This window comes from Dyadobacter sp. (genome assembly GCF_017744695.1).
Classification (GTDB): domain Bacteria; phylum Bacteroidota; class Bacteroidia; order Cytophagales; family Spirosomataceae; genus Dyadobacter.
In genome coordinates this window covers 230,685-288,355 of the sequence record NZ_JAGIAS010000002.1, presented here as the reverse complement: position 1 = coordinate 288,355, position 57,671 = coordinate 230,685, and the positions used below count along the sequence as shown (strand labels likewise).

Annotated in this window: 43 protein-coding genes (2 of these 43 cut by a window edge); 18 read left to right on the top strand and 25 right to left on the bottom strand. The window is 51.3% G+C overall.

Features of this window, described 5'->3' with window-relative positions:
• The 7 genes from J7619_RS08710 to J7619_RS08680 form a co-directional block, all read left to right on the top strand.
• Positions 1 to 238, top strand: partial view of a UvrD-helicase domain-containing protein gene (locus J7619_RS08710; RefSeq protein ID WP_291197020.1) — the 3' end only. The gene continues 3,086 nt to the left of window position 1, outside the view; the window shows 238 of its 3,324 coding nt (coding positions 3,087-3,324); its start codon lies beyond the left edge, outside the window; its stop codon occupies positions 236 to 238.
• A gap of 53 nt (positions 239 to 291) precedes the next feature.
• Positions 292 to 3,723 carry a response regulator gene (locus tag J7619_RS08705; RefSeq protein WP_291197018.1) on the top strand — a complete coding sequence of 1,144 codons (3,432 nt, stop codon included), beginning with the start codon at positions 292 to 294 and terminating at the stop codon, positions 3,721 to 3,723.
• Positions 3,724 to 3,725: 2 nt separating this feature from the next.
• A complete protein-coding gene (locus J7619_RS08700; RefSeq protein ID WP_291197016.1) occupies positions 3,726 to 4,541 on the top strand; it encodes a protein-glutamate O-methyltransferase CheR in 816 nt (271 codons plus the stop codon).
• Positions 4,542 to 4,543: 2 nt separating this feature from the next.
• Entirely contained in the window at positions 4,544 to 5,122 is a 579-nt protein-coding gene (locus J7619_RS08695; RefSeq protein ID WP_291197014.1) for a chemotaxis protein CheB, read from the top strand.
• A gap of 19 nt (positions 5,123 to 5,141) precedes the next feature.
• A complete protein-coding gene (locus J7619_RS08690) occupies positions 5,142 to 7,085 on the top strand; it encodes a response regulator (RefSeq protein WP_291197012.1) in 1,944 nt (647 codons plus the stop codon).
• An 86-nt stretch (positions 7,086 to 7,171) separates the two neighbouring features.
• The gene (locus J7619_RS08685) at positions 7,172 to 7,939 is read left to right on the top strand and encodes a hypothetical protein (RefSeq protein ID WP_291197010.1); all 768 of its coding nucleotides are present in this window, start codon (positions 7,172 to 7,174) and stop codon (positions 7,937 to 7,939) included.
• A gap of 522 nt (positions 7,940 to 8,461) precedes the next feature.
• Complete coding sequence (locus tag J7619_RS08680) at positions 8,462 to 8,896, top strand: MarR family winged helix-turn-helix transcriptional regulator (RefSeq protein ID WP_291197008.1); 435 nt, start codon at positions 8,462 to 8,464, stop codon at positions 8,894 to 8,896.
• A gap of 82 nt (positions 8,897 to 8,978) precedes the next feature.
• On the opposite strand, the gene J7619_RS08675 is transcribed toward J7619_RS08680, so the two are convergent.
• The 7 genes from J7619_RS08675 to J7619_RS08645 all read right to left on the bottom strand — a co-directional run bounded on the left by J7619_RS08675 (position 8,979) and on the right by J7619_RS08645 (position 16,432).
• Entirely contained in the window at positions 8,979 to 9,806 is an 828-nt protein-coding gene (locus J7619_RS08675) for a DUF4097 family beta strand repeat-containing protein (protein WP_291197006.1), read from the bottom strand.
• 4 nt (positions 9,807 to 9,810) lie between these two features.
• Positions 9,811 to 10,677 (bottom strand): DUF4097 family beta strand repeat-containing protein, encoded by an 867-nt coding sequence (locus J7619_RS08670; RefSeq protein ID WP_291197004.1) that lies wholly within the window; start codon positions 10,675 to 10,677, stop codon positions 9,811 to 9,813.
• A gap of 20 nt (positions 10,678 to 10,697) precedes the next feature.
• A complete protein-coding gene (locus J7619_RS08665; RefSeq protein WP_291197002.1) occupies positions 10,698 to 11,537 on the bottom strand; it encodes a HEAT repeat domain-containing protein in 840 nt (279 codons plus the stop codon).
• The gene (locus J7619_RS08660) at positions 11,524 to 12,048 is read right to left on the bottom strand and encodes an RNA polymerase sigma factor (protein WP_291198293.1); all 525 of its coding nucleotides are present in this window, start codon (positions 12,046 to 12,048) and stop codon (positions 11,524 to 11,526) included. Before J7619_RS08660 ends, J7619_RS08665 begins: the two co-directional genes overlap by 14 nt.
• A gap of 165 nt (positions 12,049 to 12,213) precedes the next feature.
• The gene (locus tag J7619_RS08655; RefSeq protein WP_291197000.1) at positions 12,214 to 12,696 is read right to left on the bottom strand and encodes a PA2169 family four-helix-bundle protein; all 483 of its coding nucleotides are present in this window, start codon (positions 12,694 to 12,696) and stop codon (positions 12,214 to 12,216) included.
• Between the two features lie 53 nt (positions 12,697 to 12,749).
• Positions 12,750 to 13,880: a hypothetical protein gene (locus tag J7619_RS08650; protein WP_291196998.1), complete on the bottom strand. Its 1,131-nt coding sequence runs from the start codon at positions 13,878 to 13,880 to the stop codon at positions 12,750 to 12,752.
• Positions 13,881 to 13,996: 116 nt separating this feature from the next.
• Positions 13,997 to 16,432, bottom strand: a complete 2,436-nt coding sequence (locus tag J7619_RS08645) for an ABC transporter permease (RefSeq protein WP_291196996.1) — start codon at positions 16,430 to 16,432, stop codon at positions 13,997 to 13,999.
• 234 nt (positions 16,433 to 16,666) lie between these two features.
• Between J7619_RS08645 and J7619_RS08640 the strand changes: the two genes are divergently transcribed.
• From J7619_RS08640 to J7619_RS08630, 3 genes are all read left to right on the top strand, one after another.
• Positions 16,667 to 17,236 carry a Crp/Fnr family transcriptional regulator gene (locus tag J7619_RS08640; protein ID WP_291196994.1) on the top strand — a complete coding sequence of 190 codons (570 nt, stop codon included), beginning with the start codon at positions 16,667 to 16,669 and terminating at the stop codon, positions 17,234 to 17,236.
• A 75-nt stretch (positions 17,237 to 17,311) separates the two neighbouring features.
• Positions 17,312 to 17,968 (top strand): metal-dependent hydrolase, encoded by a 657-nt coding sequence (locus tag J7619_RS08635; RefSeq protein WP_291196992.1) that lies wholly within the window; start codon positions 17,312 to 17,314, stop codon positions 17,966 to 17,968.
• Between the two features lie 241 nt (positions 17,969 to 18,209).
• The gene (locus tag J7619_RS08630; protein ID WP_291196990.1) at positions 18,210 to 18,485 is read left to right on the top strand and encodes a hypothetical protein; all 276 of its coding nucleotides are present in this window, start codon (positions 18,210 to 18,212) and stop codon (positions 18,483 to 18,485) included.
• Between the two features lie 68 nt (positions 18,486 to 18,553).
• On the opposite strand, the gene J7619_RS08625 is transcribed toward J7619_RS08630, so the two are convergent.
• The gene (locus J7619_RS08625; protein ID WP_291196988.1) at positions 18,554 to 19,462 is read right to left on the bottom strand and encodes a class I SAM-dependent methyltransferase; all 909 of its coding nucleotides are present in this window, start codon (positions 19,460 to 19,462) and stop codon (positions 18,554 to 18,556) included.
• Positions 19,463 to 19,738: 276 nt separating this feature from the next.
• Here J7619_RS08625 and J7619_RS08620 point away from each other — a divergent pair, with 276 nt between their 5' ends.
• The 3 genes from J7619_RS08620 to J7619_RS08610 all read left to right on the top strand — a co-directional run bounded on the left by J7619_RS08620 (position 19,739) and on the right by J7619_RS08610 (position 22,316).
• Complete coding sequence (locus J7619_RS08620) at positions 19,739 to 20,641, top strand: AraC family transcriptional regulator (protein WP_291196986.1); 903 nt, start codon at positions 19,739 to 19,741, stop codon at positions 20,639 to 20,641.
• Between the two features lie 87 nt (positions 20,642 to 20,728).
• Positions 20,729 to 21,574: an oxidoreductase gene (locus J7619_RS08615; protein ID WP_291196984.1), complete on the top strand. Its 846-nt coding sequence runs from the start codon at positions 20,729 to 20,731 to the stop codon at positions 21,572 to 21,574.
• 58 nt (positions 21,575 to 21,632) lie between these two features.
• Positions 21,633 to 22,316 carry an NAD-dependent epimerase/dehydratase family protein gene (locus J7619_RS08610; protein WP_291196982.1) on the top strand — a complete coding sequence of 228 codons (684 nt, stop codon included), beginning with the start codon at positions 21,633 to 21,635 and terminating at the stop codon, positions 22,314 to 22,316.
• Here J7619_RS08610 and J7619_RS08605 read toward each other — a convergent pair whose 3' ends face one another.
• The 6 genes from J7619_RS08605 to J7619_RS08580 all read right to left on the bottom strand — a co-directional run bounded on the left by J7619_RS08605 (position 22,317) and on the right by J7619_RS08580 (position 29,312).
• On the bottom strand, positions 22,317 to 22,952 hold the full coding sequence (locus J7619_RS08605; protein WP_291196980.1) for a hypothetical protein: 636 nt from the start codon (positions 22,950 to 22,952) through the stop codon (positions 22,317 to 22,319).
• A gap of 192 nt (positions 22,953 to 23,144) precedes the next feature.
• Positions 23,145 to 23,531 carry a DUF5618 family protein gene (locus J7619_RS08600; protein ID WP_291196978.1) on the bottom strand — a complete coding sequence of 129 codons (387 nt, stop codon included), beginning with the start codon at positions 23,529 to 23,531 and terminating at the stop codon, positions 23,145 to 23,147.
• A 50-nt stretch (positions 23,532 to 23,581) separates the two neighbouring features.
• Positions 23,582 to 26,728: an efflux RND transporter permease subunit gene (locus tag J7619_RS08595; RefSeq protein ID WP_291196976.1), complete on the bottom strand. Its 3,147-nt coding sequence runs from the start codon at positions 26,726 to 26,728 to the stop codon at positions 23,582 to 23,584.
• Between the two features lies 1 nt (position 26,729).
• Positions 26,730 to 27,029 (bottom strand): DUF190 domain-containing protein, encoded by a 300-nt coding sequence (locus tag J7619_RS08590; protein WP_106598220.1) that lies wholly within the window; start codon positions 27,027 to 27,029, stop codon positions 26,730 to 26,732.
• A 13-nt stretch (positions 27,030 to 27,042) separates the two neighbouring features.
• A complete protein-coding gene (locus tag J7619_RS08585; RefSeq protein ID WP_291196974.1) occupies positions 27,043 to 28,053 on the bottom strand; it encodes an efflux RND transporter periplasmic adaptor subunit in 1,011 nt (336 codons plus the stop codon).
• A gap of 2 nt (positions 28,054 to 28,055) precedes the next feature.
• The gene (locus tag J7619_RS08580) at positions 28,056 to 29,312 is read right to left on the bottom strand and encodes a TolC family protein (protein ID WP_291196972.1); all 1,257 of its coding nucleotides are present in this window, start codon (positions 29,310 to 29,312) and stop codon (positions 28,056 to 28,058) included.
• A 218-nt stretch (positions 29,313 to 29,530) separates the two neighbouring features.
• Here J7619_RS08580 and J7619_RS08575 point away from each other — a divergent pair, with 218 nt between their 5' ends.
• Genes J7619_RS08575 through J7619_RS08560 form a run of 4 tightly spaced genes read left to right on the top strand, consistent with a single transcriptional unit; the run spans position 29,531 to position 32,914 of the window.
• Positions 29,531 to 30,892, top strand: a complete 1,362-nt coding sequence (locus tag J7619_RS08575) for a sensor histidine kinase (protein ID WP_291196970.1) — start codon at positions 29,531 to 29,533, stop codon at positions 30,890 to 30,892.
• A 17-nt stretch (positions 30,893 to 30,909) separates the two neighbouring features.
• Entirely contained in the window at positions 30,910 to 31,281 is a 372-nt protein-coding gene (locus J7619_RS08570) for a response regulator (RefSeq protein WP_291196968.1), read from the top strand.
• On the top strand, positions 31,278 to 32,324 hold the full coding sequence (locus tag J7619_RS08565) for an adenylate/guanylate cyclase domain-containing response regulator (RefSeq protein WP_291196966.1): 1,047 nt from the start codon (positions 31,278 to 31,280) through the stop codon (positions 32,322 to 32,324). The genes J7619_RS08570 and J7619_RS08565 overlap by 4 nt, the downstream gene beginning before the upstream one ends.
• 2 nt (positions 32,325 to 32,326) lie before the next feature.
• Positions 32,327 to 32,914 carry an HD domain-containing protein gene (locus J7619_RS08560; RefSeq protein WP_291196964.1) on the top strand — a complete coding sequence of 196 codons (588 nt, stop codon included), beginning with the start codon at positions 32,327 to 32,329 and terminating at the stop codon, positions 32,912 to 32,914.
• Here J7619_RS08560 and J7619_RS08555 read toward each other — a convergent pair.
• The 11 genes from J7619_RS08555 to J7619_RS08505 all read right to left on the bottom strand — a co-directional run bounded on the left by J7619_RS08555 (position 32,909) and on the right by J7619_RS08505 (position 53,749).
• Positions 32,909 to 36,181, bottom strand: a complete 3,273-nt coding sequence (locus tag J7619_RS08555; protein ID WP_291196962.1) for a cyclic nucleotide-binding domain-containing protein — start codon at positions 36,179 to 36,181, stop codon at positions 32,909 to 32,911. The two genes, J7619_RS08560 and J7619_RS08555, sit on opposite strands and share 6 nt — an antisense overlap.
• A 106-nt stretch (positions 36,182 to 36,287) precedes the next feature.
• Positions 36,288 to 38,555, bottom strand: a complete 2,268-nt coding sequence (locus J7619_RS08550) for a cation:proton antiporter (RefSeq protein WP_291196960.1) — start codon at positions 38,553 to 38,555, stop codon at positions 36,288 to 36,290.
• 83 nt (positions 38,556 to 38,638) lie between these two features.
• Positions 38,639 to 40,123: a mandelate racemase/muconate lactonizing enzyme family protein gene (locus J7619_RS08545; protein WP_291196958.1), complete on the bottom strand. Its 1,485-nt coding sequence runs from the start codon at positions 40,121 to 40,123 to the stop codon at positions 38,639 to 38,641.
• Between the two features lie 105 nt (positions 40,124 to 40,228).
• Entirely contained in the window at positions 40,229 to 41,161 is a 933-nt protein-coding gene (locus tag J7619_RS08540; RefSeq protein ID WP_291196956.1) for an RraA family protein, read from the bottom strand.
• 30 nt (positions 41,162 to 41,191) lie between these two features.
• Positions 41,192 to 42,724, bottom strand: a complete 1,533-nt coding sequence (locus J7619_RS08535; protein WP_291196954.1) for a SusD/RagB family nutrient-binding outer membrane lipoprotein — start codon at positions 42,722 to 42,724, stop codon at positions 41,192 to 41,194.
• Between the two features lie 174 nt (positions 42,725 to 42,898).
• Positions 42,899 to 46,354 (bottom strand): SusC/RagA family TonB-linked outer membrane protein, encoded by a 3,456-nt coding sequence (locus J7619_RS08530; RefSeq protein ID WP_291196952.1) that lies wholly within the window; start codon positions 46,352 to 46,354, stop codon positions 42,899 to 42,901.
• 290 nt (positions 46,355 to 46,644) lie between these two features.
• Positions 46,645 to 47,730, bottom strand: a complete 1,086-nt coding sequence (locus tag J7619_RS08525) for a FecR family protein (protein ID WP_291196950.1) — start codon at positions 47,728 to 47,730, stop codon at positions 46,645 to 46,647.
• A gap of 288 nt (positions 47,731 to 48,018) precedes the next feature.
• On the bottom strand, positions 48,019 to 48,225 hold the full coding sequence (locus J7619_RS08520) for a hypothetical protein (RefSeq protein ID WP_291196948.1): 207 nt from the start codon (positions 48,223 to 48,225) through the stop codon (positions 48,019 to 48,021).
• 980 nt (positions 48,226 to 49,205) lie between these two features.
• On the bottom strand, positions 49,206 to 49,814 hold the full coding sequence (locus tag J7619_RS08515; RefSeq protein WP_291196946.1) for an RNA polymerase sigma factor: 609 nt from the start codon (positions 49,812 to 49,814) through the stop codon (positions 49,206 to 49,208).
• A 169-nt stretch (positions 49,815 to 49,983) separates the two neighbouring features.
• Positions 49,984 to 51,996 carry a plastocyanin/azurin family copper-binding protein gene (locus J7619_RS08510; RefSeq protein WP_291196944.1) on the bottom strand — a complete coding sequence of 671 codons (2,013 nt, stop codon included), beginning with the start codon at positions 51,994 to 51,996 and terminating at the stop codon, positions 49,984 to 49,986.
• A gap of 25 nt (positions 51,997 to 52,021) precedes the next feature.
• Positions 52,022 to 53,749, bottom strand: coding sequence for a family 16 glycoside hydrolase (locus J7619_RS08505; RefSeq protein ID WP_291196942.1), 1,728 nt, complete (start codon positions 53,747 to 53,749; stop codon positions 52,022 to 52,024).
• A 647-nt stretch (positions 53,750 to 54,396) separates the two neighbouring features.
• On the opposite strand from J7619_RS08505, the gene J7619_RS08500 reads away from it, so the two are divergent.
• A protein-coding gene (locus J7619_RS08500) for a SusC/RagA family TonB-linked outer membrane protein (RefSeq protein WP_291196940.1) crosses the window boundary here: on the top strand, positions 54,397 to 57,671 show its 5' portion. It continues 43 nt past the right edge of the window; the window shows 3,275 of its 3,318 coding nt (coding positions 1-3,275); the start codon lies at positions 54,397 to 54,399; its stop codon lies off the right edge, out of view.

Genomic DNA, 57,671 nt, shown 5'->3' with positions numbered 1-57,671 from the left:
CCATATTCAGATTAACAGGGAATTGCTGGTGCCGGGCGGGAAAATGCTGCATATAGACAGGGTCGTTCAGCGGCCGGGCGGGGAATATATCTTCATGTCGTTTGTAGGCGGTAACAGTGCCGATGAACCGCGCAGGCATCTGAAAAAACTGATCAGGGCTTTCTCGGAAAACAGCAAGTCTTCGCGCGGGGTGCTGATTACCCTGGAAGACGAAATGGCAGAATGGGTAGAACAGTAAAAGTAATTTATAGTATTTGAACGCCTGTCGGGCTTAATTGATATTCAACGTTTATGCAACTTACATTTCAGCGCCAGGTTTTACTGGGAATCTCTTTTTCAATTCTTTTAGTACTCGTAGTAGGATACGTGTCTTACAATGCCATTCTCCTGCAACAGGAAAATGCCGGCTGGGTGGACCATACGCGGGAGGTAATGCGGGTGTCAACTTCTGTTAAAAACCGGTTGCTGACCGCCGAGGCGAATGTCCGTGGCTTTGCCATTACCGGCAACCGGGCGTTTGAAGCGAACTATCTGCAAGCTTCTACCGACATCTGGAAGGACGTCGAAACATTGCAGAAGCTGGTCAGGGACAATAAAATACAGAGTGTTCGGGTGGATTCGCTGTCCGACCTTCTTGAAACGAGGGTAGAGCTGATGGACCGGCAGTATGAAGTCCTGAAAATGGATAAGTACAGTCTCGACACCATCCAGCACATTGTTTTACAGGGGAAAGATGTTTCCTCCAAAATTGAATTCAGCTTTCGCCGTATCGAAAATTTGGAGGAAGGGTTATTGACGGAGCGGGAACAGCTTGCTGCGGCCAGCTCCACGCGCGCCAAGCAGTACATTGTGATCGGTTCATCGCTGTTTTTCCTGGTGATCCTTTTACTATATTATTTTATCCGTAAAACATACCTCGCCCAGCGTGCCGGTGAGCAGGCTATGCAGCTTGCTAACAAGCAATTGGAACAGCTGGGGTTGGAGGACCAGGAGAAGAACTGGATATTGAATGCGGCTATCGAAGTGTCCAGCGCGGTTCGCGGCGAACCTACATTAACCCAACTTTCAGAGCGATTGCTGGGCAAATTGGCGGAAGTGACCGAATCACAGGTGTCGGCGATGTATCTCGTGACAAATTCGGGCGATATGCTCGAACGGTCGGCGACCCATGGCGTTTCGGCATCGGCGGCACCCGCTTTCATACCGTTTGGAGACGGAATACTGGGACAGTTTGCAGCAGAGAGAGGCAATATCAAGCAAATGGACGTGGCGCCGGGTTATTTGCAGGTCCGGACGGCGACAGGTGATTCGGCGCCGGGGACGGTTTTAATGAAGAATATTAGTTTCGATGGCAGCTCTGCCGGGGTTATCGAGGTTGGCTATCTGAAAGATCCGGGCGCGAAAGTCGTCAAATTGCTCAATATGGTTTCGGACAATGTCGCAGTGGCGATCATGGCGGCCCGCGCGCGTGAAATGGCCAACGAACTGCTCGAAAAGACCCAATTACAGGCGGAAGAACTCGAAAGCCAGCAGGAAGAGCTGCGGGTTACCAACGAGGAGCTTACCCGGCAAACGTCGCTTTTGCAAGTCTCGGAAGAGGAGCTGCGTGTGCAGCAGGAGGAATTGAAACAGATCAATACCGAGCTGGAAGAAAAGGCATTCATGCTCGAAGAACAGAAGCGTACCATTGAGGAAGCGCGCGATCAGATTCAGATCAAAGCCGACGAGCTGGAAAGGAGCGGTCGGTTTAAAAGCGAATTCCTGGCCAATATGAGCCACGAATTACGCACGCCGCTGAATAGCATCCTGATTTTGTCCCGTATTCTCGGTGAAAACAAGGGGGCGAGGCTGAACGAGGAAGAGGAACGTTATGCTTCGGTGATCTACAATTCCGGAAACGACCTGCTGACGCTGATCAACGATATCCTCGACCTTGCCAAAGTGGAGGCCGGGAAGATCGAGCTGGTCCATGAAAATATCAGTACGGAATCGGTTTTGGAGGAGGTGAAGAGTACTTTCCAGAAAGTCGCCGAGAACAAGGGCCTTGCATTGCAGGTAGAGAAGGCGGATTCCTGTCCTGCTACCTTGTTTACCGATCATACCCGCCTGTTGCAGATACTGCGCAACCTGATTTCCAATGCGGTAAAGTTCACGTCGGCGCCTGGCAAGGTTTCCCTCGTCATTTCGAAGCACGAAGGCCAGTTGCATTTCGAGGTGGCCGACACCGGTATCGGGATTCCATTGGACAAACAGGCGTCGATTTTTGAAGCATTCCAGCAGGCTGACGGTTCTACAAGCCGCAAATACGGCGGTACCGGCCTGGGGCTGTCGATCAGCCGGGAGCTCGCTGGCCTTTTCAACGGGTCAATTTCCCTGAAAAGCATCCCGGGCGAAGGTTCGGTATTTACACTAAGAATCCCTGATGTGACGGAATCGGACGTGCAAACGCCCGTGGCCCCGCAGGAACCCGCGGCTGAACCGACGAAGCGGCAGCCACAGGCGCCGCAACCACAGGTATCCGGAAATGGCCAATCGCGCCGTTTGCTCCTGATCGAGGATGACGATGTTTTCGCGGCGGATATGGCCGCAAAGGCTCAATCGAGCGGATTTGCAGTACAAATAGCGACCAACGGCCGGGAAGCGCTGGAGATGGTAGAGACATTCAACCCGACGGCCATTATCCTGGATATGCATTTACCGGACATGCCGGGCGAAGCGGTTTTGAGCGAGTTGAAACGCGATACCCGGACACGCCTGATCCCGGTACATACGGTGTCCTCGGGAGATTATTTCAATGACGAAATGCTCAAAAGAGGTGCCATCGGTTTTATGCAGAAGCCGGTGGATGAACAGTCGGCCCAGCAGATATTCGCGGCTTTGAAACTCGAAGGAAAAGACCTTGACCAGCAGCGGATCCTGCTCATTGAGGACGACGCATATCAGAGCAAATATCTGGGCGATTTCCTGGTGAGCAACAACATTTTCGTGCTCTATGCCTATTCGGCTGCAGAAGCGTTGTCGATCCTCGGATCGGACCGCGTCGACGGCATTATCCTGGATGTAAGGCTGGCAGATATGAACGGGTTGGATCTTCTGGACAAAGTCAAAGAAAATCCGCAATGGAATGACCTGCCCGTGGTGGTGAATACGGCCGAAGACCTTACCCAGGCCGACCTGGGGCGCGTGATGAAATACGCTCACCCGGTGGTGATCAAAACGAAAAAATCCAATGAACGGCTGCTCGACGAGGTAAAGCTTTTTCTTAAAAAGATCCAGCCAAAAACGCATGAGCCCGAAGCGCCGAAGGAGTCGTTCAGCAACGCGGTTGTGAATGCCGGGCAGCTCTTCACCGGCAAGAAGCTGCTCCTTGCGGACGACGATATGCGTAACATCTTCGCATTGAGTGCAGTGCTGGAAGATGCCGGTTTCAGCATTGAAATCGCTACAAATGGCAAGGAGGCGATCCATAAGCTGGAAGATAATCCTGGGATCGAACTGATATTGATGGACGTGATGATGCCTGAAATGGACGGCATCGAGGCCACACGGCGGATCAGACAAGTGCCAAGATGGGCCAATATTCCTATTATCGCGGTAACCGCAAAGGCAATGCAGGGTGATCGGGAGCAATGCCTCGAAGCCGGTGCGAATGATTATATTTCAAAACCGGTGGATGTTGACAAGCTGCTTTCGCTTATTAAGGTCTGGTTACAAACTGCGTAGTTATGGTGCTGATGGAATACTCCGAACTGGAAATACTCATTGTGCGGATCAGAGAGATATCGGGGTTCGATTTTTCGGGTTACGCGAGGCCGTCGCTGCTGCGGCGGGCAAGCAGGTATTTGACCACCCATAAAATGAATTTCCACGAACTGCTAGCGTATATAGAACCAGGCGGGAACGTTGTGTACGGCCTCATCCAGGAGCTCACGGTCAACTATTCGGAGATGTTCCGGGATGCGGATTTCTTTATGAAGGTGAAGACGGAAGTATTCACCTATCTCGAATCGTACCCGACGCTGCGTTTCTGGGTGGCCGGGTGCGCGTCAGGTGAGGAGGCTTATTCGCTGGCCATTTTTCTCAAAGAAGCCGGCTTTCTGGGCAGGTCGCTGATCTACGCGACCGACCTGAGCAACAAGGCGCTTACGGCCGCGCGTGAGGGCATATTCACACTGGGTAATGTGCGGACGTTCTCGGAAAACTACCTGGCGGCAGGAGGGCAACATTCATTGTCGGACTACTACCATGTGGCTTACAACAAGGCGGCCATGTTGCCGGAGCTGCGGAGTAACATTGTTTTTTCAATGCATGACCTCACGGGCGACGGCGTGTTCAACGAATTCCAGTTTATCAGCTGCCGGAACGTGATGATCTACTTCACCCTCGAACTGAGGCAAAAAGTATTCAGGCTTTTGTATGACAGTCTGAGTATGTTAGGTTTTCTTTGCCTGGGGAAGCGCGAAACGCTGCGTTACTCGGGTCTGGAAGAGAATTTCAAAGTGGTCGACAGCACATTGAACATTTATCAGAAGATCAGATGAGTATGGCAAAGGACAATGGTGCATTGAGTTTGGTGCTGATCGGCGGGTCGTCAGGGAGCTTTGCGATCTTTGAGGAGATTATCCGGCTGGTTAGAAACCCGTTGTCTTTTGCCTTGATTTTTGTGTTGCATCGTGGTAAATCCAGTACAGCCGTTTTGCCCGAAATATTTAAAAACAAGACGAATGTAGCTATGAGTGAGCCCTATCATCTGGATCCGATCAAAGCTAATTCCATTTATTTTGCTTATCCCGACTATCACCTGCTGATAGGCCCCGATCAGCGGTTTTACTACGACCGTACCGACAAGGATTTTTTTTCCCGGCCCTCCATTGACGCTACTTTTCTGTCTGCCGCCGTCTCGGGCATTCCCGTGAAAGCGGCCATGCTGTTTTCCGGTTCCAGTGCCGACGGCGCTTTCGGAATGAAAGCATTGGCAGAAAGAGGCTTCCCGACGTACGTCCAGAACCCGGCCGATGCGGAATCCCCGCGCATGCCGGAACAGGCTCTTTTAGCCTATGAAAAGCATCAGGTAATGGTCGATGGAAACCTTTTTTCGATAATCAACGATATCCTTCAATAGCTACTCAACGAATAACCCCATGGATAATACAAAACTTTTGCTGCTGGACGACAGGGAGGAAAACCTGATCTCACTCAAAGCGATCCTGAACCGGGACGACATCGAAATATACGCCACAACCTCGCCCAATGAGGCGCTGCGGATGGTGTGGGAAAACGAGATTGCCGTGGCATTGGTGGATGTTCAAATGCCTGGAATGGACGGTTTCGAGTTTGCCGAGACGCTTTTTTCCAACCCTAAAACCCGGGAGATCCTGATCGTTTTCGTAACGGCTATTTCAAAGGAAACGACCTACGCCGTGCGGGGCCTCAAAACGGGCGCTATCGATTACCTCTACAAGCCGCTCGATCCTTATATCACCAATGCGAAAGTGGATTCGCTCATCAAACTGGCGCGCAGCCAGCGTGAAATACGGGAGAAAAACAAGCTGCTCGAAAACTACGCGACGATCGTTCTGAATTCGCCGGATATCATTGCAACTGTGGAGCCTGATACGGGATCGATATTGTCCATCAATCCGTCGGTGGAGACTATCCTGGGCATTTCGCCGGCTTCGCTGATCAGGACATCCATGCTCGATTTGCTGGTAGATCCGTTGAGGTCCGGCCTGCGCGAAGTACTTGTGAAGCGTAGTTTTGTGGGGGGCGAGACGATTGTGGTGGAAGACCAGTTCTACGGAAGGCTGCGGCAACCTGTTTGGCTGGAACTGCGGATTATGTATAGAAACCGGTTGCTATTCGTCAACCTGCACGACGTAGAGAAGCGAAAAGCGCATGAACTGGCGTTGATAGACGCGCAAACGCAAGCGGAGAAGGCACGTAAGACGAAAGAATCATTCCTCGCCAATATGAGCCACGAGATCCGAACGCCGCTGAACGGCATTATCGGGTTAGGAAACCTGTTGTCGGCGACCGATCTCAGTGACGCGCAGGAGGAGCTGGTAAATATGCTCCGGCAGTCGTCCGGATCGCTGCTGAATATCCTGAACGACATTCTTGATATATCTAAAATCGACGAAGGGAAATTCTCGATCATTCCTACGGCTACGGACCTGCGGGTGCTGGGCAAGCAGATCGTTGATTTAATGCAGTTTAAGGCCGACGAAAAGAAGCTGGAACTTCGTCTGGAAATCAGCAAGCAAATCCCCGAATCCGTTACCGTGGACGGCATGCGCCTGAACCAGATCTTGCTGAACCTGACCGGCAACGCCTTAAAGTTCACCGAAACCGGTAATGTGACATTAAAAATGGAGCATCTGGCCGAAACGCCGGCGGGGCACAGGGTTCGCTTCGCGGTGGAGGATACGGGCATCGGGATGTCGGATGAGCATTTGTCCAACATTTTTTCGGAATATGGCCAGGCTTCGGAGAATACCTCGCACCAATACGGCGGTACCGGCCTCGGGCTGACTATTTCACAGAAACTCGTGCGCCTGATGGGCAGCGAGCTGGAAGTGAACAGCCGTTTCCGTCAGGGTAGCCAGTTTTTCTTTACGCTGATCGTTCCGGACGCAAACGAAAAGACAGGCGACGGCAAGCCGGCGGTTTCGTTCCAGAACCTGCCGGCTTTCGATGGCAAGAAGGTGCTGGTAGCCGAGGACAATCCGATAAACGCATTGCTTTTAAAGAAATACCTCAAAGCGTGGCAGCTTAATGCGGTGATCGTGGGCAATGGAAAAGAAGCCGTGGACCAGTTGCGCGAAGCGTTTTTCGACCTGATCATCATGGATACACGTATGCCCGAAATGGATGGTTTCCAGGCGGCACGCGTAGCGCGCGAGGAGCTGCATATTACAACGCCGATCCTCTCGCTTTCGGCCACGGTATTGCCCGAAGAAGTGTCACAAGCATTGGAAGCCGGGATGAACGATACGCTTTCAAAACCGTTCGAGCCGGAGAAACTGCATCAGAAAATAGGCTTACTGCTTTCAACCATCGCACCTGCAAGCGTGTCCCGGTTTTAAAGTGCAACGATTTGCGGCTACTTTTCGTAATGATTAATTGCCGGATTTCGTTGTAGAAAGAGTAATTCTAATTGATAAAACAACAAATGAAAACGATCAGAAACAGTTGGTCATTGCTGCTGTTACTAGCCCTGGGCGGTTGCAGTTCCTCCAAAACGATGCCTTATGCATCCAAATGGAATGCGCCGTTCTCCTATGTAGATGAAATCAAACCCGACCAGCAGGACCAGCGGTCGCGCCTCAGATACGGAATCATCAACGACGACCAGTACGTGTACATTACGCTCAAGACGAAAGATCCCAACACGATCCAGAACATATTGAGCAGCGGCCTGAAAATCGCTTTCAGCCCGGCCGGACAAAAGAAAGAGGCTTACGCGCTGACATTCCCCGTGGTGATGAAAGAAGACCGCAAGGCATTGCGCCGCGTTGAGACCGATATGCCCAACAGCCTGGGCCTCGGATTGCTCCTTGATTCTTACAACAAGGAGGCCGTTTGGAAGGATCGCGACGGCCAGCACTTGATCGACCTCGTGCGTCCGGATGGCAGTATCAAATCGCACATCGCGATGGATCGCGACGGCGAATTGACCGAGCAGATCGCGATCCCGTTCGCGCTCATGAATGTGAATGCACGCGAGACGGAGATGATGGGAATGAGCATTAAGGTCGATGGGCAATCGTCGTCCAATTCAGGATTCAGCCCGCGCATTGGTATCGGCCTTGGCGGCGGTATCGGAATGGGCGGCGGCATGGGAGTAGGCATTGGCACAGGCGGGTATAACTCACGCTACAATGGCAACGACCGCAATGTAGACATCCGTTTGGAAGTACAATTGGCAAGAGCTAATTAAACCAAACTTTATCAGAATTTTGAGCCCGTGGCATTTGTGTCGCGGGCTTTTTTTGTGTCAGGTATGGTCAAGTGTAGTCAAGTGTAGTCAGGTATAGTCAAGTGTAGTCATGAGTGGTCATGTATTGTTCGTTGAGGTATGACTACATAAGTTAAGCCGTCGCCATTGTTGTTGCATCCCTGACGGGATTTTGATCATCAAACTCAATTCTTCATTGCTACCGATGTTACGTCGCTACGCGACTTTGGTAGTCACCTTGAAATGCCGCTAGGCATGTAATCCTGGTAGCATTCCGAACGCCCCGCGCGTTCCGGGCGTGCCGTAGGTACGCGACAACAAAGAGTCAGTCATTGGCCGGTTCTACGGCATGTATTTGACATTCAACCAAATACAGGTATCAAATGTATTCCAGTTTAAAATAATCAACCGTTTGTTTGTCAATGTGTTATGACTAATGTATTATTGTGTAATACTTGACTATTCAAGTATATATCAACTATAAATCAAATATATTTCAAGTTTATGTCAACCATTTCCCAGGAGTTGAAGCTGTTTTTAAACCTTGCGATTATCCAGACAATCACCACGAAACGCTTCGATGCGAAGCTTCAGAATCATGGAATAAGCCTGAATGAATTCATGATTTTGCATCATCTGGCGAATGCCGAGGACGAGAAGTTAAGGCGTACGGATGTCGCCGAAAAGGTGGGATTGACGGCCTCCGGGATCACCCGGATGTTGTCGCCTTTGGAGAAATTGGGGTATGTAAAAAGGGAGGCAAACAGCCGTGATGCGCGGGTATCGTATGTGAAGCTGGCTAATGCAGGAAAGAAGGTTTACCACGAAGCGATCGCCACCGCAGAAGCGACAACCTTGCAGATTATGGCTTCGGTGAAAACAAGAAAACTCGACGATCTGCAAAAAATGCTCGCGGAGCTTGGGGCGACAATTGAATAGGTAGCTCCACCTCGCAAAATACCCATAAAAAACGCCTCTGGCAGACGATCTGCCAGAGGCGTGGGCCAAGGGTCGGGAAATGTCATTTCGCTTTTCTGACGTAAATATTTCCGTTCATGTTCTTCATCATGATCTCGCTGCCGCCGCCGTTGACTTTGCCTTTCACCCAGTCGTCGATGCTGACCTTGTACATGCCGTCTTTGGAAGTCTTGTTCGCTTGGGGCACCGTTTTGTCGACGTCTACATCGAAGTCGCTGTAAATTTCGCCCCGATCGGATTTCGCCTTGATATCGAATTTGGCCGTGGCCGGCAGTGTAATGTCAACGTTGCCGTTCAGCGTGGAGAATGCCATCGGCGATTTGGCATCCAGCGTTTTGAAATTTGCTTTCAGTACACCATTCACCGTGTTGGCAACAGCCGAGCCTGAGACGTTCGTGAGGCGGATATCGCCGTTTACGTTCGTGATTTCCAACTCGCCATCCACGTTCTCGATCAGGATATCGCCGTCGTTGATAGTACCCACATTCAGCGCGAATTTCATCGGTACCTTGATATTCAGCTCCATTTTCGTATTGAACAGTTTCGAGCTCACGTTCACGACATTTTTTTCCTCGGTGGCCGAAATGTCGAGGCCGCCGTTTCTGGAAATGCGTTTCATGCCGTCCACTTCCTTAGGCTTTTCGGCCTTTTCCGGTTGTTTCGTGACCGCATCGATCACCACCTGGTTGCCGCTGTACCCTGTCACGCGAATGGATCCGGTAATGAGGTGTACTTTGAGTGTACCGGGCTTGGCGGGGTCGCTCAGGGGGATCGTCAGTTGTTCTTTCAAGTCGCCCTGGGCCAGCAACGGCGCCGAAATGGCGGTAAATGCTGTTAACGCTGCGAGGGCTAGAATGCGCGGGGTCTTCATTTTGCTATGATTGTTTTTTAAGATAAATATTGCCATTGAATGTTTCGAATTTGTAGGTAGGACCGCCGCTGCCGATGCGGATAAACGTTTCGGTGCTCAGCTTGTAGACAGTCTTGTTTTCGCGGTTTTCCGCATTTTTCACAACCCTTACCGGAAGCCTTTCGACATTGGGGAAATCGGTGTAAAAGTCGCCGTTGAAGGTCTTGAACTGGCAGTCGACAGCCAATGCGGCCGGGTAGCTGATTTTGACATCGCCGTTGAGCGTTTTGAAATCGGACTCTCCGGAAGGCAGGGAGGCATAATTGACTTCAACATTGCCATTGATCGTGTGCATGGTTGCGGCGCCTTTGGCATTGACGACTTTGATCGCCCCGTTGACATTGCGGACGCCCAGCGAGCCGGTTACGTCGTTCACGTTGATATCGCCGCCATTTACCGTCGACACGTGCAAATTGAGCGAGTAGGGGACTTTTACGGTGAAATCCAGTTCGAAATCATAATGGATTTTCGGACCGTCCCAGTTGCGGCGACTATGGTTAGGCCGCGAATCGAAGGGGTTGGCGATGTAGGCGATAATGCTGTCGGCTTCCTGTTCGATTTCCAGTTTGAATTCGGCTTTGCCTTCGTCGAGCCCTTCCTGTGTTTTGGCCCTGATCTTTTTATCGATTTCAAGCACTACTTTGTCACCATTGTAGCCTTCCACTTTGATGAACCCGTTGATATTATAGATCGCCAGCACATTTTTGGCGGCCTGACCGGCGCTGATCGTAAATTCTTTGCTGACATGCTCTTTGTGTTCCAGCTTCTGCGCCGGGGCCTGGGTACAGCAGAGCACTGCTCCCGCCAGCAGGGGGATTGCAAAATACTTCATGGCTAATAGTTGATTTAAGTTTATGAAAGGTCTTTGATTGTTTGTTCGATCTTGACTTTGACGAGGTCGTTCAGGTCTTCTTTTTGCAACAATGTTTTCAATGCTTTTACCGAACGTTTTTCCTGCAACTTCACCATCACATCCGCCAGCGCTACCTGCACCATCGGCGAATCCTGTAATGCGAGGGATTTGACCAATCCTTCCCGCACGGATGCGTCACCGGCATATTGCGTGAGCGCTTCGAGCGTCACGAGCCGCACATTCACGTTAGGGTCGTTGTTTAAAGTGGCAAACAGCGCTTCTAAGACGCGATCGTCGGCGTGCGCGATCTCACTGGTGTACCCCACTGCCCGAAGCCGCTCAGTGGCCGAAGGGTTTTCCAGCAGCGAAAGCATCATCGTGCTCTTCATGTCCTGCACCTGGCTCGCCAGCGTCTCGATCCGCTGCTGATAGGCGACGGCATCGACTTTGCTGCGGCTCGTCCGGTGGCCGATCACCCAGCCCAAGCCGACCAGTAGCAGGCTGAATCCCAGCTGAACCGTCCACTGTGGTAATACAAACTCCCGGATGCTTTCCATCATACTATGGAACGAGAACCGCGCCGCCGCTCTTTCCGCCTCTTTGAATTCGTCGAGCATCGTGTAAAAATTGGTGCGCATCGCTTCCTTCGGCTCCGGAACCCTTATTTTCGCCATGCTATCCCAGATCTGCTTGTCGGCAGCGAACTCTTCCTGGCAGCTCTCGCACTGGGCCAGATGCCGGTTAACCTCCATTTGCTCGCTTTTTTCGAGGTTATTGTTGAGCCATTCGGTCAGCTTGCCTCTGGTATATTCGCAGTTCATTTTCTTATCGTCTTTCATTTGTAAAAAACCTTTTCTTCAATTCCCCCAATGCCCTGTGGACCCGAACTTTCACTGTTCCTTCGTTGATATTCAGCACCTTGGCAATTTCGTCGTATTTCATTTCCTGGAATCTGCTTAATATCAGCACTTCGCGGTATTCGGGGCTTAGTGCGCCCATGGCTTTGTGCAGGAATTCATTGTCCTGCTGCCGTTCCAGGCCCTCGTCGGCCAGTGCGCCACCTCCGATCCGGTCGGCGACCTCGTTCACATCGTAAAAATTGAACGACCTGTTTTGCTTCACCGAATCGTTGAGCACATTTCTGGCCAGGTGGTACATCCATGTTCGGAACTCTCCGTCGCCGGTAAAAGTGTGCCTGTATTTAAGCATTCTGTAAAATACATTCTGGACAAGGTCTTCACTGAGGTCGGCCTTGTGTGTCATGTGGTAAAAGAAACCGAAAAGCGGCCGGTTGTACCGTTCGAAGAGCAAGCCCATCTTATCCAGGTCCCCGGTTTTGACCCGGAGCATCAGCGAGTTGTCGGTTAGGGTATTCAAGGCTCTGCGCTTTGTTTTCGTGATTTTGATGTGGTAACTCCGGGGAGTGGGAAAGGTTACAGGAATTTAGAAAAAAAGTGGAAAATATGTTTAACTGATTGATCATCTGTAAATAAAAAAGCCCCTTTCGGGGCCTCATTAGGTTGTCAGTGGGTATTTCGAAACGTCGCGCTGGCGGTCGCGTTCGGTTTTGATGTTGTTGTGGGCAGCCTGGACGGCATTGTATTGGTGTTGGACCAGCTGGTAGATTTCGGCGGGAAGCTCGTTGGATTGCAATGCTTCCTCGTAGGCTTTTTTGGCTGCATCTTCGCCTGCTTCGGCGTTTTCGAGAACGGCCCGGCGGTTATCGGAAGTGAACGTAGCCCGGATATCCATCCAGATACGGTACAATTTGCCCGACAGCAGAGTACCTGTGGCGGGCTCACCACCTAGTTGCATTATGCGTGATTTCAGGTCGCGTACGTGGGTGCGGCTTTCCCCGGCGAGGCTGTTGAACATCGCCCGCAGATCATTTTCGAGCTCGCCCGCTTCGGCTTCGGCTTTTTCATATCCGGCAATCCGGTCGTTGTTGATCAGGATCAGGTCGTTCAGGATTTCGATGGTTTCTGAATTTCGTGCCATGGTGGTAATAGTTTTGATGATGGTGCATTTCCATCAATAACCATTCCAAAGGCTTAATGCAGAATACTGATCGAATTGTCGTAGATCTTGTATGTGCAGCCGGGCGCCTGATCACGGATTACCTGCTCGCACACGAATCGGAGAATTTCGTCGCGGCGCAAAAGTGGCGTGCCGGTTTGCGCTTCCCAGTATTTTGTTTCAGGAATAAAAATAATCACTACTGCATTGCCTCCGGCAAATTCCCAGCCAAACTGGATTTTGATCGCACCCTCGGTGTAATAAATACTCCCACCACGGCCATCCTGCGTGTATTCCAGCTTCGGAAAAAAGCGGCTCATAATTTCATTTTTAAACTTCCCGACATCTATGCCGGTGCTCTTTTCAATGCCGTTGTAGTCGCGTGACCGCTGGTCGTCGCGGTCGTACATCATGTGCAGGCTGCACGCGGGCGATGCGTACCCTGCATCGCGTTCGGCGAGATATTCTGGGATTCGGGTACCGTATCCTGTGCGTTCCGGATCCGGTTTTTCTTCCGGCAGTGGAAGTAAATGCACTTCCTCATTTCGAATGGCCCGGAATATGTTGGCAGGTGCTTTTCCGTAGGGTGCTTTGGGGAAACCTTCTGTGAATTTGATGAACTGAATGCGATGCGTCCAGCCATCGGGCCAGCCGGCTTCGATGGTGTAAAAGCCAGGAGGGTAGGGTAGTGTGTTGGTTAAAATCATGGTGCCGCCATTGAGGCGCTCCCGGATGGGCTTTTCTTCAATCACTTCCTGCGAGCACGTATTCGTGAGGCGGAATGTGTCGGCGTCCCAGGCGTATTGAGGCATGTGAAATACGAGCTGCTGGCAGTCGGGATAATGGATAACACGCACATTCACAGGCCTAATGCTGCCTGCCAATCCTTCGCCGGACTTTTCGGTGGCGTCCTGCCAGAAATTCGAAACGTTGGTCAGCATGCATTTGCCGTAGTAGGCTTCCTCCGGTGCGAGGGGTTCGGAGAGCGGCTCCGTGGCGTCCAGGGGGATCATACCCGGGGTGCCATCCCCGATGTCAGGTATAAAATAGCCTGATTCCGGCTGATTTTCAGATTTTTCCAAAATACGCCGCCTTACTTCAACCACATTACCCGGCTGAAAAACGTGGATATGCCGGATGATTTTACAGCGAATCGTAGCTTCCATTGAGGACCATGGTTTTGATTAAAATAGAAAATCCGGGCCGGCTGCCAGCAAGCATACGACCCGGATTCTAAAGTACTAACTAATTATGATTCAAATGGCTGATTTCGATCCAGCGGCTATTCCGAGCGAAGGGATTCAACGGGGTTCATCAATGCTGCTTTGACCGACTGATAGGAAATCGTACACAATGCAACCAGCACCGACAATACACCCGCCAATGCGAACATCCACCAGGTAACGTCGATTTTATATGCAAATTCCTGCAACCAACGGTCCATCAGCCACCAGGCCGCGGGCGTGGCGATGAGCAAAGCGATAATCACCAGTTTCAGGAAATCCTTTGAAAGCAATGCGATAATACCCGCAACCGACGCGCCAAGTACTTTCCGTACGCCTATTTCCTTGGTACGCTGCTCGGCCGTGAATGTGGCCAGACCAAACAGGCCCAGGCACGCCACAAAAATGGTCAGCCCCGCAAATGTGCCCAATATCTGACCGGTTTTCTGTTCTGCCTTGTAGGTTTCATTGAAACGCTCGTCGAGGAAGGTATAACTGAACGGCATGTCGGAATGGAACCCGTCCCAGTTGTTTTTCATAGAAGCCAACAGCCCCGAAACTTCCGCGCTGCGGGTTTTGACCATCATCCAGCCCCAGCCATTGTTCAATGTCATTACGAGCGGGCCAATGCGCTCGTGCATGGAGCGAAAATGGAAGTCTTTGACGATCCCGATGACGTGGTAGGTTGCTTTGTTTCCCTGGTTGTCGCTGCGGGTAATCATCCGGTCCATCGCATTCTCAGGCGTCCAGCCGAAGGTCCTGACGGCCGTTTCGTTGATGATAATGCCGGTGGAATCGGTACCATATTCCTTCGAAAAATTGCGACCGCGGGCCATTTCCATGCCTAGGGTGGCGAGGTAATTATAATCGACCTCGTAGCGGAGCGTTTTCACCATGCGGTCGGTTTTTCCATCGGGGTTAACCGTGAAATTGTTGTTGTCGGAAGGCCCGGCAGGTACATAACCGGACAGGCTAATGTTTTCAATGCGTGAATCCTGCATCAATCCCTCGCGGAATGCCTCCATGTTTTTGCCCAGCGACCAGGTTGGGATCACGATCACCTGGTCTTTGTTATAGCCCAGCTTTTTGTTGCGGATAAATTGCAATTGCTGGAAAACAACCGTGGTGCCAACGATGAGGATGATCGACATAAAGAATTGAAATACAACCAATCCGCTCCGCAGGTTGAAGCTTTTGCCCGAAGACGACAGCTTGATGACCGACGAACCGCCTTTCAGCACGGTAATGGGCTTGAAAGATGAAAGGAAAAAGGCCGGGTAGCTGCCGGCGAATATGCCGACAAAAAGGCCAAAACCGATCAGTGCAGGAATCAGGCCGGGAATGGCATCCCATTTCAGCGCCAGGTTTTTACCGGACAATTCGTTGAAAACAGGCAATGCGATCATGCTCAGCAGGACCGCCAGTACCAATGCAAGCGAGGTCAGCAAAATGGATTCTGTCAGAAACTGACTCACCAGTTCGCTCTTTTCCGAGCCCATCACCTTGCGTACGCCCACCTCCCGTGCGCGCTTGGAAGAGCCTGCGGTGGAAAGGTTCATGAAATTGATGCAGGCAATGAGGAGCATCATGGCTGCTACTGCACCGAAAATATAGACGTAGGTAATGTCGCCGTTTACATCGAGATCATACTGGAAATCGGAATGTAAATGGATGTCCGTCAGCGGTTGCAGGCGAAGTTCGAGATTGTTGCCCTGCTTGCGGAATTCGGCGGTTGTCACGCCCATCGCTTGTTTGAGTTGCGGGCTCATGTACTTATCGACTGTCGCCGGCAGTTTGGCTTCCAGCTTTTTGTAATCATAACCTTCGGGCAAAACCAGGTAGGTGAAGAACTCGGAAGTCATCCAGGAATTGGCTTTTGCCTCATCCACCGACGCCATCGAGCCTAGTAAATCGAACCGGAAATGTGAATTGGAAGGAATGTCCTTCATCACGCCGGTCACACGAAGGGTTTTATTCCAGTCTTTGAAAGCGATGATTTTACCTACTACATCCGTTTTTCCGAAGTATTTCCGGGCGGCAGTTTCAGACAAAACAATGGTATTCGGTTCCAGCAGTGCATTTTTTGGGTTTCCTGCAATGAATGGTAATGTGAATACCGAAAAGAAATTGGAATCGACAAAAGCCAGCCTTTCGTCGTTGTAAAGCTTGTTGTTCAGCAAAACCAGCGGCTGCCCGCCTTGCCGGAGTCTTGTGGATTCGAGCACCTCAGGGTAATCGGCTTTCAATGCCGCTGCGGTGGGGGGCATTACGTGCGATTCGTTGATAATCCCGCCTTGCATTGTGCCTTTGAATGTCGTCCGAACGATGCGGCTTGCTTTTTCATGGAAACGGTCGAAGCTCAGCTCATCGATCACGTACAGGCTGATCAACATGCAAGACGCGAGGCCGATAGCCAGTCCGGCGATGTTAATGGCAGAGAAAACCCGGTTACGGACAAGGTTTCGCCAGGCGATTTTAAAATAGTTCTTTAACATAGGAATGGTGCTGACTGGGAGTTGTTCAAAAATTCAATTTTCATGGCTAATAGACGGTACATTGTATTGCATAGTACATTGTATAAAATATATGCCAAAACTGCAAGTTGTTGTTTTACAGTATATTGATTTTGCTTCGAAGAAATCTCCCGTTCGCATTCGGACACTTTTGTACGATAACGACCGTGCATCGAGGCTGTTCTTTGCTACATTTACGACCGATTTCAGTGCATTATGACGGATCTTGAACACTATCTGCAAACCTATTTTGACTTCGACCACACCGAACTGGTCAAAGTCTCGTCTTTTTTCAAACCCGAAGTTCTGAAAAAGGGCGATTACTACCTTCGAACGGGGAAATTTTGCAATAAGCTGAGCTTCATCAAATCGGGGCTGCTGCGGGTTTTTGTGGATTTGGAGGATAGGGAGGTAACGCAATGGATTTGCACGCAGGGTTATTTTGTAACGGACCTGTCGAGCCTCGTGTTTGCCAATCCGGCCCGCTGGAACATTCAGGCTTTGACTGACACGGCGGTTTACACCATCGAAAAACAAGATTACGACCGTCTGGGTGACTACGTGCCCAAATGGCCCGTCACGGAAAAACTCTTCATCGCGCATTGCTTCACTACGCTTGAAGACCGTGTATTCTCCTTCCTGTCCATGACGGCCGAGCAGCGTTATAACCTGCTATTCGACAGCCACCGTGACATTTTTACGCAGGTACCCTTGCAATACATCGCTTCCATGCTCGGAATGACGCCGGAAACCATCAGCCGCATTCGCCGCAAGCAGCTCAATTGATTTCTTGATCTAGGTCAAGTGCGCACGGAAATGGCCCGAATACCTTTGCAGGGTCATTAATCAACCACTTGTGTTATGTTTCTAGGTCATTATGGTTTAGCATTCGGGGCAAAGAAAGTCGCTCCCAAAGTTTCGCTGCTGGCGCTCTTTGTTGCAGTCGAGTTTGTCGATATTCTCTGGCCGTTCCTGCTGTTGCTGGACGTCGAAAAGGTGAAAATTCGTCCGGGTTTTACGGAAGTCACACCGTTTGAATTTGTACATTATCCCTACACGCACAGCCTTGTCATGGGTATTGTGTGGGGTGTGATCTGCGGCGGTATTTACTGGTTATTCCAAAAAGATATGCGGAGCGCGATTGCTGTCGGACTGGCTGTGCTAAGTCACTGGTTCCTCGACCTGGTCGTCCACGTCCCCGACCTTCCGCTGACGCCTTTTGGTAGTGAAAAATTCGGAATGGGCATGTGGAACTCATTGCCACTGACCGTTTTAACGGAATCCGTCATTTTCATCGCAGGCGTCTGGATTTACATTAAAAATACCCGTCCTATCAACGGAAAGGGCAAATGGGGCCTTTTCTCGCTGGTCACTTTCTTTGTTATTGCCGAGATATTTAACATGTTCGGTCCGCCGCCAGACGATTCCATCCCTGCCTTGCTCGGTTCATTCGTGGTTTTGCAAGTGATTGTGCTGGGGCTGGCTTATTTAACGGACGGGAATAGGCAGGCGGTTTAACCGCCGGTCGCTGTAATACCGGTGGATCAGCCGCAGGATCATTCGCGTTGAGAAAACAGGTAGATCATTGACCCAGAGGGGCTTCCTGTTTATAGCACTGAATGGCCTTAACTTGTGGTTGTACCCCAGCGGTGTCCTGAAATGTTACCAGGAGGCACCTGCGGAGCCCAGCGTGTTTTTTTTGCCTGGATTTGCTATAAACAGGAGACCCCTTCGGGCGACAAAAAATACACAATAGCACGTGAGAGCAGAACTTAGGAATCGCCTTGACGCATATATGTCGCAAATCAGAGCGGCTGATACCTCTGAAATTCCGGAAATCAAATCGACATTTTTCGGGTGGTATAATTCAGTTTCTGATGAAGACAGAGCTGCAATGCAACCTTTTTGGGATGAAATGAAAGAGGAAATGTGGGGTGTTATCAACGAAATAAAGGAGTTGATGAAGGAACTTATTACGCTCAAAGAGGAGGAGCTTGCGGAGGCGCGCAAAAGGCTGGAGACTGAATGCAGCTGAACGCTGACGGCCGACACAGACAACCGAATGCAAATAGGCGGTCAATGGTCGGCCGTCGGTGGTCAAAATTACTTCCTCTGAAACCCCTTGTAATGCGCCACAATATCCTTATCGCTGAACTTGTGGTCCGGATCCTTTCTACCGAGAAAATAAACCCCACTAGCCGTATCCACATTAAATGAATCGGGCACGAGGTGGTCGAAGAACCTGATCCAGCCGAATGCCATGGCTATCACGATGGCGGCTTTTTTACTGCGGGTGAGCCCCCAGGCAGCGTACCGCACATTCCAGAGTAAAACAGTACCAATACCGGTCAGGAAGCCAGAATCCAGTAATTTGAAATCTTTGAAAAGCAACCGGTGACCACTTTCGGTGAAGCGGGTGAAGTCGTACGGGCCTTCGTGCACGTGCTGTTGAAACGGTGTTTCGGCGTACACGATACCGCCCGGCCTGAGCACGCGGTGGATCTCGGCTACTACGCGTTGCGGGTACATTACGTGTTCGAGAACCGCCTGGATCCAGATACCATCGATGCTGTTATCGGCGATGGGCAGGGAATGGCCGTCAGCGATAAAATCGGTGTTGGAAGAGGCGTAAATATCGAATGAAAGTATATCAATGTCTTTGGCATCATACATGCCCGCCGCGCCGTTCCCCACTGCGCCGCCGCCGATGATGAGTACCGTGGGTTTTTTACCCGGACGTCTGGGAAGGGTTTCCAGGAATCGGGCAAGGTTTCGCTTTGTTTTGCCGTCGCTTCCCCAAAAAATCCTTTTGATTGTATCGTATTTATTGCCGCTACGGGGAATGAGGCTTTCCCCGCCCGTTGCAAGCAAGGCTTCCTTGCTCAGGATGGTTTCGTCGAAATTGACGAGTATCGGTATTTTCTTCTGAATCAGGGGTATTTCGGTGGTCGAATGCGAGCACGCACTGTTGGTGCAGTAGATGCTTTCGTCAACGATTTTTAAAGGGGACAAACATAAAGGACAAACTAGTGTGCCGTTTTCAAGATGCTCGGTAAGCAGTGGACTAAAAGATTTCATTGAAGAAAATGTGTATGGATTTGGAGTGTGGTGTGTGATTGGTTTCGGGTAAAAAGGTTTTGTTCAAAAATCTAAATTAGGGAAAAGTACTGTTTTACAAACCGGTGACGCGGGATTTAATCGTTGGCGTAAAACTGACCCCTACCGCCTACCGCCGGCGATGGTGTGTGGTCTATGGTCTATTCTATTTGATTTTCGTAACTTTGCGATATGGAAAAACCGGAATCACTCGAAGAATTCTATCAATACAAGTTCAACTGGCTGCCTGAAAATTTGCAGCAGGACATCGGGCATTTCAATGTGTTTTCGATGGGAGAAAATTCCATTGCGAATCCCGTGCCGGCGCGGTACAGCCGGAGGGATTTTTACAAAATCGCGCTGATACGGGGCAAAAACCTGTATCACTACGCCGACAAAAGCCTCGAACTCGACGGAACTGCGCTGATGTTTTTCAACCCGACGGTGCCTTATACCTGGGAGGCGGCTTGCGACACGGTGACGGGGTATTTCTGTATTTTCAAGGAAGGATTTTTCTCTGAAAAACTGCGTGGCAATGTAGCGGATTTGCCCATGTTTGCCGTGGGCGGAAAACCGTCCTATATCCTCAACGATGCTCAGGATGCCCACGTAAGTCAGATTTTTGAGAAGATGCTGGAAGAAATCGCGTCCGATTACCCTTTTAAGTACGACTTGCTAAGGAATTACGTGACCGAACTGGCGCACTACGCCCTTAAAATGGAGCCCAGCGAGGCATTGTACCAACACCCCAATGCCAACTCGCGCATTACAGCCGTGTTTACGGAATTGCTCGAACGCCAGTTCCCGATCGAAGCACCGTCGCAGCGGTTTACACTGCGTTCCGCGAACGATTTTGCGCAGCATCTCTCGGTACACGTCAACCATTTGAACCGCGCCATCCGCGAAACAACCGGTAAAACGACGACCACACACATTGCCGAACGACTCGCCTCCGAAGCGAAAGCACTTTTGCGGCATACCAACTGGAATATTTCCGAAATCAGTTATTGTCTCGGCTTTGAAGAACCCTCGCATTTCAACAACTTTTTCAAGAAGCAGACCAATTATACGCCATCCGCATTCCGGATTGTTTGAATTTTGCAAGTATCTGTTTGAACCACGCAATGCCTTGCCGTGGATGCCATTTTACCTTTGTCATGTTAAATCAATCAACAAAGAACAATGGAAAACAGAAAAGTATGGTTTGTTACCGGTGCCTCCAAAGGCCTGGGACTGGCACTTGTGCAAAAATTGTTAGCAAACGGATTCGCGGTAGCCGCTACATCACGCTCCATCGAGGAACTGAAAACCGCAGTAGGAAGTACAGAGCGCTCATTTCTACCTCTTAGCGTATCGTTAACGGACGAGCGGAGCGTTGGCAAGGCGATTGCGGATACCCTGGCAACGTTCGGTCGTATAGACGTGGTCGTGAATAATGCAGGGTATGGCCTGGCCGGTAGTCTGGAAGAGCTTTCGGATGCCGAATCGCGGACTAACTTTGATGTGAACGTCTTCGGCACATTGAATGTGATCCGTGCGGTGATGCCGCATTTGCGTGCGCAGGGATCGGGTCATATTCTCAACATTTCGTCGATTGCAGGTATTACGGGTGCATTTCCTGGTTTCGGGATCTATTGCGCAACCAAATTTGCGGTTAACGGTTTGTCGGAATCGCTGGCGGCCGAAGTGGCGGATTTCGGCGTGAAGGTGACGATCGTCGAGCCGGGCTATTTCCGTACCGATTTCCTTACCGCTGGCTCATTTGTAACTCCTAAAAACGGGATCGCTGCATATCAGAAGGTTCGCGATTCGGAGGCGGTGCACCAGCAGCAGATCAATGGCCAGCAGCCCGGGGATCCTGCCAAAGCGGCCGATGCGATGATCCGTATTGCCGGCGAAGCCAATCCGCCGCTGCACCTGGTACTGGGTGAGGATGCGCTCGGTTTGGCCAACTCGAAGATCGCAGCATTTTCAACTGAGCTGGAAAACTGGAAACCAGTGTCTATTTCAACGAATTTCGACGCCTGAGCGACTTTAAAATATCCTTATCTTGCGGCATTAACAGCATTTCAAACCAAAACAAACTATGGCCGTTGAAGGAAAAGTAAGAGCGATCATCACCGGCTCGACCGGTATGGTGGGCGAGGGGGTACTGTTGGAATGTCTGGAAAACCCGGACGTCGAATCGGTGCTTATCATTAACCGGCGTCCGCTCGGAATGAGCCATCCGAAGCTTAAAGAGATCGTACACAAGGATTTCTATGATATTTCACCAATCGAGAGTCAGTTGAAGGGCTATAACGCCTGTTATTTCTGCCTGGGGACCTCCTCGGTAGGGATGAAAGAACCTGAATACCGGCGCATTACCTACGACCTGACCATGCATGTGGCTACGGTGCTCAGCCGGCAGAACCCCGACATGACGTTCTGTTACGTTTCCGGAGCCAGCACCGACGGTACCGAACAGGGCCGCATTATGTGGGCACGGGTGAAAGGGAAGACGGAGAATGATTTGCGGAAACTTCCTTTTGATCAGGTATTTGCATTTCGTCCGGGCTTTATGAAGGCAACGGAGGGACAGAAAAACCTGCTGAGTTTGTACAAGTACATCGGTTGGATGTACCCCATCGTAAAAGCGATTTTTCCTAACGGAGTTTCTACGCTTACGCAGGTAGCGAGGGCGATGATCAATGTTACGAAATACGGCTACGACAAGAATGTCCTCGAAGTGAGAGACATCAATCTGGTTGGTGGCAGGCAGTATGTATGATTATTTCATTTTTTCATACGAAAATGCGTCGCCTTTGAGGAGCGGGTGTTCGCCCGTAAGGCCGTCCTTTTCGGGTTTGAGCACGATATTTTCGACGAATATCTCGATAATCCAGGGTTCGATGCGGAATTCGAAATAATTGTCGTCCGATTGCACCGGGAAAGATGTGTAGCGTTCAGGCGCGAGTGAGAAAAAGAGATCTATACCGGTCGTTTTGGTTTTGGGTATTTGAAATATGCCTTCCTGGCTCATTTTGCCATATTTTTCACCTCCCGGGGTTTTGACCAGGGTTTCAAAGAATGGCAGGATTTGCGCGTTGCTGTCGACAATTTTGATCGTGGTGAAGTCATCGGAAGCGGCTTTGCTCGTCACGAGGGCGAAATCACGTTCTGGCCTGGGGCGGCTGTTGAGTATGATCTTTCCATCCTGAAACTGCCATTTTCCGTGCCCCTGGCGATCCATAGCACCATAAGAAAAGTAAAGTTCAAAGGTGCTGTCCGGTTTGAGCAGAATAGCCGAGGCAGTTTCCATGACGCCTTGCAAATGGTATTCTCCCGGAATGGATTTCGGCACCTGCGCGGCAGCGGCGGAGCCAGCGAGGAGCATTAGGGCGAGGAGGTAGCGTGTTTGCTTCATCGAAGGATAGTTTAAAGTGTATAGTTGAGTATGCCGTGTTCCGCTAAGGACATACGACTTAGGAAATTTAACTAAAAACAGCCGTTTTATCCGCCGGATAATTATTATAAGGCACAAATACTGAGCGTGTAGAACAACGAAGCCGGGCCCATCGCTGGATCCGGCTTCACTTTTTTATCGGCTGTCAATTAATTAGCAAGTGGCGGTACGCTGCTCGACCCACTGGATGATTTCGTCGGCTCGTTTGAGGCCGGATTGAGCCGTAGAAACCTCCCGATTGCCATCATAGCTCATAGACAAATGCAACAATTCATAAGCACTCATGAAATTTGTCAGCAACTTTTTGTCAGTTCTGGCAACTTGGTCACGGTACCAGTTAATATCCTTTCTTCCCTTGCCTTTAATCCCGAACAAGCCGTCAAGAGCTAAGAGTACACCGGTGTATGCGGCATGTCCAGCCAGTTTAACATACTTTCGATCCGTGTATAGATCATCTTCTTTGATGGCCTTTTCTCTCAAAATCGTACGCGCATTCTCGACATAGCGCTTTGCTTCCAAAATAGGGTCTTTTGCTGCCATAGTGATGTGTTTTAGATTTTAACTAAAACAAAAATACACCTTTCAATATCCTATTCCAACTCCAAAACCTCCCTGGGCTTCTGCGGTTTGCGTCGTTTTTCGCTCCACAAATACAACGGCGGAATGAGTATCGGAGCGAAGAGCAAGGTGCTTGTCAAACCACCGATAATCACAGTCGCGAGCGGGCGTTGAACGTCGGAACCGATGCCGGAGGAAATGGCGGCCGGTACCAAACCGATAATCGCTACCACCAGAATAGACAGCATCGCCCGCAGCTGTTCGGAAGATGCTTCGAGGACATGGCTGGCAAGGTCGTTTTCGTGTGCCTGAGCGGTGCGGTTGAGCGCGGACACTAAAAGTACGCCAGCCATTACTGAAATCCCGAATATGCTCACGAAACCCACTCCCGCCGAGACGTTGAAGTAATATCCCCGCATGAGCAATGCCACAATGCCCCCACCAAGCGCAAAAAGAATACAGCTCATCGTCACCATCGTGTGCGGAAGGTTTTTGAACAACATAAATAGGAACAGGAATACCATCACAATCGTAAGCGGAATGGTGAATGCCAGCTGTTTGCCGGCGCGTTCCAGGTTTTCGTACTGGCCGCCGTAAATGATGCTGTAACCCTTTGGCACGTGAACCTGTGCATTGAGTTTGCGCTGCAATTCTTTCACAAAGCCACCCTGATCGCGCCCGCGGATGTTGGTGCGGACGGTTACCATCCGTTTGCTGCCGTAACGATAGATATTTGTCTGTCCTTCAATAAAATGGATGTCGGCCAGCTGGCTCATGGGTATGAGCGCGCCTGTGAGCGAAGGCACCTGCACGCTTTTGATCGCGTCGATGGAGTTACGGTATTTCGGCAGGAAACGGATCACGATATCGTACCGTTTGGTACCATCATAGAGCGTCGATATCGTCTTGCCGCCGATGGCCGCTTCGATCATATTCTGAATATCGGCCACATTGATTCCGAAGCGTGCCGCTGCCTGGCGGTTAATATTGATCGCAAGCTGTTCCTGAGGGCCTTCCTGTTCGATGTTCACATTGTCGGCACCCGGCGTAGCCTTCACGATTTTAGCAATGGCTTCGGCTTTTTTCCGCATCATATTCAAATCGTCGCCTACGACGGACACGGCCAAATCCGCCGCGCTGCCGGTGACGATTTCCATCACCTGGTCGATAATCGGCTGGCCGGACGAGAATGCAACGGCCGGGAGCTGTGCTTGCAGGTCTGCTTTAATCTTTTCCACCAGTTCCTTTTTGGTAATGGTGTGACTCCAGAGATCGTAATCCTTCAAGCCGACCAGGATTTCGTTCCGGTTGGCCGGGAACGGGTCGGTGCCGTCGTCGTTGCGGCCGGTTTGGGTGATTACGAACGATATTTGCGGATATTTGGCAATAATCTTCCGGATTTTCGGCGCATAACTCGCGTTTTCCTGAATAGTAATCCCCGCCGGAAAATTGCCGCGAAGGAATATCGAGCCTTCATCGAGCGTAGGCAAAAACTCGGTTCCCAGCTTGATGCCGAACAGAACCAGTATGGTTACAATGCTGAACCCGATCAGTACAGTGGCTTTGTAGTTCTTTAAAAAACTTCCCAGTGCTTTGGAATAGGAGTTGGTAAGGAAGTCCAGTACAAAGTTCTTATGCTCTTTCATCGGCTTCTCCGGATCAGCCAATGCTTTTTTGTAGGCAAATGAGATGAGCACCGGAATGAATGTCAGCGCGGCAAGCATCGAACCGATAACGGCGAATGCGAGCGTCAGCGCCATGGGGGAGAAGAGCTTTCCTTCCACGCGCGTCATGAGCAGGATAGGCATGTACGCGAGAATGATGATGGTCACTGAAAAGAATATCTCCCGGCCGACTTCCTGCGCGGATAGCAATGTGATTTTCACAATGCCCTGCTGCTTTTCCTCCGGACTCGCCGTGCGGTACTTGCGGATCAAGTGCTCGGCCATCACGCACGCCCCATCCACGATGATACCGAAGTCGATCGCACCCAGGGAAAGCAGGTTCGCCGGAATGCCGGTCAAACGCATCAATATAAATGCAAACAACAGCGAGAACGGAATGGTAAGCGCCACTACCAGGGCGCTGCGGATGCTGCCGAGGAAGAATATCAGCAATATTACCACGATCGAGATACCCTCAAACAGCGTATGTGCCACAGTTTCAAGGGAGTGGTCGATGAGGAAACTGCGGTCGTAAAGGGGTTTCAGGTGTACACCTTCGGGCAGTTCGCTGGCTTCGAGGTCGGCGATGCGTTCTTTCAATACTTTCAAAACCTCGCTCGGGTTTTCGTAGCGACGGAGCAGGATAATGCCTTCTACACCGCTGCTAACGTCCACTTTATCAGCATTAATGGTGTAGCCCATTACCCCGCTTGGCGGCGGAGGCGTGATTTCGACCGTGGCGACATCGCGTACAAATACCGGTACCCCGTTATCCGATTTCAACACGATATTCTGGATATCCTGCTCATTCTTAATGGCTCCCAATCCGCGGATCGCAAAGCCCTGGCCGCCGCGTGCAATCACATTACCACCGGTATTTTGGTTGTTGGCATTGATGGCTTCGATCACGTTCTGCATCGACAGGCCGTATTTAACCAGTTTTTCGGGCGAAGTAATGATGTGGAATTGCTTCAAAGGACCGCCGAAAGTAGTTACGTCGGCAATGCCCGGTACTTGCAGCAATGCAGGTTTGATCACCCAGTCCTGCAAATCGCGAAGCTGGGTAGGACTGTAACTGGGCGGTGCTTCCACCACATAGCGCAAGATTTCTCCCACCGCGGTTGACAGTGGCGCAAGCTCCGGTGCAACGCCGTCCGGAAGTTCAGCAGAGGCTAGCCGTTCGGTAACTTGCTGACGGGCGAAATAATCGTCTGTGCCGTCTTTAAACGTCAGCTGCACTACCGACAGCCCGAAGATCGTCCGGCTACGTCTGTCGAGCACATTTGGGGTGTTTTGAAGGGCCCTTTCAATGGGAACGGTAACCTGTTGTTCCACTTCCTCGGCGGCGCGGCCGGGATATTGGGCCACTACGATTACGTTGGTATCGGCGATATCAGGGTAAGCCTCTATTTTGAGCTGTGTGAAGCACCAGTAGCCGGCGCCCATCAGCACTACGCTCACAGCAATCACTACCCACCGGTTGCGAAGGCTGAAAAAAAGCAGGTTCTTGATCATGTTAAATCCACTTGTCTACATGGTTGGTGACTATAAACCCGCTTTTCACCTCTTTACGAAGCAATGTCAATGCGGATTTAACTTTTTCTTCCTCGTCTATGAAGGAAATGACCATGGGCGTTTCGTCGAAACTGAACAGGTCGTTGGGGCGGCTCAGGTGCTTGCCGTCGAAGCCGAGGCGGCCGCGGTACACCGTTGCTCCCTGCACTTTTTGTTTGACCAAAAACTGCATAATGTATTCAAATAGCGGAATTTCGTCTTTCCAGTGATCGGCACTGATGAAGATCTGGGCTTGAAGCATATCCGGGAGGGGGTTAATAGCCGAACGATAAACCTTTGAGCTGCATGACGCCCTTGGTCACTACACGCTCGCCCGCTTTCAGGCCGCTGAATGCGACGATCCTGTCGCCGATCTGGTCGCCGATGTTGACCTCGCGGCGCTCGAAAACCTGTGGTGCGGTTTTAAGGAAAACATAGTTGCGTCCCTGCACGGTCACCAATGCATCTTTATTGATACTGAGTTTTTTACCTTCACTCAAACCAAACGCAACTGTGCCGAACATCCCCGCTTTCAGCTTGCCGTTGGAGTTGTTGATGTTCACACGCAGCTTGATCATCCGGGTGGTCTGATCCACGAGGTCGGCGATGTCGTCGATGGTACCCGTGAAATCTTCGTTCGGAAAAGCGGTGAACTGAATGGTGCATTTGCCGCCTTTTTTTACCTGGCTGATGTCGCTCTCGGGTACGTCGCATATGATGTACGCGGTGCCTGCGGGCGCGGTGCGGAGCTGTTTTGGTTCAAAACCACCGGCTTTCAGCTTGGTTTCATGCTCGATAATGGCTGCACGCTCGTTGATCAGGTTGGTTTCTTCCATCGATAGCGCGGTTTGCGATTCGAGCAGGTCTTTACCGGTAGCTGCACCGTGCTCCTGCAAATCTTTAATGCGCGAAAGTTCGGTTTTGCGCTGACGGATATTGATATTCTGGATCTGGTTGATCATCGTCAGGTGTTGCAAAAGCTGGGTATAGTTGCCCGCAAGCTCGGGATTGTCGAACAGGACGATATTGCCTGAGGCGCCCTCGTTCGAACGGAGAACGGTGGCGGAAACCTTTGCAGGCGCGGTCACGTTCGCCATCAGTGCAGAGCTGGAAATCGTTTCAGTTTGGAAGAAATTCGCACTTTCGGCGAGCGGAAACGATATTTTGGTGCCGGAAGCATTTACGACCGGCGACGAATTGTCCGGTACGGGCTTGTTGGCAGCTTTGTTCTTGCAGCCTGCTATCAAAGTCATGGCCAGGCAGGTGCAAACGAGTATGTTCTTCATGATTATTGCGCGATTTGATTGATCATTCCGGATGCGTAAAGGAGGTCGATATAGCTCTGGCGGTACTGGCCGAGTACGTCGTAATACTGCTGCTGCGTATCGAGCCAGCTGCGCTGGGCTTCCAGGAAGTCGATAATCGTCGTCCCGCCACGGAGGTAAGAATATTTAACACTGTTAAGAATTGTTTGGGATTGAGTTAGTAACTGATTGAAATTCTGTAAGTTTTGCTTTTGAGTGACGTAGCTTTTGTAAGCGGTGAGGATTTCGGTCTGCGCTTGCGTCTCCGTCGCGCGAAGGGCTTGTTCCGCCTGTTGTTTCAAGACCTGTGACTTCTTGATCTCGCCCTGGTTTCTCGAAAAAATAGGTATTTCGACGGTTCCGTATACGCCCATGTAGTGTGCCTTGTTTTGGGGGTTGTAAATCAGCCCCAGTTCGGGTACGGGTAAAGCGCTCGATTTTTGCAGTTTGATATTGGCATCAGCCACGTCCATCGTCGATCTGATGGCCTGGATATCGGTACGGTTTTGCAATGCCTGCTCTACGATGGCGTCCATCCGGTCGGGGAATGCAAATGCGAACTGATCGGTGGTATCGATCTGGATCGAGTCCTGTACGCCTATGAGAAATTTCAGGTTCGATAGCTGGTTGCGGTATTCCTGCGATGCCGATTTGAGCTGAATGTCGTATTGGTTCGCGAGCAGCTCCGTGCGGGCGAGGTCGGTGGTGGTGATCACCTGGTTTTTCAGGCGCAACCGGTTGATATTCGCCAGTGAATCGACATTAGCCTTCGCCGTGCCCAATAAATCGAGCTGCTTCCGCGCTGCCCAGACATCCAGCCATTTCTGTGCAACTGTCTGAAACAGATGACGTTCCGTGTCGGCATATTGCCTTTGAGTAAGCCTGACGTTTTGCTGTGCGAAATTAATCTTGTTCTCTCTCTGTACAGGCAACTGAAAAGGCTTGGTGAGCTGCCACCAGATCTGCCGGTTTGCGCCGTTAAACCACCCGGTGTTTTCAGGGAACTTGGAAGATTGCACCAGCTGCAACGACTGGTTGTTTAATATCAGATTGGGTCGGAGCTGGGCCGTAGTAATGTCGGCCTGCGAGACGTCGACATTGAATTGCTCGCGTTTCAGGATGGGGTTATTGGACTTTGCCGTTTGCAGGGCTTGCTGCAAATTGTAGGTGGTTTGGGCCCTTGCCGACGCCATTCCCACCAGAACCAGGATGAGAACCCGCTTGAAAACTGGATAGCACATGTTCGTTTAGTTTGAATTACCTGCGGGCAAAGGTTCTCAGTCGTGCTAAAAATGGTATTAAAACTGTTTTATAAAATCATTAAAATTCGATTATAAATAAATTAGAGCGGCGTATTCGGGAGGGATTCGGGGCACAACCGATATTTGGGGGAAAATAAGTACTTTGCCAATTGTTAGGGAATAATAGTAAAACAGAACTACTATTACAATATTTCTACATGCATTTTATAGTCGCCTTCTTCCTGGTACAGTATGCTCACTCCGTGATGAAGCATACGGACCACGCATCCAAATGGGACAACTTTTTCAAGTATGCGCGCATTGTCATTTTTTCACTGATTGCGACCTACTATATAGCTAATTCGCCCGACTGGTTTGGGTGGATCTGGAACCTCGGATTACTCGGGTTGGTGCGTTTTTTTAACCAAAACGACGATTTCAAATCAATCCGGTCCACAACGCAATCGGTGCTGCCGTTCGTTGGCATATCGATGGTGAACGATTTTTTCGAGCAGGTATTTCCCAAATTTTTTCACAGTTACGAGCAGTTTTTTCAAATCGCGCTTTCGTTCGCATTCATTTTCTGTTTTGTGATCTGGTTTTACGCCCGGAAGCAGCAGAAGGTTTTAACGCAGGAGCGGGAAGAGCGGCTTCGCGAAGAGCAGATCGCGAAGGAAACGAAGCTGTCGCTCGAATATCTCGTAGCGGAACGCACGCAGGAACTGACCCAGCAGAAGGAAGAGCTGCAAAAAGCGATTGAAGAACTGAAAGCGACGCAAAACCAGCTGATACAGAGCGAGAAAATGGCTTCATTGGGCGAACTCACAGCCGGAATCGCGCACGAGATACAAAACCCTTTGAACTTCGTGAATAACTTCTCGGAAGTGTCCGTCGAGCTGTGCCAGGAACTGGAAGAAGAGATAGATAAAACCGGCATCGACGATAACGATAAGGACTATATCAAAGGTATTATCAGCGACCTGAGCCAGAACCAGCAGAAGATCACGCACCACGGTAAACGTGCCGATTCCATCGTGAAGGGAATGCTGCAACACTCGCGGGCGTCGTCGGGCGAGAAGGAGCCAGTGGAGGTGAATGCGCTCGCGGACGAGTACATGCGCCTGGCGTACCACGGCCTGCGCGCGAAAGACAAGGAGTTTAATGCGGCATTGGTAACCGATTTCGACGCGACGATCGGGACGGTCAATGTGCTGCCACAAGATCTGGGCCGTGTTTTTCTCAACCTTTTTACCAATGCATTCTACGCGGTGGCCGAGAAAAAACGGAAACTGACCGAAGCCGGGCAATTGGGCGATTACAAGCCGGAAGTCAAAATCAGTACCAAAAAATTTGATAACAAACTATATATCAGGGTTTCGGATAATGGGACGGGTATGCCCGAGCACGTGAAAGCAAAGATATTCCAACCGTTTTTTACGACTAAACCTACCGGTCAGGGAACTGGCCTGGGCCTCTCGATGAGCTACGACATCATCACGAATGGTCATGGAGGCGTACTCGAAGTGGACACGGTGGAAGGAGAGAAGACGGAGTTCCGCATTACCATACCTATTGCCTGATCAGCCCCAAGATGGACATGAAAATACTGGTTGTAGACGACGAGGAAGACGTCAAATCGCTTTTTGAGCAGAAATTCCGCCGGGAGATCCGTGGCGGCCAATTCGAGTTTTCATTCGCATTTTCGGGCGAGGAAGCGCTGGAATTCATGCAAAACCACCCTTCGGAGGTGGTGATGATCCTGTCGGACATTAATATGCCCGGTATGAGCGGGATCGAGCTGCTGAAAAAGATCCGGGCCGATCACCCCTCGGCGCCGCCGCAGGTGATGATGATCACCGCTTATGGCGACGCAGCGAACCACGATCAGGCCATGCAGCTCGGCGCCGACGATTTTCTGACCAAACCCGTCAACTTTAACGAACTGAAAGAGAAACTGCTCCTATTATGAAAGCCAAGATACTCGTAGTGGACGACGAGGCCGACCTGCAACTGCTGATCAAACAGAAGTTCAGGCGGCAGATCCGCGAACAGCAATATGAATTTGTTTTTGCTGAAAACGGCCTGCAAGCGCTCGAAGTGCTGGCGGAGCATCCCGACGTCGACATGGTGTTGAGTGATATCAATATGCCGGAAATGGATGGTCTGACGCTCCTCGTGCGGCTGGGGGAGCTGAGCCCGATACTGAAATCGGTGATCGTTTCGGCCTACGGCGATATGGACAATATCCGCACGGCCATGAACCGCGGCGCATTCGATTTTTTGACCAAACCGATCGATTTTCGCGATTTGGAGGTCACGATGGAGAAAACGCTGCAATATGTGGCGCAACTGAAAGATACTTTGAAAGCGGTACGGGAAAACGACATTCTCCGGATGTACGTCGATGCCTCGGTATTGCAATTTATGACGCAGGAGACGTTCGAAAAGTCGCTGATGACCAGCGAGAACATCGAAGGAACGGTCGTTTTTATGGATATGTGCGGTTTTACGGCTATTTCCGAGAAAGAGCAGCCGGACCGTGTGGTGAAGCTCATCAACAAGTATTTCGATGTGATGGTGAAGGAAATCATCGCCCAGGGCGGGCACGTCGACAAGTTCATGGGCGATGCGGTCATGGCCGTTTTCCGGGGCGAATATCACCTTGATCGCGCGGTGGAATCCTCGCTGGCGGTCCGTAATCATATCAACGGTTTTAAAGAGGAACTGTCGGATCAATCGGGTTACTTCCCGAAGGTTTCGATAGGGATCAATTCCGGCGAAATGGTGTCGGGAAACATTGGTTCGGCCGCGTTGAAACGGCTGGATTATACCGTGATCGGCGATGTCGTGAATGTGGCCCAACGGCTGCAATCCATCGCGAAGCCGGGGCAGGTAGTGGTGCCGGATTCGGCCTATGAGAAGCTGAAAGAGGCGTTTAAATGCAGCCTGGTCGGCGAGGTGAACCTCAAAAACAAATCAAACCCGGTATTGATCTACGAAGTGCTCGAATAGCCATGCAAAGCGAAAAGGCTGAACAATATGTGCTCGAAAAGCTGAAAAAGGGACTGGACCGTACACTCTTTTACCACGGCCCCCATCACACGCTCGATGTCGTGCAGGCGTCCGCCGAAATCGCGGCGTTGGAGAATATCACCGACGATGAGTCCCTGGCATTACTGCGGACAGCGGCATTTTACCACGACAGCGGTTTCCTGACGACCTACCAAGGCCACGAGGAAGCCGGTTGCGCGATCGCACGCGAGGTTTTGCCCGGATTCGGCTACAATCCAAGGCAAATTGAAACAATATGCGGTATGATACTGGCTACAAAGATCCCGCAAAGCCCCAAAAACGCGCTGGAAAGGGTTATTTGCGATGCCGACCTGGATTACCTCGGGCGTGACGATTTCGAGCCGATTGCAGCTACTTTATTCGAGGAATTGAAAGCCCGGGATATGGTGGAAGATATTCCTGCGTGGGATTCGGTGCAGGTCAGGTTTCTGGAAGCACATGCGTACTGGACGGCTTCGGAGCGGAAGCGTCGGGATGCCGTCAAGCAACAGCATCTCCAACACCTCAAAAATACGGCACGCGCCCTATAACTGGCGCATTTTCTCATTCTGAACGCGGATGCGCTGGCAAAGAATGCGCAGCACATTGCGCAGGATCTCATCGCGTTCTTCCATCAGTTCAAAGAAATCTTCCTGGTCTATGCGGAACACCAGCACGTCAGTTTCGGCCACGGTCGTAGCCGAGCGTGGCTCGGTGTCGAGCAATGCCAGCTCCCCGAAGATCTCGCCCTTATCGAACAATGCGAGCTGTTTGGGGCCATCATAAATCCCCACCTGGCCGGTGTAAATGATGTACATCGAATCGCCGAGATCGCCTTTGGCAAATATCTCCTGGCCGTCGCTGTAAGTCACTTCTTTCATGATCGGGGCGATGGAGCTGAGCACGTTCTCGGGCGTCTGCGCGAAAAGCTGGGTGTTTTTAAGGACGATCACCCTTTCCATTTCGGAAATCTGCTGGGTTGGTTCGGCGTGTTTCATAGGGATTCTAAGCGAGAATTTAAGGTCGGGGCGCAGGGCGAGGATGGCATATCGTTCGTGCACGGCCTCGCGTATCAGGCGCGATGAATGGTTGGCGAGCTTTTCAAGATGGATCAGGTCGGCCTCGGTAACGTCGCATTGGCCAACGGCCAGCGCGATGGTCCAGGTTGTGAACGACCGCTCCTCCTGCGAGAGAATAGTCGTGATCAGCGACAATCCGGGATCGACGTTGCCCATGTACTGGCGCAGCGCGTCGCGCTTTTTCTGGATGGGAATATTTTCGAATAATGCATGCAGTGACGGGTACAGCATACGCGGCAAAAGGCTCTCGATGAGTTCAAGCGAATTGGCCCGTTTCTCCTTGCTCGCATGCCGGATTCCCTTCCATGCACTCTGTACAGCTTCCTTATCGTACTGCATCATAAACAGGTAGAACAGCCTTTGGGCAGTCAGTTCGAGTTCGTATTCCAGCGCATTGTTCCAGGTAACATTGCTTTCGGAAGCATCCATTCCGTTGAGTAACTGCCCCGCATGGATCAATTCTTTTTCTACAAACTCAGGGATAACCTCTTTATAGTCAGATATTAATGTATAATGGCTGAGCGCTTTTAAGGCGGAGATATGGGTGAAACTATCGATATTTTCAATATGAATATCACTTTCCTTCCTTTTAGTATTACTGATATTTTCAGTATTAATTAAAAATTTATGCTGGTAAATATTTTTAATAAGGTTAAAAAGTATTTGAAGTATAAATTCGTGCCTACCTTTTTCGGCGGTTTTAATGAACGTCCGGATGCGCTCGCCGGTGGTATCCTGCTGTAACCATTCCTCGATAATGCGGATACCCAGGTCGCCGGAATTGATCATCGCATGGATGGTGGCCGGGGTTAAAGTGCCCGTGAGCACAAGGCGCAGATCGCGCAGCAGGGCGGGAGAGCCTACGGTCGCCGCTACCTCGATCGCGTAATTGCGCACGCGTTGTGAGCCGTTGCGAATGCAGCTTTTGAGCAGGTTTTCGTAAGAATTAATGCCCGTTACTTTCAGGCAGTCGAGCGCAGCGAGTTGGTCGCTTTCCTGCTCCGAGCCGAACAGCCTTTGCAGCGTGCCGTGGATCAACGGGAGGGCTTTTCCCGCTTCCCAGCAGCCGATGATGGTCCCCTTCACAATATCGAGGTCGCGGTGGGCGAGGAAACGGGCGGTTTGCTCCTCGTTCAGGCGTCCGTTCGCACAGGCAAGGCGTACGGCCAGCACCTGGCAGGCTGCGTCGGGTTCGTCTTCGATATACTGAATAAATGAAGCTGAGAGCTCCGGCTTGTCAAGCGCCGAGAGCGTTTGCAAAGTTTTTAACCGGACCTGAACAAACGGGTTTTTCAGGAGCTCATCGGCATGTTTGCGGAAGAGCGAAACCTTGTTCCTGGCGAGCCAGTCGATCGCATTCAAAACTTCTTCCTTGCGGTCGCTTTGCAGGTTTTCGGTAATGATCGGCAATGCTTCCGCAGGGGAGGCCATTTCGCCGCTGCGGATAAACCGCTTGCTGATCGCCGATTTCAATTCCTGCATGTAATGACGATAAGTTTTGCGGAACACAAATAACGCGCCCAACGCGAACAGCAGCGACAAGTCGAGAGTGAGGCTGATGTCGCTCCAATGCTGCGTGTAGATGATCCAGAGCATAGCGCCGGCGATAAGCATTCCCAGCGGCTCAAAAAGGCCTTTGGCGAGCGTGTGACCTTTCAAACGGGTTTTGGTGGAAAGCGGCTGGAACAAAACCAGGAAAACCGGGTCGAAAATGGTCCTCCTGACCAGCTCGAAAAGCAGGTAGGCAATGCAGTAATACACCAGCAGCGATGGCTCGTCTTTCCGGAAATAGGACGATACCAGCAGCCCCAGCGAAATGGCGATGGTCGTCAGCGGCAACAGGTACAATGTGAGTTTGATGCCGAAACGCTCCACAGTTTTGCCGGACAGCAGCATTTTAACAAATGTCGAGATCACATACGTGGCCGTCAGCAGTGAACCGACGAAGAAAATCACGTCGTGCTGGCTGTGAAATTTGTATTTGACATTAACAAAAAAGTGGTACTCGATCCAGGTGGCGGTAGCTGCAATAGCGACCATACCGATGCAGAGCGAGGTAAGCAGCTTGTTGCCGCCGAAATACTTCTGGATAATGCGGGAATCGGATTCCGTGTGGCGCGTGCGGGTGTGATGTGGGTTAGGAATATCGGTATGCCGGAACGTGAGGATCTGCGTGTAAAATGCCAGTGCGAAGAAAACCAGCGAGATAGCCAGCAATATGGCCAGCACCGAAGGCGAATGGATCAGCACCGCCAGCACGGCACCCAATGCTTTGGCAGGCATATCCCCCGAACCGATCACGCTGAACAGCCTTTTACTTTGCCGCACATCGAAAACCAGCGCGGATAATCCCCAGAATTCTAGATTGATAAGCAAATAGATGACCCGGTAGCCCACCATCACGGCAATGGCCGTAGCGACGCCGTGGCCGACGAGCAGCAGCCCCATCACGATCACGACCATGAATAGCGACGAGAGCATTGTGCCCAGGCTCAGCTTTTTCAGCAGCAGGTGGTGTTCGAAATACTCATAAATCTTCCCCGATGCCATCACGGCCAGCGCAGCGGCGATGTAGGCCAGCGGCAGCGAGTATTCGGGATGGTTTTCGAGCAGGAGCACGTTGGCGGATACATACACCAGCGTGGTACCGACATTCGTGAAGAAGTTATGAAAGAAAAAAAGGATCGTTTGAGGGTTGATGGACTTCGTGAAGCGGTTTTTGCTTAGAAATGGGATCATAGAAGTGGAATGCTAGCGTCACTTCTGTAAAGTAAACACTTATTATTCCTTTTAAAAACCCATTAGGCCGACTTTCCGGCTTTCTGAAAGCCGGAAAGTCTGAGCCTCAGCCCCGTATGATAAGCACGGAAGGGGAATGTGAAAGCCATACGCTGTGCGATTCGACAGCCTTGATCCAGCTTTCGAGGCTGATCACCATGAGGTCCTGGCTTTGCAGAAAGTCCTTTTCAAGCACGTTTTCATAGAGCATCGTCACGTTTTCAGGGGATTTTTCCTGTAAAGCATCCAGCGCCACGCCGGTCTCGACGTGCTGGCTGACTGTTTGCGACGGGTCCATGATCGTTATCCGCAGCCCGTTTACAGTCGCGAAACGTTCGGCGAATGGCAGGAGGCGGCGATCTTCCGGTGTGAACAATGGCATGAAAACCTGTTCCACCTGTTCCAGATTTTTTTCAATGAGAATACCGACCGGAACTTTCACCGACCGGATAATGTGCGTTGTGCGCTCGTCGAACACATCGGCATGGAAGAGCTTTTCTTTACCGGTAATGGTGTCAAAAAGGCGTTCCCTGCTCACGAATTTGGACGTGAAGCCCAATATTTTACCTAAAAAAGTACCCTCGAACACCGATCGCCCGACCCCGATCATGAGCATATCGAATTCGCCGTCGTTGGCTATTTCGATGATGTCGTGCTCAATGCTTTGCGAAGGTTTGAACAATGATGTGAAAGTGGTATTGAGCTCGTGGGCCTCCTCGTTGATCGGGCGGAAAGTTTCGTATTGGTATTCTTCGGTATTGACCTGGTTGAGATAGCTGCTTGGGGAGAGGTGCAAGGCCGTTATCAGTTGTTCATCAGGCTGTTTGGTAACCAGTTTGTCGGCCAGCCGGAGCATTTTGCGGCCGCCTTGCGGACTGGCGAAGGCGATCAGGATAGAGAACCGGGAAGGTTCATGCACAGGATGGAGATCCTCCCTGGGGGCAGGGAGGAATTTGTCGATCAGATCGAGTGCCGGGCCTGTCATACAGGTGGTTGCCAGCGCCATGATCACCATCATGGTAAAGATTTCGGGCGAAAGCACGCCAATATCGTACCCGATATTGAGCACGACCAGCTCCACGAGTCCGCGGGTGTTCATCAGCGAGCCGATAATGAGGCTGTCGCGCCATGATTGTTTGACAAAGAGCGCCGCTATCGTACTTCCAACAAACTTCCCGGTCACCGCAGCTGCTATGATGAGCCCGGTAACATACCACAGGTGAGCGTCGTTCAGCAGGCCTATCTGAGTTCTCAAACCCGTAAAAACAAAGAACAGCGGCAACAGCAGCACGAGCGCCACGTCCTCCACTTTTTCAATGAAAATATTGCGGAAGCGCTGGTTCGCAGGCATGATTACCCCGGCCATAAACGCGCCAAAAAGGGCGTGGATGCCAATGACTTCGGTTAAATAGGAAGATACGAGCAACACCAGGAAAAACAACGCTACCACCGGTTTGGTAAGTCCTTCGCGGTAGGCATAATGGTCGCCAATGCGTTTCAGCATCGGTTTCACCAGTTGCAACATCAATAATACGTAGCCAACCGAGAGAATGATGGTGTAGATAGCGCTCACAAATTCCCCGGCTTTCACGATGGCGATCACGGCCGCGAGGATGCACCAGGCGGTAATGTCGTCGGTGGCGGCGCAGGTGATCACCATCATGCCCAGGCGTGTACGGGAGAGTCCGCGTTCCTGCACGATGCGAGCGAGCACGGGAAATGCCGTGATACTCAATGCAATACCGGTAAAAAGCGCAAATGAAAGAAAGCTGATGCCTTCCGGTGCAAATTCGGTATATAGATACAATGCGAGCCCTACGCCGAGCGCGAACGGAAGAATAATGCTGGCGTGGCTGATTACAATGGCTTCCTGTGCTTTGGTTTTCAGCACTTTCAGGTCGAGCTCCATGCCGATAATGAACATGAAGAGAATAAGCCCTACCTGGCTGAGAAACTGCAAATTACTGAGGGAGGTTTTAGGAAAAACGAATGCGGAAAGCTCCGGGAAGAACATTCCAAGCACCGAAGGCCCGAGGAAAATCCCTGCGGCGATCTCGCCGATGACCGTCGGCTGACCGATGGCCTTGCAAATCCAGCCGAACAGGCGGGCTACGATGATGATGGTGACGATTTGGGCGAGGAGCGTGGCGAGCGGGTGGGTGAGGTTGTGCCCGAAGGTGTCTGTAAATTGCTCCCAGGATGAAGTGGTTTGCGTTTTGTGCGTAATCTGATCGGCTTTTTCCAGGAAAGTGCCCTGTCGGATAAAGAAGTAAAGCAGGGCTGCGAAAATTCCGATGGTAATGCAGTAAAAGAGTACGTTGCGAATATTCTTCATTAGTACATATGAGAGTGAAGCGCGCAAAATACTGAAATAAGCCGAAAGATGGTAGGATCAAAGTCCTACCATCTTTCCGGCGGTTAGCTCCACAAGCGATCGTGCGAACGTTTTTCGTTCCAGTCGGGTGTCGGCGCGAAGTAGGATTTGTCCTTTGGATGCAGGTGTTTTTTCACTTCCTCGTCGACCAGCTCGATACCCAGGCCGGGTGCTTCCAGCGGTACGGTGGCATAACCCTTATCGATCAGCTTGCGGCCGTCGGTGGTTTTCACCAGGCTTTCCCACCACGGCACGTCCACCGAGTGGTGTTCCAATGCCAGGAAGTTTTGCGTAGCGGCAGCGCAGTGTACGTTGGCCATAAAGCTGACTGGCGTACCCGCAAAGTGCATCGCCATAGCAATGCCGTGATCCTCGGCGTAATCGCCAATGCGTTTTGTTTCAAGCAGTCCGCCCGATGATGCCAGGTCGGGGTGAACGATATCCACGGCGCGCTGCTCGATCAATGCCTTGAAACCCTCTTTGAGGTAAATGTCCTCGCCGGTGAGTGTAGGGGTTTCGAGTGCGTCGGAAATGGTTTTCCATTGGTCGGTGTATTCCCAGGGCACCATGTCCTCGAACCACGCGAGGCGGTATTTGTCGAGCGCTTTACCGAGACGAATGCCGTTGTTTAGGTCAAAATGGCCGTAGTGGTCCGAAGACAGCGGAATTTCGTAACCTACCACACCACGTACTTCCTCCACTACTTTCGCCATTTCGTCCAGCCCTTTCGGGGTGATCTGGATAGCCGTGAAAGGGTGTTTGGTATTCGCGTAGGAATGGTAATCGCCCGCCCATTGTGAGAAGCCGCCGCCCCAGACCTTGTTGTTTACCACGCTGCCCTCGTTGTTGCGCAGCATACCGATCGAAATATCCATTTTGAGCCAGGTATAACCCTGGTCCTGCGTACGGAATTTGATTTTTTGCTTAAACTCGTTGATATCGTTCGACTCCGGGGTATCCGCATACAAACGCACTTTATCGCGGTAACGGCCGCCCAACAACTGCCAGCAAGGCACACCGTAGGCTTTGCCACAAAGGTCCCAAAGCGCCATTTCCACCCCACAAACACCACCCGCCTGACGGCCATGGTAGCCAAACTGCTTGATCGATTTGAACAGCTGCTCCACATTACAGGGGTTCTGGCCAAGTAAATGACTCTTCAGGAATAGCGCGTAACGCTCGTCGGCACCATCCCGTACTTCGCCAAGACCATAAATGCCCTGGTTGGTATCGATACGGATAATGGGCGTCCGGCCCACATTCTGTACAATGCAATAGCGCAAGTCGGTGATTTTCAATTCCGAGGGTTTCGAGGCACGACTCACTTTGGAAGTAGCTTGCGCAATGGTGTCCTCGGTCGACATCGACATGAAACCGCCCAATGCAATGCCGCCCACGGCCGTTTTGCGCAGGAAGTTCCGGCGGCTGTCTTTGGTAGTTGGATTCGCTATTTCCGCCGTAGTAGCCGCTTTTTCAGCGCTTTCAACCCTCTTATTTTCAGAAATGATTTGTTTTAAGATGTTTTTCATTGTGTTAATGCTTTAAGCCTTAGGCTATAAGCTTTAAGCGTTCGGCTGCATGTATTGTTTTCAACATAAGCAGCTTACAGCCTATCGCTTACAGCTTGTAGCAGTTTAATAATTTCTTTCCTTCAAATAATCATCCAGTTCCTTCTTCGTCATCGGCAGTTTGCCGGGGTAGTTATTTACCCAGTTGAGAAAATCCTTCTGGATCGTTTCCGACCATTTGGTATCGATTTCCCCGGGCGTGTACTTACCCTCGCGCAGGCGCAGGTGCCCGAATTCATCGCGCAAAGCCGTTACTTCCGACGTGATCACCAGTTCTTCCACCAAATGTGCCGGAATGAAGATGGTACCATATTTTTTAGCCAGTACCACATCCCCCGGAAGCACCACCGCACGGCCAATACGGATTGGCGTGTTGATGTTCGTGAGCATCATTTGCTGGATGTAGGAAGGGTCCTGGCCTTTGATCCAGGCATTGAAACCTTTGATCTCGCTCAGCCCTTCCACGTCGCGTACCGAGCCATAGAAAATTACCCCGCGTTTGGATTTGGCGTAAATGGAGTTGCCCAGGTTGTCGCCTATGAGCGTGCCGTCGGCGATTTTCCCATAGCCATCGGCCACGTACACATCACCTTCTTTGAGCACGTCGATTGGCCAGGAGTTGGTACCGCCCGTCTGGACGCGACCTTCTTTTTTACCGGTTTCCTTCACCAGGTCTTGCAAATCGGGGCGGGCGGGCATGTATTGCGCAGTTACCACGCGGCCTGTCATGGTGCTGTCGTTGTGGATCAGCTGCCACTCGCCTTCGAACTGGTTATGGTAGCCCTTGTTACGGAGCACGCCCCAGGCTTCTTCCATCGAAATGTTTTTCAGGCGGGCGAGGATCGCGTCCGAAACGCGGGGCCGACCGTCCGGCGAGCGTTCTCCCTTCCAGCCGGAGGTGTAGGCTTTGATCTGATCAGGAGTAGGGGAGATCGCTTGTGCATGGGAAGCGGCGCTTCCCAGCACAAACGCTCCCGCAAGCAAGGTTTGTTTGAGCATAAAAGAATAATTAAGGGTTGGTATTGATTGTTATTTATCCCAAAAAACGGGTGTTCCAAGCTCGTCAGGGCCCATTCTGGCAACGGCCTCCTTGTAGTTGGCCTCATTCACCGAACGTTCGAGAACAGGGTACACCAATCTCTTGATGAAATCCTTCACTGATGGGTCTTTACCCGGGTAATTGTTGATCGGAAGCGTCGGAAAGCCACTTCTGCGGAAGTTCGCCCAGGCCTCGGAACCGTTCAGGAATGAGGAGATCCAGTACTGGTTGTTGATCTGCTCCAATGCTTTCGCCGGTACAAACGGGTTGGCGGTCAGGAAAGCATCCTGGCTGGCGGTCGGGATGGTTGCGAGCACGTCGTACGTGGCCATCTGGTTCATATGCGCGCGCACGCCGGCCTCGTACAGCGCCTTGACGTCGCCCGTTGCCCATCCGCGCTGTACTGCTTCCGCGAGCAGGAGGCTGGTTTGTGAATAGGTAATGAAGAACTCCGGCGCGTCTATTTTACCGAGCGTTCGGCGGTTAATCTGCGAATACTTGAATGCAGAACCGATTTTACCCGGGAAATCGGGCGCATTGGCGATCGTGGATTCGTTGTAGCCGTAAGGCATTCCTTGCTGGCTCGCCGGGGTAGTATCCTCTGCGCCGGCAGTGGCAAGCGGGTTTCCTGGCGTTTCATATTTCACGGCGATCACACGAATGCGCGGATCGCTGGTTTCTTTCAGGAAATCGACCAATGCCTTGCCCAGGTACACGTTGCCGCGCTCGGTTCCCTGGAAATAGTTGGCCAGCGGGTGGTTGAATGTGCTGTTGAACGCGATCAGCGCATTGTCCGCGTTGGAGCTTAGCAAACCGCCATTCGCAGGATCAACAGCAACTGCCACATATTGCTTCGCCTTCGCCGCATCAATTTTGGAATAGCGCATGGCAGCGCGGAGCAGCAACGAGTTCCCCAGCTTTTTCCATTGGGCAATATTTCCTTTGAAAAACAGGTCGCCTGCCTCGATGGCCTTGCCGGCGTCCAGGGCTTTGGTACCTTCCTGCAACTCTTTCAGGATATCGTCGTAGATCACTTTCTGATCGTCGTATTTGGGCAGGTTAATACCTTCCAGAAACGCCTTTCCGGCCTCAAAGTAGGGCACATCGCCGTAGGTATCTACCAAAACCATAAATACGTAGGCCTTCCAGATCCGTGACATGTTGTACAGGTTGCTGCGGGCAGGGGTATCCTTGGTTTGGGCTATAACTGTCGTCAGCAGGTTTACAGGGCCGTTTTGTAAATACAGGGAATTGAAATTGGCATTCGAATTAGGATCGGAAACGGCATTGTGGTTACCGCCCTCGAGTACGCCTGTGTAAGGGGTATTGATCTGCTGCACGATCTGCATCTGGTAGTTCTGCGTCGCAATGGCAGAATTGAATTGCGCGTTCGAGAACAGGTAAACGGGGTCTACACTCGTGGCTAGTACCGGGTTTTTGTTCACATCTTCGAACCCTTTATCGCACGAACTGGCACCGATGAGCATTGCGAACGCCGCGGCATATATGAATAATCGTCTCATAGTTTTAATGATTGAATGGTCCGCCGTGGAACGGGGAATGGTTGAATGATTGAATGACTGAATGACTGAATTGGGAATGAGTGAATGAGTGAATGAGTGAATGAGTGAATGAGTGAATATCCCTTTCCTCCTTCATCCTTTTCCTCCGTTCTTCCCCTTTTCCGCGATTTGTCATTATAGTTTAATGTTCAAGTTCACTCCGTAACTCCGCGTGGTTGGAAGCGTATGCGTTTCGATGCCTTGCAGGTTGTCGGAGGCCGATACCTGTGCTTCGGGATCGAGGTTATCGATATACTTCTTGATCATCAGTACGTTGTTGCACATTGCGGAGAGCGTCAGGCCTTTGATGAAGGTCTTGTCGCGTACGAAGCGCGAAAGGTCATAACCTATGGACAGTGTTCTCCAACGCACAAATGCGCCGTTGTATACGAAAGGCGAAGCGAGGTTAGTACTGCGGTAAGCGGTGTAGAACTGCTCAGCTTCAACGCGTTGTGTGTTCGGTTCGCCGGTGGCTGTCACGCCTTCGAGCAATACGCCGCCTTCACGACCTACGAGCGATGGCTTCGAAAGCCCTTCACGCAGGAAGTTCAGGTTGGAGTTCGAGAGGATCTTGTTACCCGCCTTGAAATCGATTTGCGTGCCGATGCGAATGCCTTTTACATTGATGGTGTTCACCCAAGCGCCGACCCATTTCGGGATCGCGCTGCCGAAAGTGGTGAGGTTGCCCTGCTGCGGCAGACCGCCCGAAGTAACAATGCGGCCCTGCGCGTCGCGCTTGTAATCGAACCCGCGCAATGAGGCGAGTGGTTTGCCCACTTCATGTGACACGATCCCGAAAAATTCACCTGTACCGACGTCGAAACGGTCCTGTCTTTCGGCCAGTTCAATCACCTTGCTGATGTTATAGCTGCCGTTGAAGCTGGTTTCCCATGTGAAATTGTCGTTGCGTACCGGCACGACGGTCAACAGAAACTCTACGCCCTGGTTACGCAGTTTACCCACATTTACCTTGGTCTGGCTGAAACCTGAAGTGTTCGAAATGCTGACATTCAGGATCTCGTCGACGGTATTTTTACGGTACAATGAAAGATCGAGATTCAGGCGGCTGTCGAACGTCTTCAATTCCAGACCTACTTCCGTTTCTTTCACTTTCAGCGGACGGAGGTTCGCGTTCGGACTCACCGTGGAGGGCAGGTTACCTAGTGCAGTTCCATTGAATGGATTAGCATTGATCGCGTAATACAAATTGTTCGAATACGGGTCCGTATCGCCTCCCACCTCGGCGTAGGCCGCGCGGAGCTTGCCGTAAGTAAGCCAGTCTGGTGCTGTGTTGAATGCCTGGCTGAACACGAAGCTGCCGCTCACAGATGGATACAAGTAGCTGTTAGACTGCGGGTTCAGTGTGGAGAACCAGTCGTTGCGGCCGGTCACATTCAGGAACAGGAAGTTTTTGTAGGAAAACTCGGCTGACCCGTAGATTGAATTGACCTTCTTCTTGCTGTAACTGTAATTCGGGTTTTTGATCTGCCCGTTAGCGATCGTATAAAGGTCGCGCACGTAGAAGTTGGTTACGGCAGTAGATACGTTGTCGCTGACCTGTAACATCTGGTTGCCACCCAATGTGATATCAATCCCGAAATCGCCGAACGATTTGTTCGCACCAATGAGGATGTCCATATTACGTTCGCGGAATGTGGCTACATCCTGGTAGTAGTACCCATTGAAGCCGGTCGCCACTGCGCCAATCGAGCGGGTACCGGTGGGGCGGTTGTAATTGTAGGGACGGGTATAGTAATCCTGCCCGATCCGGCCCTGTACGAATAACCAGTCGGTGAAATCGTAACGCACCGAAGTATTGCCGAAGATGCGGTCACGGTGCACGTTTTCGAAACGGTCGTAAGCCACCCAGTACGGGTTATTACGGTTAGTAAAACGCGCCAGGGGCATTTCGTTGCCGTTGGCATCCTTGCGGTTTTTCAGCCAATCGGTGTCGATGCTGGTAGCCAGGGTATAAATGGTGGTGTTCGCATTCATGTCCTGGATACCGATCTGCGGCGGGTTCTTGTTGTATTCGTTGGAATAATTCGCGTTCAGTTGCGCGGAAAGCTTTTTGGTAAACTTGTAGTTCAACCCGAGGTTGAAGATTTTTTTGTGATAAGCAGAATTCGGCATGATCGCATTGGCATCGGTATTCGCGAAAGAGAGGCGGAAATTTCCTTTTTCATTGCCGCCGGATAATGCAACTGAATTGGTAAAACTGGTTCCTGTGCGGTAAAACTTTTTGATACGGTCTTTGTGGGCTACGTAAGGCTGCGTACTCCCATCGAATTGCGGCGTAGGTTTGCCGTCGAGCTTCTCGCCAAATGCAAATACACCCGAGCTTTGGGCTTCTGCGACGGTGGTAGGGCGTTTCCCAAACTCTCCCTGGCCATACTCATATTGAAAATCAGTGAAATCCAATGCTTCCTGTGCCTGGAAATTCGAGTTCAGTTCTACACCGATGCCGGTCGTTTTGCTGCCGCTTTTGGTCGTAATGATAATGGCGCCGTCCTTTGCCCGGAAACCGTACAAAGCAGCCGCGGCGGCACCTTTCAGCACGGTCATCGATTCAATATCGTCCTGGTTAATGCTTTGCAAACCATCGCCCGCATCAGAGGAGCCGCCGGTGGGGTTACCCGTGCCATTTCCATTCGAGCCACCCGCCGAAACGCTGCTGTTGTTGATCGGAATGCCGTTTACAATGATGAGCGGAGAGTTGTTGCCGCCAAACGACGACTGACCGCGGATACGGATCTTGGTAGAGCCACCCGGACCACTCGCAGGCGGCGTAACATTCAAACCGGCCACTTTGCCCTGCAAGCTGTTACCGAGGTTTGTCGTGCGGTTGGTCGTGAGTTCTTCGGTATTTACGGTGGCTGTCGAGTAACCCAATTTTTTCGCATCCCGTTTGATACCCAACGCGGTAACGACCACCATTTCCAGGTTACGGACATCAGGTGTCATCGAAATATCATAATTCGATTGATTACCCAATGGTATTTCCTGGGGCGTGTAACCCACGTATGAGAATACGAGCGTGCCGCCCGCGTCGGGAACGGCCAGCTGGAATGCGCCTTCGGTATCGGTGGCGGTACCCGCTTTGGTACCCTTCACCACAATGCTCACACCCGGCAGGGGAGCACCCTTTTCGTCGGTGACTTTTCCGGTGATATTGCGGTCGATATCGCTTTGGCTACGGATCATTTCAGGTAATGCGCTGCCGGGTTCGGCATTTTTAATGAGCACAACTTGCTTGCCTTCTATCTTGTAGGTGATGTTGGCAGATTTGAAAAGATCGTCCAGAATGTCGCCCAACGGCCTGTCGACGGCATTGATCGACACCTTTCTTTGCGATTTGATCAGTGAAGAGCTATATGTAAAACGCAACTGTGTCAGCTTGTTGAGTTTGCTCAGTACGGTCTTCATTTCCAAGTTACTGACCTGTATGGTGATTTTCTGGTTCAGAATATCCTGGGCCCCAACGGTGCCTGCTGCTGATACGCTGGCGAAGATTAAGGCAATTAATAATTGGTAAAGTGATATTCTCATAGCCCTGTAAAGTAGCCGGGATAGATGTCGGTGTTTTTTCATACTTTTGAAAGTTTTGTTCAGGATTGAAATGATGGGACAAAATGCTCCTGTATCGCCGCAGATTCCAGTCCGGGCGAGGGGAGGCGCAGGGCCGGTGATGGCGCAATCATCACTGGCTCTTTATCATTCAAAATGGGAGCAGAGTCACGGGTATGTCATAGGCGAAATCTGGGATTAAATGGTAGTTGAATTTAGTCCTGAAAAGGGTTTAGAATTTTGAAATTGCTACTTCCATAGCCTTATGTAACTTTGAAAAGATCCTGGTTGTTAATGACTTCCTGACATTTTCCTCAGTTACAACCTTTGGAGCTGATCACAACGAGACCATTTTCCATATCATAGCCGGCGCCAATCGCCTGGCATATCGCATTCAATCGTTGCTTCAGGTTTTCTTCATTAAACTGCGCGCTGATCATGCAGTTGGAAAGCGTTTCGGCCTGGTATCTGATACCGATCCCGTAGGCCTTTGCCAGCGCATCGAACACTTCGGTAACGGGCCGGTCGTCGAATACCTGGTCTTTCAGCACAACCGACTCCGCCAGTAGCACCGGATTGGCCGCAATGGCTTTTTCCAGCTTGTTCTCCTTGCGGTTGAACACCACCTGCTGGTTGGGGTTCAGGATTACCCCCGCGGGCTTGGGTCCCTGCGAGGCTTCATATTCCTGCTTGGCATACACCGACACACGCCCGGTTTTTACAGCCACCATTTCGGTGTTATCACCCTCAAAAGCCTGGATGCGGAAGCTCGTCCCGAGTACTTTGGTGACGGTTTCGTTGGTATAGACCAGGAATGGCCGTTCGGGGTTTTTGGAGACATCAAAAAACGCCTCGCCCGTAAGGTACACGCGTCGCTCGTGCGCTGCGAAATGCCTGGGATACCGGATGCTGCTGCCTTTGGCCAGTGTAGCCACGCTGTTGTCGCTTAACAGCACCGTCATTTCCACTTCGGTCGGGTTATTTTTGACCAGCATTTCACTCTCCAAAGCCAGTTGCTTTCCTTTTTCTGATGGCGCTATTGTATTATGTGTCGTGTAGTAAAGCCAGCTCAGTCCGCCGGTGAGCAGAAGTACCGCCGCAGCTCTCCAAACCGCTCGCTGGTAAAATGGCAGGCTCCCTTCGGCTTTGCGTTCGCCGGCAATGCGCGTGATCTCCGCGATTTCATGCCGGAGCATTTCGTCCGAAAGGTCATCCTTGTAAATTTCATGCACCGCGAGGACCAGTTCCCGTGCACGCGCCGCGATGCCCGCACGATCGGGGTTTTGTTGCAGCCATTGCTGCCAGTAACGGTCGAGTTCGGGTGTAGGCGCCATCACCCAGCGCCGGAACGATTCGTCCGTCGCCAGTTCCTCCACGGTAAAGATTCGGTGTAAGCTCATCGGCAAAACAAAAACATACGGTTTAGAGCATTTGCAGGCTCTTTAAAATGGTATGTCTGTTTTCAGTACCAGCATAACCAAAAAAGTCAAAAAAAATTTTGAAAAGTGATAGAAGAGGGGAGAAAGGAGGATGGAGGAAGGGGAAAAGGGAGGAATGTTATAAATGGTATTAATGTATAGAAAGTATTAGATGTTTAATTAGTTAATAGCATTTAATTTGTATTGAAATATAAAAAGTATTGTGTAGCGCTGCCGTACAGCTCGCGCAAATCTCTTGATTTGTGTGTACTATTCGCAGGCCTCCGGCCGGGCGTGTGGCAACGTCGATCCCTCAACACGACATTGCATTCCTGCCCGGCCGGAGGCCTGCGAATAGTCGGCACGAAGGTGGACCTTCGCGCCATTGCGCCATTGCGACCATTGTGAAAAAGTATTAGAGACAAAGAATCGCGTAGCGATGTAATATTGGTAGCAGCATTCGATTCGGTGTATCATAAAATCCCGTTAGGGATGTAACTGATAGCCGGCGCAATGCATGGTTGTTGCATGCCCAGGGGCATTGACGGGCATTGTGAGACACCAGAGCGACGTATATTTTATGCCTAGCGGCATTGTTTGCTTAGCGTGATCGAGGCCGGGACGGCGATTGGTTGTGACTTGCGGCCGCAGAGCGGCCTACTGTTTCTAGAAACCGGCACAAATACGGATAAACCTACTCCGGAGGAGTATCCTCGAACGGCTCAGGAGGCTCCTCCGGAGCCAGCGCGGTACATCGGTAAATGCATTTTTAAGGGTAAAGGATCGCCATTGCCGCATCGTCCGGCCGGAGGCCTGCGAATAGTCGGCGCGAAGGTCCACCTTCGCGCCATTGCGACCATTACGAAAGAGTATAAGAGACAAAGAATCGCGTAGCGATGTAATATTGGTAGCAGCTGGATATTCGGTGTATCATAAAATCCCGTTAGGGATGTAACTGATAGCCGGCGCAATGCATGGTTGTTGCATGCCCAGGGGCATTGACGGGCATCGTGGAGCACGGGGCTACCAATATTGCATGCCTAGTGGCATTGTTTGTCTAGGGTGATCGAGGCCGGGACGGCGATTGGTAGCGACTTGCGGCCGCAGAGCGGCCTACTGTTTCTGGAAACCGGCACAAGTACAGATAAACCTGCTCCGGAGGAGTATCCTCGAAACGGCTCAGGAGGCTCCGATGGAGCCACGCGGTGGCACACATCGGGCTTTTCTACAAACAGGACACCCCTCCGGGGAACTGTTACCACTAGAGCAAAGCAATACCTCTTTGAAATTGGTACAATTCGAGAGCCTATGGTCCATCGGTAAATGCATTTTTAAGGGTAAAGGATCGCCATTGCCGCACCGTCCGACCGGAGGCCTGCGAATAGTCGGCACGAAGATTCACCTTCGTGCTATTTGCGTTTCTCCTTCCTCCTTTTCTCCTTCCTCCCTTTTCCAGGCTATGACAAAAGCACCACCAGCAACCAGAAAAACTCCGCGGGTGCCCATATCTCCTTAATCTCTTTCAATGTCCGGTAAAGCAGATTGGATACGCTCTGGCGGCCGAGGCCCATGATGTTTGCGATGTCTTCGTTGTCGAGGTTTTGGTAGAAGCGAAGGTAGATGATCTCCTGCTGGCGTTTGGAGAGCAGGGAAATGATGCGTTTGAGATGGCCGTTCTGGAAGCGGATATGCTCGTCTTCGATGATATTGGTTTCGATGGACGGTGCCGATGGGTCGGTGTCGAAAATGGCTAGCTGCGGCTCATGAAAGCGTTTGAGGCGTATGCTTTCCTTGATAAGCTTGTGGCGGAGTGCTTTGAGGAGGTAGGATTTGACGAATGCGGTTTCGGAGAGAAAGTTGCGGCGTTCCCAGAGTTCGAGGTAAAGTTCCTGGATGGAATCGCGGATGAAATCGGGATCCGACGAAAACTTGGTGGCATAATTGTACAGCGCCCGGTAGTGCGTTTGGGCGAGTTGCCCGAGCGCTTCCGCGTCGCCGGCTTTGAACCGCTGCCAGAGCCTGATATTCAGTTCGCTGGCATCCGATATGTGTTCTTCGTGATTCAAATCTTTAATGTAACGGCAATGTTGTATTAAATCAATGAATTATACCAATCAAAGCGGCCGCTTGTGGCATTCTCCTTGTGAAATGGCGTAATTATTCAGTTTTGGAAATGTGGGGGAAAATAAAGCGGGGCGGTGTCTTTCCGCCCCGCTGGGAGGCCAACCGGGTTGGCTACTTAACTACTTTGAGTTTCCCCTGCATCAACGAATAATGGCCGGGGAAAGTGCAGACGAACTGATAGGTGCCGGCTTGTTTCGGAGCGATGAAATAGATCGCTTCCGATTTCTCTGGCTCTACAATGTTGGTATGGAAAAGGACGTCGTTGGTTTTTGGCACGTAATTCAGTTCCGTTCCTTTCAAACCAAGGTTCAAACCTGCTTCACCCACTGCATTGGCGGCTCCGGGCTTGGTAATGACGAGGTTATGCAGCATATCGTCGTTGTTGTTGAACACGACTTTGATTTTGCTTCCCGCTTTTACCTGGATTTCCGAAATGTCAAATTTCAAGCCCGGTACGGTACCGATGGTCACCACCTGGTCGGGGCCATTGGTCCAGCTGGCCGGCATTTCGGTGACGCGCTTGGCCGATGCGGCGGTATTGGATGCCGTTTCGGCAGTGGCCGAGCCGGATGCGGCGGCCATATGCGCGCTGTGGTCGACCGCTGCCGCTTTCGCGGTGGTCGTGAACTGGGATGCGCTGGCTGGCTGTCCGCCTGCGATCTCATTCAATGTATAGTAACCGGTTGAATGCAGGAGGTTATTGCCATCGGTCGATTTCACGCCTTCCGCTTTGATTTCGTGGATGTAGCCTTTACGCAATGCCGCCGGATCGACTACCAGACGTACGCGAAGACCGTCTTCCGAAACGATAATGCCTTTCAACGGCACCTCCTCGGTGTTGATGATCGGGCTACCGTAAGTGCGGTGGTAGCGGTAGGTGAAGCTGTTCATTTTGTACGCATCCTGCTCCGCTGCCGCTTTTTTATCGACGGGGCTGGTGAATGTGATTTCAAAACCGTCGGGCATAGAACGTACAGTTTTCATCTCGAACGGCATTTTACCGGTCCACACGAGTCGTTGGATACCAAACTCCTCCTTGCCCGTCGCTGCCCATCCGCGGCTGGTCTGTCCCACGAACATTGAGCCATCCAGGCCCCATTCGAGGCGGAGAATCCCCGACATGAAACCTTCGCGGAAAGGGAAAACGGTTCCCTGCCACACACCATTTACTTTTTCGAGGTCTACACGGGTAATGATGCTATGCCCCTGGTCGCCCACGAACATTTGTCCCGCAAACGGCCCAAATGCGCCGTTGGTAATGTCTTCCTTGAAATCTGAGGTCGAAATACCCACAAGCGTGTGCGGGAACCATACAGCTGGCGGTTTCAGGCCCGGCACTTTCTTGGCTACATCATAAAGCGGCTCGCCGGTGCTTGGAACGTCTTCGGGTGTCAGCTTCACGGGCGATCCTTCTTCTTTGCTCCAACGCAGACCCGCCGGGTTACCTGCGAAATCGCCTTTTTCAAGGTGTGTCATGCGGCCGGAACCTACCCAGTCGCCCTGGTTTTCGGTATAGAAAATATCGCCCTTATACGAGCCGAAGCCCGATGGGGAGCGTAAACCGGTTGCCCATGGCGTCAGCTTGCCATCCTGGCCGAGTTTCAGCATCCATCCACGCCATTTCGACTGGCTCGCACCGCGGCCCACCCAGTCAAGGTTGAGGGTCACCAGCATTTCGCCGTTCGGCATCGCTACCGGGCCGTAGGAATACTGGTGGTAGTTACCCGACAAGGGCCAACGCGAAAAAGAATCATACACATCGGCTACGCCATCGTGATCGGTGTCTTCGAGGCGGGTAACTTCGCCGCGCTGGGATACAAGGAAGTCCTTTCCGCGGTAATACAAGCCCAGCGGCTCGTGGAGGCCCGACGCGAAACGGTGAAACGAAGGCTTGCCGTCGCCTTTCAGATAGGGGTTACCGATCATCCAAACCTCCCCGCGGCGGGTGGAAGTAGCGAGGCGGCCGTCGGGCAGGACCTGCATGCCACCGATTTCCATTTTGATGTTCTCCGGAATCGGAATGGTGATAATGCGGTAGTAATCGTCGATTTTATTGGGTTTCGACTGCGCAAATGCACTGGTGCAGCCGACGGTAATCAAGGTAGTTAAAAGAATATTTTTCATCTATACGAATCAGATAATGAGGTTCTTACCAAAACAGTGAATAGCTCGTCGCGTTGGAAACGGGAAGGATCAGCTCCTTCATTTCGCCCGCGGGGCGAACCACCGCTTTGGCTTTTTTATCAACCTGCACAAAAAAGCGGTCGTCGATCTGGAACAATCCTTTCTCTATTTCGGTGATCTGCTTCCCGCTCGCGAGGAGCGAGTACAGAGAGCCCGCAGGCGTGCCGTCCACGCGGAATGTGCGTGAGAGGCTATTGCCACCGGACACGAGTTCGTCACTCACCGTCGCGGAACCGATCGCATAGCGAAACACAGGATAACCTTTCGGATCGATCTTGTAGCCCAGGAAATTGATATTGGAAGAGTCGGGCCATACTGTATTGGCATTGTCAAGCAACGCTATGCTGCTGCGTCCTGAGACATGTACTTTCAGTCCCGCGGGGAAGAGGAGTTGCGGTTCGCCGCGCTCGTACCACATTTCGGTCACGTCCGCAAATTGCCCGCGCCATGCTTGTACCAGCGCACCACGGTTCAAATCTACGGTGTAGTTCCAGCCGTCGGGGCTGCCAACGGAAATACAGTGTGTGCGCTTGTATTTTTCGCCGTCCAGCAGAATGAACGAGCGCACCATTTCAGGACGCATATCGGGCGTTACACTGATGTACGGTTTAGGCTCGGGCTCGGGGAGGGACGACAATGCATGCAAGTCGTACGGACGCACCCCCGATTTCTCTACGCGGATTCCCAATGCAGCCGGGCGCCATGGGAAGCGTGAGTAGTAGACCTTGAATTTGTGTTTGCCCTGCGTAAGGTTCATGGAGCCTGTGTGCGTTTCCTGCGAAGTGGCTTCACCGGATGATACCACGCTTTTGCCGTCGATATCAACCGAAAGAACGGGGCCGGAGTAAATGGTCGTGAAAATGTAATCGCCGGCCTCGGTTACGTCGATATCACCTTCGTACACCAGGTGAAATTCACGCATCCCGTTGGTCACTTCCTGCGTTAGCACGGGCGACTGGCCTTGGTGATCCAGCTTGCTATATTCTTTGGCATCCCATTTGTCGCCATATACCTTGTAATTCAGGTTGCTGATCGACAATGGTTTACGATTAGCAAGGAGTTGGTAGCCCACGTTGCGGAATGCGATGCTGCCTTTGGTCACCTCGAATGCGATAGGTTGGCCGTCGGCGGCAGTTTTGGAATTGGGGAGGTAAACCGTTTCCAGGACGGTAACGCCGTTGAGCGAAAGGGTGTTCAGGCGGGCGGAGTTAGGAATATGTTGTACCGATGCATCATAGGAGAGTTCGAGCGTTTGCCAGAGGCCTGCCGACTTGGCCGCGTTCTGGTTCGGAAACTGACCGATATAACCCGATGTCGATGCGTCCGCTGTTTTTTGTTTGCTACTGTCGGAAATCTTCACCTTCTGTCCGCCGGGCAGGATGATGTTTCCTTCGGCTCCGGGCTCTACATTGAATTCAATGTAGAGCCGCAGGTCGCTTGCTTTCAGTTTGGTGATCAGCACGGTCCCGGCATTTCCGACCAGCACGCCATCGCCGGCGAGTGTTTTGGGCTTTACCGCGCCGGAGGGGTGAATGGAAATGCCTCCTTGTATCGACCAGTTGGCGGCGGCGCTTTCAAATGCGCTGAGATCTTTGAGGGGAAGCGGAGAATAATTTCCCTTCGCTGTCTGGCCCATCACCATCGCCGGACAAGCCAGAAACAGCAGGGAGACTTTCTGAAACAATTGATGCATTGGAATCGATTAAGTGTATTGTTTACAATTAAAAAGCGAAGTTCGGTATTTTTTTTTCTATTATATCTGGAATTGTATGAATTTTTTGAAGGGTTTTGGGACATAAGAAAGGGGTTATGCGGGCTGCTCAAAAGTTTAACAATGATGAATATATACTATCCCGCGTATAGCGGCTAGGGTTGACTTCGATGATGCGGATGGCAGTCGAAATGGGTTACCGGATGTTGGCTAATACGGTTTGAAATAGTCCTCTTCAAAGATTTTTATGCATTATTTCAAAATCACAATATGCCTGTGACTGTTTCTGAGGCCCCATTTCTGTAAAATGCTTAGATACAGTCCGGTAAGAGAATATGTGGTTGCTTTTTTTATAAATGCGTTTTTGTAAATTTAAAGGGGCACGACGTGGGCGCGCGATCGCGGCGCTTGTGTGGCGGGAGTGACAGGAGTGGTAATTCATGAAATTTCCAAGCATTGATCAGTAGTCAGTACCGGCTATCCGGGATGTAACCCAAGCCGCTGGATTTGTTGATGTTATGTTAATAAATACTTAACATGACAAACTGTAATTAACCGGATTTTTGCGTTTTCCAGGGCGGATTTTGCCTGTTGCATTTCTTTTCTCACCTATAACAACCTAAGTGCTCATGATCAAAAAATTTTACTTATGCTTCCGGCTGAGTATTTTCAGAAGAAGCGCGTACACCGGGCTTATGCTCACGGGGCTGCTCTATTGCCACGCGGGCATCGCGCAGTCGGTGGTGACCGGCCAGGTGACTGCCGACGATGACAAGCTGCCCCTTGCCGGAGTGAGTGTGATCGAAAAAGGAACTAACAATGGCACTGTAACGGACTCGAACGGAAAGTACCAGATCAGCGTCAAAGGGGCGAATGCGGTGCTGACGTTCTCGTTCCTGGGCTATGTGTCGCACGATGTAGCCGTAAATGGCCGCTCAATCGCGGATGTTGTACTTTTTACGGACCAGAAGCAGTTACAGGAAGTGGTTGTAACGGCCCTGGGTATTAAGAAGGACGTTCGTAAGCTGGGCTATGCGGTGCAGGAGCTGAAAGGCGAGAGCATTGTTACCGCGCGTGAGACCAACATTGTGAACCAGTTGGCCGGTAAAGTAGCCGGGGTGACGGTCGTTGGAAGCCCGTCGGGTATCGGCGGTTCTGCCCGCGTGACGATCCGGGGAGAGCGGTCGGTGGATTTGAACAAAAACCAGCCGCTGTATGTGATCGACGGGGTGCCGATCAGCAACTCCATCACCGGCGGTTCAGGCCAGGGTAACCTGGAAGTCGATTTCGGGAATGGCGCAAGCTTTATCAATCCGGATGATGTCGAAACCATGAGCGTACTGAAAGGGCCTGCGGCTGCGGCGTTGTACGGTTCGCGGGCCGCCAACGGGGTGATCCTCATTACGACCAAATCGGGTAAGGGCAATAAGGGCATCGGGGTGGAGGTGAATAGCAACACCACTTTCGAACGCGCATTGAAATTGCCTGAATATCAGAACAAATACGGGCAGGGTAACGGTAACGGAGGCGATTTCGCGTTTGTGAACGGAGCCGGAGGCGGTCTTACGGACGGTACCGACGAAGGCTGGGGGCCTGAATTCAAAGGCCAGAGCTACCCGCAGTACAATTCGCCGCGCACACTGAACGGACAGGTAATTCCTTTCCTCGGTGGCGACCTGAATGCCCCGGCTGGAAGCGTTATTACGCCAACTCCCTGGTTACCAGACGTAGATGGTTTGAAGAACTTCCTGCGCACCGGTCGCACACTGACCAACAATATCGCGTTGATCGGCAATAACGACCAGGGGAGTTTCCGCTTGTCGTATACCAATCTCGATCAGACAGGTATCGTGCCCAATACGGATTTGAAGCGGCATACCGTCTCATTGAGTGCGGGTTACAACCTCACCAAGAAGTTTTCGGCAAAAACATTCGTGAGCTATATCAAAAGCGCAAGCGGCAACCGCCCGTCGATCAGCTACGGTACGGAGAGTATTATGTACCTCTTCAACTGCTGGCTGCCACGTTCGGTGAAGGTGTCGGATATGGAACGTTTATGGATGAACGGTCTGGAAGGACGGCGCCAGTTCAGCTGGAACTACAACTACCACGATAACCCTTACCTGACGGTTTACGAGAACACCAACGGCCAGGATGTGAACCGCATTATCGGTAATGTGATCCTGAAATACGATTTCACCGACTGGCTGAGCCTGCAAGTCCGTACCGCGACCGACTGGGGCAACGAGCGCCGTGAATACCGTCGCGCGTTCAGTACGCAGCGTTTCCCGTTCGGACAGTACCGCGAGGTGAAAGTCAACACCGAAGAGCGTAACACCGATTTCCTTTTGTCGTTCAATAAGGATATCAGCAAGGATTTCAATGTATCGGCGACATTTGGGGGTAACCAGAACCGCCAGAGCTCGATTTACGACGAGGAAAATGCGGGTCAGCTGAACTTACCGGGTATTTACAACCTCACCAACTCGCGCATTGCGCTGGTAGCGTCGCAAAGCAAGGTAGGCAAGCGTATCAACAGCTTGTACGGTTCGGCATCGGTGTCGTTCCGCAATTACCTGTTCCTGGACATTACCGCCCGTAACGACTGGAGTAGCGCATTGACGCTCCCTACGGCCTTGAAATCGTTTGGTACGGAAAACAACTCGTATTTCTATCCATCGGTAGCTTTGAGCGCCGTAGTGAGCGATATGGTGAAGCTTCCCGAGGTCATCTCATTTGCGAAAGCCCGCGCCAGTTTCGCACAGGTAGGTAATGATACCGATCCGTTTACATTTACCCAGGCATTCAATCCGAGCACACCTTTCGGAAGCTCGCAGATTTACGGTGAAACGGATCGTTTGGCGAACCTGAACCTGAAACCGGAGATCAGTACGGCCTATGAAATCGGTGCAGACCTGCGTTTTTTCAAGAACCGGGTCGGCCTGGATTTTACTTACTATCAGAGCAAAACCAAAAACCAGATCCTGCAAATCCCGCTTTCCTCGACGACAGGCTACAATGGCCGTTTTTTCAACGCGGGTGAGATCAAAAACTGGGGTTTTGAAACCATGCTGAATGTAACGCCGGTGGAAATCAACGATTTCAAATGGAATATCGGCGTCAATTTCTCGGCCAACCGAAGTAAAGTACTCGAACTTTCCGATGGTATCAACAACTTCGTGATGGCGAGCAAAGGCGTGAGCATCGAGGCACGCGTAGGCGAGCGCATGGGGGATATGTACGGGATCGCATTCGCGCGCGTGCAGAACACCAGCGCTTCGTTGCCCTATTATGACGCAACGGGTCAGAATGTAGGCCAGATCGTTTATAAAGACGGTCGTCCGGTACCTACTACCAACGTTCAGAAAATGGGTAACTACAATCCCGACTGGCTGGCAGGTATTTCCAATCAGTTCAATTACAAGAATGTGAAATTCAGCTTCCTGTTCGACGTTCGCCACGGAGGTAAGATCTTCTCTGAAACACAAGTGGTTGGTCGCGAGGGTGGTATCATCAAGGAAACCCTCGAAGGCCGTGCGGACGGCTACGATCTGAGCAAACCGGGTAACGGCGTGATCGGTGACGGCGTGGTACAGAACGCAGACGGTACTTTCAGCAAAAACGATGTGAAACTCACTGCACGCGCATGGCATACCGCATTCACCGGTGGCCGTAATATCGCCGAAGGGGTAATGTATGACGCGTCGTTTGTGAAGCTTCGCGAAGTACAGCTGGGTTATTCGATCCCGAACCGCCTGTTGGGTAATTCACCGCTCAAAAACATCACGGTTTCATTCGTGGCCCGGAACCTCGCATTGTGGTCGAAAGTGCCGCACGTAGATCCTGAAACAATGGCTTACAATGGCGGGACTGCATTGCCGGGTATCGAATACATGTCGATCCC

Coding starts and splice junctions, on each gene's coding strand:
- J7619_RS08705 (WP_291197018.1), top strand. CDS start 292: ATGCAACTTACATTTCAGCGCCAGGTTTTACTGGGAATCTCTTTTTCA.
- J7619_RS08700 (WP_291197016.1), top strand. CDS start 3,726: ATGGTGCTGATGGAATACTCCGAACTGGAAATACTCATTGTGCGGATC.
- J7619_RS08695 (WP_291197014.1), top strand. CDS start 4,544: ATGGCAAAGGACAATGGTGCATTGAGTTTGGTGCTGATCGGCGGGTCG.
- J7619_RS08690 (WP_291197012.1), top strand. CDS start 5,142: ATGGATAATACAAAACTTTTGCTGCTGGACGACAGGGAGGAAAACCTG.
- J7619_RS08685 (WP_291197010.1), top strand. CDS start 7,172: ATGAAAACGATCAGAAACAGTTGGTCATTGCTGCTGTTACTAGCCCTG.
- J7619_RS08680 (WP_291197008.1), top strand. CDS start 8,462: ATGTCAACCATTTCCCAGGAGTTGAAGCTGTTTTTAAACCTTGCGATT.
- J7619_RS08675 (WP_291197006.1), bottom strand. CDS start 9,806: ATGAAGACCCCGCGCATTCTAGCCCTCGCAGCGTTAACAGCATTTACC.
- J7619_RS08670 (WP_291197004.1), bottom strand. CDS start 10,677: ATGAAGTATTTTGCAATCCCCCTGCTGGCGGGAGCAGTGCTCTGCTGT.
- J7619_RS08665 (WP_291197002.1), bottom strand. CDS start 11,537: ATGAAAGACGATAAGAAAATGAACTGCGAATATACCAGAGGCAAGCTG.
- J7619_RS08660 (WP_291198293.1), bottom strand. CDS start 12,048: ATGCTCCGGGTCAAAACCGGGGACCTGGATAAGATGGGCTTGCTCTTC.
- J7619_RS08655 (WP_291197000.1), bottom strand. CDS start 12,696: ATGGCACGAAATTCAGAAACCATCGAAATCCTGAACGACCTGATCCTG.
- J7619_RS08650 (WP_291196998.1), bottom strand. CDS start 13,880: ATGGAAGCTACGATTCGCTGTAAAATCATCCGGCATATCCACGTTTTT.
- J7619_RS08645 (WP_291196996.1), bottom strand. CDS start 16,432: ATGTTAAAGAACTATTTTAAAATCGCCTGGCGAAACCTTGTCCGTAAC.
- J7619_RS08640 (WP_291196994.1), top strand. CDS start 16,667: ATGACGGATCTTGAACACTATCTGCAAACCTATTTTGACTTCGACCAC.
- J7619_RS08635 (WP_291196992.1), top strand. CDS start 17,312: ATGTTTCTAGGTCATTATGGTTTAGCATTCGGGGCAAAGAAAGTCGCT.
- J7619_RS08620 (WP_291196986.1), top strand. CDS start 19,739: ATGGAAAAACCGGAATCACTCGAAGAATTCTATCAATACAAGTTCAAC.
- J7619_RS08615 (WP_291196984.1), top strand. CDS start 20,729: ATGGAAAACAGAAAAGTATGGTTTGTTACCGGTGCCTCCAAAGGCCTG.
- J7619_RS08610 (WP_291196982.1), top strand. CDS start 21,633: ATGGCCGTTGAAGGAAAAGTAAGAGCGATCATCACCGGCTCGACCGGT.
- J7619_RS08605 (WP_291196980.1), bottom strand. CDS start 22,952: ATGAAGCAAACACGCTACCTCCTCGCCCTAATGCTCCTCGCTGGCTCC.
- J7619_RS08600 (WP_291196978.1), bottom strand. CDS start 23,531: ATGGCAGCAAAAGACCCTATTTTGGAAGCAAAGCGCTATGTCGAGAAT.
- J7619_RS08595 (WP_291196976.1), bottom strand. CDS start 26,728: ATGATCAAGAACCTGCTTTTTTTCAGCCTTCGCAACCGGTGGGTAGTG.
- J7619_RS08590 (WP_106598220.1), bottom strand. CDS start 27,029: ATGCTTCAAGCCCAGATCTTCATCAGTGCCGATCACTGGAAAGACGAA.
- J7619_RS08585 (WP_291196974.1), bottom strand. CDS start 28,053: ATGAAGAACATACTCGTTTGCACCTGCCTGGCCATGACTTTGATAGCA.
- J7619_RS08580 (WP_291196972.1), bottom strand. CDS start 29,312: ATGTGCTATCCAGTTTTCAAGCGGGTTCTCATCCTGGTTCTGGTGGGA.
- J7619_RS08575 (WP_291196970.1), top strand. CDS start 29,531: ATGCATTTTATAGTCGCCTTCTTCCTGGTACAGTATGCTCACTCCGTG.
- J7619_RS08570 (WP_291196968.1), top strand. CDS start 30,910: ATGAAAATACTGGTTGTAGACGACGAGGAAGACGTCAAATCGCTTTTT.
- J7619_RS08565 (WP_291196966.1), top strand. CDS start 31,278: ATGAAAGCCAAGATACTCGTAGTGGACGACGAGGCCGACCTGCAACTG.
- J7619_RS08560 (WP_291196964.1), top strand. CDS start 32,327: ATGCAAAGCGAAAAGGCTGAACAATATGTGCTCGAAAAGCTGAAAAAG.
- J7619_RS08555 (WP_291196962.1), bottom strand. CDS start 36,181: ATGATCCCATTTCTAAGCAAAAACCGCTTCACGAAGTCCATCAACCCT.
- J7619_RS08550 (WP_291196960.1), bottom strand. CDS start 38,555: ATGAAGAATATTCGCAACGTACTCTTTTACTGCATTACCATCGGAATT.
- J7619_RS08545 (WP_291196958.1), bottom strand. CDS start 40,123: ATGAAAAACATCTTAAAACAAATCATTTCTGAAAATAAGAGGGTTGAA.
- J7619_RS08540 (WP_291196956.1), bottom strand. CDS start 41,161: ATGCTCAAACAAACCTTGCTTGCGGGAGCGTTTGTGCTGGGAAGCGCC.
- J7619_RS08535 (WP_291196954.1), bottom strand. CDS start 42,724: ATGAGACGATTATTCATATATGCCGCGGCGTTCGCAATGCTCATCGGT.
- J7619_RS08530 (WP_291196952.1), bottom strand. CDS start 46,354: ATGAAAAAACACCGACATCTATCCCGGCTACTTTACAGGGCTATGAGA.
- J7619_RS08525 (WP_291196950.1), bottom strand. CDS start 47,730: ATGAGCTTACACCGAATCTTTACCGTGGAGGAACTGGCGACGGACGAA.
- J7619_RS08520 (WP_291196948.1), bottom strand. CDS start 48,225: ATGATACACCGAATCGAATGCTGCTACCAATATTACATCGCTACGCGA.
- J7619_RS08510 (WP_291196944.1), bottom strand. CDS start 51,996: ATGAAAAATATTCTTTTAACTACCTTGATTACCGTCGGCTGCACCAGT.
- J7619_RS08505 (WP_291196942.1), bottom strand. CDS start 53,749: ATGCATCAATTGTTTCAGAAAGTCTCCCTGCTGTTTCTGGCTTGTCCG.